Annotated in this window: 53 protein-coding genes (1 of these 53 running past the window's edge); 11 read left to right on the top strand and 42 right to left on the bottom strand. The window is 31.0% G+C overall.

Going from position 1 to position 57,671, the window contains the following annotated elements; genetic code table 11:
- The 13 genes from PTSHG_RS00915 to PTSHG_RS00855 form a co-directional block, all read right to left on the bottom strand.
- Positions 1-314, bottom strand: partial view of a hypothetical protein gene (locus tag PTSHG_RS00915; protein ID WP_019107050.1) — the 5' portion only. It extends 652 nt beyond the left edge of the window; only the first 314 of its 966 coding nucleotides appear in the window; its start codon is at positions 312-314; its stop codon lies beyond the left edge, outside the window.
- Positions 307-813, bottom strand: coding sequence for a type II secretion system protein (locus PTSHG_RS00910; protein WP_019107049.1), 507 nt, complete (start codon positions 811-813; stop codon positions 307-309). Before PTSHG_RS00910 ends, PTSHG_RS00915 begins: the two co-directional genes overlap by 8 nt.
- Positions 758-1,132 (bottom strand): type II secretion system protein, encoded by a 375-nt coding sequence (locus PTSHG_RS00905; RefSeq protein ID WP_019107048.1) that lies wholly within the window; start codon positions 1,130-1,132, stop codon positions 758-760. The genes PTSHG_RS00910 and PTSHG_RS00905 overlap by 56 nt, the downstream gene beginning before the upstream one ends.
- Entirely contained in the window at positions 1,116-1,559 is a 444-nt protein-coding gene (locus PTSHG_RS00900) for a prepilin-type N-terminal cleavage/methylation domain-containing protein (RefSeq protein ID WP_019107047.1), read from the bottom strand. Before PTSHG_RS00900 ends, PTSHG_RS00905 begins: the two co-directional genes overlap by 17 nt.
- Entirely contained in the window at positions 1,546-2,694 is a 1,149-nt protein-coding gene (locus tag PTSHG_RS00895) for a hypothetical protein (RefSeq protein WP_019107046.1), read from the bottom strand. The genes PTSHG_RS00900 and PTSHG_RS00895 overlap by 14 nt, the downstream gene beginning before the upstream one ends.
- Entirely contained in the window at positions 2,681-3,229 is a 549-nt protein-coding gene (locus tag PTSHG_RS00890) for an SGNH/GDSL hydrolase family protein (RefSeq protein WP_019107045.1), read from the bottom strand. Before PTSHG_RS00890 ends, PTSHG_RS00895 begins: the two co-directional genes overlap by 14 nt.
- 9 nt (positions 3,230-3,238) lie before the next feature.
- The gene (gene radC / locus PTSHG_RS00885; RefSeq protein ID WP_019107044.1) at positions 3,239-3,958 is read right to left on the bottom strand and encodes a RadC family protein; all 720 of its coding nucleotides are present in this window, start codon (positions 3,956-3,958) and stop codon (positions 3,239-3,241) included.
- Positions 3,959-3,962: 4 nt separating this feature from the next.
- The gene (locus PTSHG_RS00880) at positions 3,963-4,538 is read right to left on the bottom strand and encodes a Maf family protein (protein WP_019107043.1); all 576 of its coding nucleotides are present in this window, start codon (positions 4,536-4,538) and stop codon (positions 3,963-3,965) included.
- Between the two features lies 1 nt (position 4,539).
- Positions 4,540-5,049, bottom strand: a complete 510-nt coding sequence (locus PTSHG_RS00875; protein WP_026088810.1) for a Gx transporter family protein — start codon at positions 5,047-5,049, stop codon at positions 4,540-4,542.
- Positions 5,046-5,414: a NusG domain II-containing protein gene (locus PTSHG_RS00870; protein WP_238318692.1), complete on the bottom strand. Its 369-nt coding sequence runs from the start codon at positions 5,412-5,414 to the stop codon at positions 5,046-5,048. Before PTSHG_RS00870 ends, PTSHG_RS00875 begins: the two co-directional genes overlap by 4 nt.
- A 208-nt stretch (positions 5,415-5,622) precedes the next feature.
- Positions 5,623-5,805, bottom strand: a complete 183-nt coding sequence (gene rpmF / locus PTSHG_RS00865; RefSeq protein WP_019107039.1) for a 50S ribosomal protein L32 — start codon at positions 5,803-5,805, stop codon at positions 5,623-5,625.
- Positions 5,806-5,807: 2 nt separating this feature from the next.
- A complete protein-coding gene (locus PTSHG_RS00860) occupies positions 5,808-6,341 on the bottom strand; it encodes a YceD family protein (protein WP_019107038.1) in 534 nt (177 codons plus the stop codon).
- A 72-nt stretch (positions 6,342-6,413) separates the two neighbouring features.
- Positions 6,414-7,610, bottom strand: coding sequence for an acetate/propionate family kinase (locus tag PTSHG_RS00855; RefSeq protein ID WP_019107037.1), 1,197 nt, complete (start codon positions 7,608-7,610; stop codon positions 6,414-6,416).
- 101 nt (positions 7,611-7,711) lie between these two features.
- Between PTSHG_RS00855 and PTSHG_RS00850 the strand changes: the two genes are divergently transcribed.
- A complete protein-coding gene (locus PTSHG_RS00850) occupies positions 7,712-8,854 on the top strand; it encodes a nucleotidyltransferase (protein WP_019107036.1) in 1,143 nt (380 codons plus the stop codon).
- A gap of 66 nt (positions 8,855-8,920) precedes the next feature.
- On the opposite strand, the gene PTSHG_RS00845 is transcribed toward PTSHG_RS00850, so the two are convergent.
- From PTSHG_RS00845 to hrcA, 10 genes are all read right to left on the bottom strand, one after another.
- A complete protein-coding gene (locus PTSHG_RS00845; protein WP_019107035.1) occupies positions 8,921-9,673 on the bottom strand; it encodes a YfjL-like protein in 753 nt (250 codons plus the stop codon).
- A gap of 152 nt (positions 9,674-9,825) precedes the next feature.
- Entirely contained in the window at positions 9,826-10,164 is a 339-nt protein-coding gene (locus PTSHG_RS00840; RefSeq protein ID WP_019107034.1) for a histidine triad nucleotide-binding protein, read from the bottom strand.
- Positions 10,165-10,166: 2 nt separating this feature from the next.
- Positions 10,167-10,550 (bottom strand): DUF1284 domain-containing protein, encoded by a 384-nt coding sequence (locus PTSHG_RS00835; protein ID WP_019107033.1) that lies wholly within the window; start codon positions 10,548-10,550, stop codon positions 10,167-10,169.
- A complete protein-coding gene (mtaB, locus tag PTSHG_RS00830; RefSeq protein WP_019107032.1) occupies positions 10,551-11,849 on the bottom strand; it encodes a tRNA (N(6)-L-threonylcarbamoyladenosine(37)-C(2))-methylthiotransferase MtaB in 1,299 nt (432 codons plus the stop codon). It abuts the gene before it with no gap.
- Positions 11,849-12,538, bottom strand: coding sequence for an RsmE family RNA methyltransferase (locus PTSHG_RS00825; RefSeq protein ID WP_019107031.1), 690 nt, complete (start codon positions 12,536-12,538; stop codon positions 11,849-11,851). The genes mtaB and PTSHG_RS00825 overlap by 1 nt, the downstream gene beginning before the upstream one ends.
- Complete coding sequence (gene prmA, locus PTSHG_RS00820) at positions 12,531-13,433, bottom strand: 50S ribosomal protein L11 methyltransferase (protein ID WP_019107030.1); 903 nt, start codon at positions 13,431-13,433, stop codon at positions 12,531-12,533. The genes PTSHG_RS00825 and prmA overlap by 8 nt, the downstream gene beginning before the upstream one ends.
- A gap of 73 nt (positions 13,434-13,506) precedes the next feature.
- Positions 13,507-14,637 carry a molecular chaperone DnaJ gene (dnaJ, locus tag PTSHG_RS00815; protein ID WP_019107029.1) on the bottom strand — a complete coding sequence of 377 codons (1,131 nt, stop codon included), beginning with the start codon at positions 14,635-14,637 and terminating at the stop codon, positions 13,507-13,509.
- A gap of 151 nt (positions 14,638-14,788) precedes the next feature.
- Positions 14,789-16,615, bottom strand: coding sequence for a molecular chaperone DnaK (dnaK, locus tag PTSHG_RS00810; protein WP_019107028.1), 1,827 nt, complete (start codon positions 16,613-16,615; stop codon positions 14,789-14,791).
- Between the two features lie 26 nt (positions 16,616-16,641).
- Positions 16,642-17,193 (bottom strand): nucleotide exchange factor GrpE, encoded by a 552-nt coding sequence (grpE, locus tag PTSHG_RS00805; RefSeq protein ID WP_019107027.1) that lies wholly within the window; start codon positions 17,191-17,193, stop codon positions 16,642-16,644.
- An 8-nt stretch (positions 17,194-17,201) separates the two neighbouring features.
- Positions 17,202-18,224 (bottom strand): heat-inducible transcriptional repressor HrcA, encoded by a 1,023-nt coding sequence (hrcA, locus tag PTSHG_RS00800; RefSeq protein ID WP_019107026.1) that lies wholly within the window; start codon positions 18,222-18,224, stop codon positions 17,202-17,204.
- 356 nt (positions 18,225-18,580) lie between these two features.
- Between hrcA and lepB the strand changes: the two genes are divergently transcribed.
- The 3 genes from lepB to hemW are packed head-to-tail and all read left to right on the top strand — an operon-like array spanning position 18,581 to position 22,072.
- Positions 18,581-19,090, top strand: a complete 510-nt coding sequence (lepB, locus tag PTSHG_RS00795) for a signal peptidase I (protein ID WP_019107025.1) — start codon at positions 18,581-18,583, stop codon at positions 19,088-19,090.
- A gap of 44 nt (positions 19,091-19,134) precedes the next feature.
- Positions 19,135-20,946, top strand: coding sequence for a translation elongation factor 4 (lepA, locus tag PTSHG_RS00790; protein ID WP_019107024.1), 1,812 nt, complete (start codon positions 19,135-19,137; stop codon positions 20,944-20,946).
- Entirely contained in the window at positions 20,933-22,072 is a 1,140-nt protein-coding gene (hemW, locus tag PTSHG_RS00785) for a radical SAM family heme chaperone HemW (RefSeq protein WP_019107023.1), read from the top strand. The genes lepA and hemW overlap by 14 nt, the downstream gene beginning before the upstream one ends.
- 88 nt (positions 22,073-22,160) lie before the next feature.
- On the opposite strand, the gene rpsT is transcribed toward hemW, so the two are convergent.
- The 3 genes from rpsT to PTSHG_RS00770 form a co-directional block, all read right to left on the bottom strand.
- Positions 22,161-22,430, bottom strand: coding sequence for a 30S ribosomal protein S20 (gene rpsT, locus PTSHG_RS00780; protein ID WP_019107022.1), 270 nt, complete (start codon positions 22,428-22,430; stop codon positions 22,161-22,163).
- A gap of 86 nt (positions 22,431-22,516) precedes the next feature.
- Complete coding sequence (gene holA / locus PTSHG_RS00775) at positions 22,517-23,530, bottom strand: DNA polymerase III subunit delta (RefSeq protein ID WP_019107021.1); 1,014 nt, start codon at positions 23,528-23,530, stop codon at positions 22,517-22,519.
- Positions 23,502-25,775 carry a DNA internalization-related competence protein ComEC/Rec2 gene (locus PTSHG_RS00770; RefSeq protein ID WP_019107020.1) on the bottom strand — a complete coding sequence of 758 codons (2,274 nt, stop codon included), beginning with the start codon at positions 25,773-25,775 and terminating at the stop codon, positions 23,502-23,504. The genes holA and PTSHG_RS00770 overlap by 29 nt, the downstream gene beginning before the upstream one ends.
- Before the next feature lie 75 nt (positions 25,776-25,850).
- Here PTSHG_RS00770 and PTSHG_RS00765 point away from each other — a divergent pair, with 75 nt between their 5' ends.
- Complete coding sequence (locus PTSHG_RS00765; protein WP_019107019.1) at positions 25,851-27,404, top strand: preprotein translocase subunit SecA; 1,554 nt, start codon at positions 25,851-25,853, stop codon at positions 27,402-27,404.
- A 91-nt stretch (positions 27,405-27,495) separates the two neighbouring features.
- Here the strand turns inward: PTSHG_RS00765 and PTSHG_RS00760 are convergent, their stop codons facing one another.
- The 8 genes from PTSHG_RS00760 to PTSHG_RS00725 all read right to left on the bottom strand — a co-directional run bounded on the left by PTSHG_RS00760 (position 27,496) and on the right by PTSHG_RS00725 (position 34,230).
- The gene (locus PTSHG_RS00760) at positions 27,496-28,050 is read right to left on the bottom strand and encodes a DUF6648 family protein (protein WP_019107018.1); all 555 of its coding nucleotides are present in this window, start codon (positions 28,048-28,050) and stop codon (positions 27,496-27,498) included.
- A gap of 103 nt (positions 28,051-28,153) precedes the next feature.
- Positions 28,154-28,579: a hypothetical protein gene (locus tag PTSHG_RS00755; protein WP_019107017.1), complete on the bottom strand. Its 426-nt coding sequence runs from the start codon at positions 28,577-28,579 to the stop codon at positions 28,154-28,156.
- Positions 28,576-29,484 (bottom strand): tRNA modification radical SAM protein MnmL/YtqA, encoded by a 909-nt coding sequence (gene mnmL, locus PTSHG_RS00750; RefSeq protein ID WP_019107016.1) that lies wholly within the window; start codon positions 29,482-29,484, stop codon positions 28,576-28,578. Before mnmL ends, PTSHG_RS00755 begins: the two co-directional genes overlap by 4 nt.
- An 8-nt stretch (positions 29,485-29,492) precedes the next feature.
- Positions 29,493-29,828 carry a DUF1292 domain-containing protein gene (locus PTSHG_RS00745; protein WP_019107015.1) on the bottom strand — a complete coding sequence of 112 codons (336 nt, stop codon included), beginning with the start codon at positions 29,826-29,828 and terminating at the stop codon, positions 29,493-29,495.
- Between the two features lie 14 nt (positions 29,829-29,842).
- The gene (locus tag PTSHG_RS00740) at positions 29,843-31,297 is read right to left on the bottom strand and encodes an aminoacyl-histidine dipeptidase (RefSeq protein WP_019107014.1); all 1,455 of its coding nucleotides are present in this window, start codon (positions 31,295-31,297) and stop codon (positions 29,843-29,845) included.
- A gap of 48 nt (positions 31,298-31,345) precedes the next feature.
- Positions 31,346-32,677 (bottom strand): GTP pyrophosphokinase, encoded by a 1,332-nt coding sequence (locus tag PTSHG_RS00735; protein WP_019107013.1) that lies wholly within the window; start codon positions 32,675-32,677, stop codon positions 31,346-31,348.
- A gap of 7 nt (positions 32,678-32,684) precedes the next feature.
- Positions 32,685-33,434: a peptidylprolyl isomerase gene (locus PTSHG_RS00730; RefSeq protein ID WP_019107012.1), complete on the bottom strand. Its 750-nt coding sequence runs from the start codon at positions 33,432-33,434 to the stop codon at positions 32,685-32,687.
- Positions 33,435-33,504: 70 nt separating this feature from the next.
- Positions 33,505-34,230, bottom strand: a complete 726-nt coding sequence (locus PTSHG_RS00725) for an acyl-[acyl-carrier-protein] thioesterase (RefSeq protein WP_019107011.1) — start codon at positions 34,228-34,230, stop codon at positions 33,505-33,507.
- A 295-nt stretch (positions 34,231-34,525) separates the two neighbouring features.
- On the opposite strand from PTSHG_RS00725, the gene glmS reads away from it, so the two are divergent.
- Together glmS and PTSHG_RS00715 are read left to right on the top strand one after the other, a co-directional pair.
- A complete protein-coding gene (gene glmS / locus PTSHG_RS00720; protein WP_019107010.1) occupies positions 34,526-36,352 on the top strand; it encodes a glutamine--fructose-6-phosphate transaminase (isomerizing) in 1,827 nt (608 codons plus the stop codon).
- Positions 36,353-36,433: 81 nt separating this feature from the next.
- Positions 36,434-37,687, top strand: coding sequence for a hemolysin family protein (locus PTSHG_RS00715; RefSeq protein WP_019107009.1), 1,254 nt, complete (start codon positions 36,434-36,436; stop codon positions 37,685-37,687).
- A 262-nt stretch (positions 37,688-37,949) separates the two neighbouring features.
- Here the strand turns inward: PTSHG_RS00715 and PTSHG_RS00710 are convergent, their stop codons facing one another.
- From PTSHG_RS00710 to PTSHG_RS00695, 5 genes are all read right to left on the bottom strand, one after another.
- Positions 37,950-41,063: a type III restriction-modification system endonuclease gene (locus tag PTSHG_RS00710; RefSeq protein WP_019107008.1), complete on the bottom strand. Its 3,114-nt coding sequence runs from the start codon at positions 41,061-41,063 to the stop codon at positions 37,950-37,952.
- 1 nt (position 41,064) lies between these two features.
- Positions 41,065-42,561 (bottom strand): site-specific DNA-methyltransferase, encoded by a 1,497-nt coding sequence (locus PTSHG_RS09025; RefSeq protein WP_238318690.1) that lies wholly within the window; start codon positions 42,559-42,561, stop codon positions 41,065-41,067.
- 163 nt (positions 42,562-42,724) lie between these two features.
- Positions 42,725-42,928: a hypothetical protein gene (locus PTSHG_RS10005; protein ID WP_238318689.1), complete on the bottom strand. Its 204-nt coding sequence runs from the start codon at positions 42,926-42,928 to the stop codon at positions 42,725-42,727.
- Positions 42,921-43,538 (bottom strand): DUF4391 domain-containing protein, encoded by a 618-nt coding sequence (locus PTSHG_RS00700; protein ID WP_019107007.1) that lies wholly within the window; start codon positions 43,536-43,538, stop codon positions 42,921-42,923. Before PTSHG_RS00700 ends, PTSHG_RS10005 begins: the two co-directional genes overlap by 8 nt.
- 1 nt (position 43,539) lies before the next feature.
- The gene (locus PTSHG_RS00695) at positions 43,540-46,788 is read right to left on the bottom strand and encodes a helicase-related protein (protein ID WP_019107006.1); all 3,249 of its coding nucleotides are present in this window, start codon (positions 46,786-46,788) and stop codon (positions 43,540-43,542) included.
- A gap of 199 nt (positions 46,789-46,987) precedes the next feature.
- Here PTSHG_RS00695 and PTSHG_RS10000 point away from each other — a divergent pair, with 199 nt between their 5' ends.
- From PTSHG_RS10000 to PTSHG_RS00680, 4 genes are read left to right on the top strand one after another with little or no spacing between them, the layout of a single operon-like run.
- Positions 46,988-47,725, top strand: coding sequence for a Y-family DNA polymerase (locus PTSHG_RS10000; RefSeq protein WP_238318688.1), 738 nt, complete (start codon positions 46,988-46,990; stop codon positions 47,723-47,725).
- Positions 47,722-48,399 carry a DinB/UmuC family translesion DNA polymerase gene (locus tag PTSHG_RS10335; RefSeq protein ID WP_238318686.1) on the top strand — a complete coding sequence of 226 codons (678 nt, stop codon included), beginning with the start codon at positions 47,722-47,724 and terminating at the stop codon, positions 48,397-48,399. The genes PTSHG_RS10000 and PTSHG_RS10335 overlap by 4 nt, the downstream gene beginning before the upstream one ends.
- Positions 48,400-48,430: 31 nt before the next feature.
- Positions 48,431-48,775, top strand: a complete 345-nt coding sequence (locus PTSHG_RS00685) for a hypothetical protein (RefSeq protein ID WP_019107005.1) — start codon at positions 48,431-48,433, stop codon at positions 48,773-48,775.
- Positions 48,772-49,083 carry a DUF5960 family protein gene (locus PTSHG_RS00680; RefSeq protein WP_019107004.1) on the top strand — a complete coding sequence of 104 codons (312 nt, stop codon included), beginning with the start codon at positions 48,772-48,774 and terminating at the stop codon, positions 49,081-49,083. Before PTSHG_RS00685 ends, PTSHG_RS00680 begins: the two co-directional genes overlap by 4 nt.
- A 247-nt stretch (positions 49,084-49,330) precedes the next feature.
- Here the strand turns inward: PTSHG_RS00680 and PTSHG_RS00675 are convergent, their stop codons facing one another.
- The 3 genes from PTSHG_RS00675 to PTSHG_RS09015 form a co-directional block, all read right to left on the bottom strand.
- Positions 49,331-50,530, bottom strand: a complete 1,200-nt coding sequence (locus tag PTSHG_RS00675; RefSeq protein ID WP_019107003.1) for a dicarboxylate/amino acid:cation symporter — start codon at positions 50,528-50,530, stop codon at positions 49,331-49,333.
- Between the two features lie 179 nt (positions 50,531-50,709).
- Positions 50,710-52,533, bottom strand: a complete 1,824-nt coding sequence (locus tag PTSHG_RS09990; protein WP_019107001.1) for an S-layer homology domain-containing protein — start codon at positions 52,531-52,533, stop codon at positions 50,710-50,712.
- 323 nt (positions 52,534-52,856) lie between these two features.
- A complete protein-coding gene (locus tag PTSHG_RS09015) occupies positions 52,857-57,251 on the bottom strand; it encodes a S8 family serine peptidase (protein ID WP_019107000.1) in 4,395 nt (1,464 codons plus the stop codon).
- Positions 57,252-57,671: the final 420 nt, after the last annotated feature.

The following is a 57,671-nucleotide window of genomic DNA, read 5'->3' as shown; positions in this document are numbered from 1 at the left end:
TTATCATTAAGCTCTAGTTTTTTTATTTGAAGTTTTTCAACCTTAGTATCACTTGGCTTAGCACTTACCTTTAAATTTTTTGTATTTTCCCAAGCAAACATAAAATTTTCTACCTCTTCATAAAAGCTTTCTTCAGAAATTTTCATATTTAAAACAGATTCTGCTGCATATTTTGACTGAATTTTCTCAACTTTATTAAAGTTTATGTAGGCTCTATTTGTTGTGTATGAATAGATAAAATAAAAGAAAAGAGCCAAAATTGAAATTAACACAATTGTAAAAATATAAATATAACCTTTCTCTTTTCTATTCATAAATTTGTATCCTCTTTGCTACTTTAATATTTATTTTATCTAAGTCATTGTACTTTAAATAAATGCTAAAATAACCGCTATCATCTGAAATTTTAAAATCTTTAATTTCCTCTGTCATAGGATTATTACCATTTCTCGGCAATTTATCAAATTTTTTAAGCTCATCCTCTACAGATGCATATCTATAGAGTCTATTCTCATTTTTAAAGTAGTTTATATAAACATATTTATTGTCTACTCTTTTTATAAAATAAATATGTCCACCAATATAAGTGTAATAGTCTGAACTTTCTATTTCATCCTTTATGTAATCAATTGCGTAGGACATATCTGAATTTATATTTTGATTTTTGTAAGTTTTATTTAAAGCCTTTTGAGATATTCCGAGAATTGATGTCAAAACCATGGCAATAATTAATAACATTGCAATGGAAAGTACAAGCTCAATTAGGGAATAACCCTTCCTTCGGCAAGTAAACTTCAAGTTTAATTTCTTCATCACTATCGCGCCTCTTTCCACTTACAATTACATGTTCTAAATTCCCATCACTATTTTTTGTAACATTGATTTCAAAATTTTCATTCTCATCTTCTATTCCATCAAAATTGAAATCCTTTTTGTTATAAGTTTCGCCAATTATCTCTTCCATTTTTGAATTTATAGAATAAATGAGTTCTTCTCTTTCTTTAATATGATTTTGATTTTCTAAAAGTGTGATAATATTTGGCATAATCACAGATGCAATAAGTCCAATAATCGCTATAGAGAATAAAACTTCAAGCATCAACTGTCCACGATTTTTACTTTTCAACTTCATAATAATTCACCTTGCCAGTGACAGGCTCTACTGTTATTTTAATTGGTTTCTTGTCCCCTATAGTGTAAATAATCGTGCCTGCAGAGTTATTGCTATCCCTATAAGATGGCTTACCATCAGATGTAAACTTAATGTCTCTTACATTTGTTGACTTGAGTTTAAGTAACTTATTAAATTTTATACTTTTAGTCTTTCCAGCAAAATCCAAAACATAGCCATCATCTTTTATTTTTACATTAGTCCTACAATTATTTACTTGAGCATAATTTTTTGCAAATTTAATATCAATAGCCAGAGTCCTTATTTGCTCCTTAGCTTCAATTTTATCTCGAACATTAAAGTTAAGCATACCTATTGACAAAATAATCAGTGTAATTCCTATAGTTATTATTAGTTCAATAAGAGTAAAAGCTTTAAATTTCTTCATTATATTCAACTTCTTTTACAAAAAAGAATAAATCTTCATTATTTTGTGGCAAAAAATAAATGTAACTAATATCTTCTGCGAATAAATTTATTCTAAACCATTCCCCTTGATAAACTTTTCCTGTAAAGGGAATTTTGTCGCCAGAAATATTTATAATTCCAATTTCCTTGCAAGAATCATAGGGGAATAATAGTGAAAGAGAAATGCCATCGCAGTGTTTTTCCACACCCAATTTCACAAGGTCATAGATATCATTAGCCTTTACAAAAAAAGAAGTAATTCCAGATTCACTATAAAAACTTGTCTTAACATTACTGTCCACGATAAACTTGTAACTCATAAATTTTTCCTTATCAATTTTTTCAAATAAACTAGGAGAAATATTTTCATCCTTACTCTTATCAATGTTACCATTAAAATAGGATAATTTTTCTTCGTAACCCTTTATTGTATTGTCAGTATTTAGATTATCTTCTTCCTTAACTTTTTCTGTTAGGCTATCTTTAACTATATTTTTTGTCTTAGTATTTTCTATTTCTTTAGCTTTAGTGTTTTTTATTTCCTCTGCCTTACTAGAAAGAACCTTATCTGAATTTGTTTCTTCTTTCTTACTTTCTTCTTCGATTTTTTTCTCACTGCCTGCACTTTCATTGAAATAAGCACGCTTTAAGTCAGAATAATATATTGCAGTAGATGGCTTTTCTGCCTTCAGACTATATGTAAAAGTATTTTCGTCACTCCTATTTAACTCAATATTAGAATAGCCATAATAATTTATGAGAGTCGAAATCTTATTAATCTCACTATTATTAATCTTTCCAGATATAGAAAGCGTCTCAAGGTCTGTCTGACCTTCCTTTGTAAAGTTATCCCTGTTCAAATTATTCTCAAGAGCAATCTTATCTATATTTTCCTTTGAAAAATTCTCAAGACCCTTATATTCATAAGAAATATCTTCGCTTCCGATTCCTTCATTAAATTCAACTTCAGAAACTTTTTGTGACTCACTCTTTATCAAAAAATTATAAAATAAGAATTCTAAAAATAATAAAATCAATATAACAAATAAAATCTTCTCTCTATTTGAAAACTTCCTATAGCCAATTTTTTTGCTCAATACATCAAATATATCCATTTAACTTTTCCTCTACAAATACTGCCAATTTCTCATGGAGTTTTTCGTTGGGATGAATTCCGTCAATTAAGTCATCTTCAATGTAATTTTCTTTGGCATAATCATAAAATGAAATAACTTCATAATCTTTGGCGTTTTCTTTTAAAATTTTATCTAAATTTTCAATATTTTTGTTAACTGAATTAAAATTAATAAAGCTTTCATAAGCTTCGTCTAAATTTTTGAGGGATGTTGGGTAAGGTGTCATAACAATGATTTTCCCACCTAAACTCTTTAATTTTTCAAGAATTTTATTTATATTTTTCATGACATAGTCTAGAGATTTCCCATTATAAAAATCATTTAAACCAATGAGAAGAAAATATAAATCATAAGTAATTAAATTATTTATGGCATATAAAAGTTCATCTGTTGTCAGACCATTAACCCCATAGTTGTCAATATCATAACCTTTTCCCAACAAATAATAAATTAGAGACTTTCCTCCTGCCAAATATCCTTCAAATATGGAGTCTCCAAGAGCACAAATTCTCATAAAACCTCCTTATAAAAGTCCTTCCTCTAAAAAACTAAAATACTTATTGTCTCCAATAATTATGTGATCTAATATATCAATCCCAACAATCTTTGATGCTTCCACGAGATCATTTGTAAGTTCAATGTCATCCTTTGAAGGACGAGGGTCGCCTGTAGGATGATTATGTAATAAAATAATGCTATGGGCATTATCTGAGATTGCTGTTCTAAAAACTTCCCTCGCATGGACTAAAGTCATATTAATAGTTCCTTTTGAAATTTCTCTCACAAAATTAATTTCCTTTTTTGTATTAAGAGTAATAATTCTAAAATGTTCTTCTTCCAGTATGCTCATATCACTTAAAACGTAATTTGCAGCAATAGAGGGAGATGTAACTCTAATTTTAGAATCATAAGAACTTACAGAAAGTCGCAACCCAAGTTGTACAGCGGCAATAATCATAGCCGCCTTAGCTTCTCCTATACCATCAACTTTCATAAGATTTGAAAAATTTGCATTTTTAAGACTATTTAATCCATCTCTATCATTTTCTGATTTTAAACTTTTAAGAACTTTATTAGCTATATCAATCGCTGAATCTCCACAAGTCGAGCCAGTCCTAATAATTAAGGCAAGAAGCTCAGCGTTGGAAAGATAAGTGGGACCAAACTTTAAAAGTTTCTCCTGAGGTCTCTCATCTTCAGGCATCTCCTTAATTGTATATTTTTCAATTTCTCTCTCTTTCATAAAATCACCATAAGCTAAAGCCAAATAACTTCATTAAATCTCTATTTATCTTGCCAATTGGAAAACCAACAATATTAAAGAAGTCGCCTTCAATTTTTTCAACTAAAAGTGAGCCCTTACCCTGAATTCCATAGGCCCCAGCCTTGTCCTTGTACTCATCAGTGTCTAAATATTTTTCAATTTCATCATCACTTAAATCATAAAATCTGACACTGGATTTCTCATAGCTTACATATTTAATTTTTTTAGACAGTTTAAAAATTGCATAGCCTGTATAAACATTGTGAGTTTTCCCACTTAAACTCTTTATCATAACTCTTGCATCTTCACGATTTTTAGGTTTGCCAAGAAGTTTTCCATCTAATTCAACTAAGGTATCTGCAGATAAAACTATTTTGTCTTCATAATCCTTTGCAACTTCAATTCCCTTTTCAAAAGCAAGAGCAGTTACAGTAGTCCAAGGAGAAAAAGAGTCATCTTTTATTTCTTGCATTTCCTTAGAGATTACATTAAAGTCTATAAAGTTTCCTAAAATCTCTCTCCTTCTCGGAGAATTTGATGCCAAAATAATTTTTTCCATTTCAACCTCTCTCTTTTGAAATATTTGTATTATCCACTACGTAGATTGAAGTAAGACCAACAAAAAAACCTGTGAAAATACCTAAAATTACAAGTAAGGGTAGATAAGCAAGTATGGCAGTAGTCTTCATAATATAGGATGCCACTAAAACTTGACCTAAGTTGTGAAAAAATGATCCAATCTCACTAATTCCAATTAAAGACAAATACTTTTTTAAAAACTTGTGAGAAAGAATCATGGCGAGAGAGCTTAAAATTGCTCCACCCATAGAAAAGAAGAAACTTGAAACTGCGCCAGTGACAAGAGCCAAGATTACAGTTTTAAATATAGATACAAAAAAACCTTCTTTATATCCAATAGAAACTATGCACACAAGAACAACTATATTTGATAGTCCCAACCTAGCACCAGGAATCGCAATCGGAAGAGGTATTACACTTTCAAAAAGTCCTAATACAATTCCTATGGAACTGAGTAGAGACAAATAAATCAATTTTCTATTCTTTCTCATTTTATTATCATGTCCAATCTATTGTCATTTTTATCATCGGAGACAATTTTTACCATTAATCTATTGGGTAGGCATATAATTGAATCCCCAGGAATAGAAATTTTTCCCATTTTTATGCAAATTTTATCCTTGCAATTAGACTCGTGCATATGCACTTCTCCATTTTTAATTACAACTTCATTCTTGCCATAATTCGTATTTATATCAATTTTTTCATCTGTATCTTTAGTTAATTGGATCTCTTTATAAATTTTTCCATCTACAGTAATAACAACATTTTTTGCAAGACTTTCATCATCTTTGGGCAATTTATTCGTAAAAAAATAAATCAAAAATGAAGCAATTACTATTAATACAATTACCAAAATATCTGCTTTTTTTAACTTTTCCATAAGTTCATTATAGCACAAGTTTATCATATATTTAAAAATTAAATTTTATTATAGTTTAACTTTAACTCACTTTTAAAAAATAAATTCTCTTATAAAAAAACTCTATAATAATTTTAGAATAAACTAAAATATTATAGAGTCAAAAATTGCATAAAAAAAGCGAGACCTAAGTCTCACTTTATTATTCAGCTTCTGCAACAATTTCTTTGCCTGCATAGTGTCCACAAGAAGGACAAACTCTATGAGGTAATTTCATTTCATGGCAGTTAGGACATTCAACTACTGTTGCTTTATTTAATCTGTAAGAAGATGCTCTTCTCTTGTTCTTTCTTTGTTTTGAAGTTTTTCTCTTAGGTACGGCCATTTTTACACCTCCTCATCTTTAAATAAATCTAATAACTTTCCAAATCTTGGATCCATTGCCTCTTCCATAGACTCTTCTTCTTCGCAATCACAAGGTCCATCATTTAAGTTTTTACCACAATGAGGGCAAAGTCCCTTGCAATCTTCACTACACAAATTTTTACCACTAATAGAAGTAATAATTTGCGAGATGATTATCTCTGAAAGATTTATGGAATCATCTTCAATTTTAAAATATTCATCTACAGAATCCTCATCATATAGACTTGTATCTTTAAAATTGTAGGCAAGATAAGATGTCTCTTTTTTATTTACAAATTCTTTAAGGCACCTATCACATCTTGCATTGAATTTGTAGGAAATATTTAGACAAAGTTCTAATTCCCCTGTCAAATCATGAATATATCCATTGTACTCTATGGGATAGATGAGATTTAGATCTTCTAAATTAAAATCTGTGTCATTCTCCTTTAGTTCACCTTCAAAGTCTAACCTAACATCATCAGATGATAAAAATGTACTAAGATCTAATTTCATATACTCACCTCAAAAATACATACAAATTATTATAGCTTTTTATTTTTCAAATGTCAATAATAATCTCAAAAATTATGCGTTAACAAGTTCTAATGTATCCTTTGCAATCATAAGCTCTTCATTAGTTGGAATTACAAAAATCTTGATAGAAGAATCGTCAGCAGAAATAAGTTTGTCTTCTCCTCTTACATTATTTCTTTCAGCGTCAATCTTAATTCCAAGAGATTTTAATCCATTTACAATTGATTCTCTCATTTCAACAGAGTTTTCGCCAACACCTGCTGTAAATACAATTGCATCAACATGGTCAAGTTCAGTCATGTAAGATCCAATGTATCCACGAACTCTCTTTTCAAAAATATCAAGGGCAAGTTTTGCTCTCTTATTTCCTTCATCTCTTGCTGTTTCAATGTCTCTAAAGTCACTTGATACTCCAGAAATTCCTAATACCCCCGATTTTTTATTCATAAGAGTGTTAAGTTCTTCCGCAGAAAGATTTTCTTTTTCCATAATAAATGGAAGAATAGCTGGGTCCAAGTCCCCACATCTAGTTCCCATTGCAAGTCCTTCAAGTGGAGTGAATCCCATTGATGTGTCAATTGATTTACCATTTTTAACTGCACAAATACTTGAACCATTGCCAAGGTGACAAGTGATTAGGTTTACTTCGTTAAGGTCTTTTCCTAGCATTTCTGCAGCTCTCTTAGTGATATATCTGTGAGAAGTTCCGTGGAAACCAAATCTTCTAATTTTATATTTTTCATAATACTCGTATGGTAGTGCATAGATATAGCTTTCAGCTGGCATAGTTTGATGGAAAGCTGTATCAAATACTGCAACTTGTTTTACGTTAGGAAGAAGTCTTTGGCAGGCTTTGATTCCCATAATGTTTGGTGGATTGTGAAGAGGAGCTATTTCAACATTATCTTCAATTCCCTTTAAAACTTTTTCGTCGATAACTACAGATTGAGCGAAGTCTTCGCCACCGTGTACAACTCTGTGGCCTACTGCATCAATTTCATCAAGAGATTTAATTGTGCCGTATTCTTCATTTGTTAGGGATTCCATTACAAGTTCAAGAGCTCTCTTATGATCTTGCATTGGAGTTTCAATAGTTTTCTTTTCCTTTCCTATTGTTTCGTGTTTAATTCTGGAACCTTCAATTCCAATTCTTTCAACTAAACCCTTTGCCATCAATTCTTCAGTTTCCATATCAATAAGTTGATATTTAAGAGAAGAAGATCCGCAATTAATTACTAATATCTTCATATTTCCTCCTCGTATTTTTTTAATTTATTAAATATAGTATAATAACTAATAATTAGTTTATAACAGAAGTAGGCATTAGTCAATAATTGGAGATTTAAAATATGAAAATTGCATCTATAATTGCAGAATACAATCCCTTCCATAAGGGTCACGCATACCAAATTCAAAAAATCAAAAATGAATACAGCGATTATATCCTTGTAATTATGTCAGGCAACTTTGTACAAAGAGGCGAACCTGCCATAATAAACAAATTTAAAAGGGCACGACTAGCAGTAGATAATGGTGCAAGTCTCGTTCTAGAGCTTCCCCTCCACTACGCAACATCTAATGCAGAAATATTTGCTCGTGGCGGCATTTCCATTTTAAATTCTATGGGTATAATTGATAGACTTTACTTTGGAAGCGAAGATGATGCATCTATTTTAAAAAACTTGTCAGAAAAAATTAAGAGAAATTTAGATGATGATAAAATAAAAAAATATTTGGCTGACGGCAATTCATATATAAAGGCTCGTGAGCTTGCCATGGATTTTTTAAGTCGAGAAGAAAAGGAAATTTTAAAAAGACCAAATAACATACTTGGGCTTGAATACATTAGAAGTCTTAAAAAATTAAATTCTAAAATTCAAGCTCACTCAATAAAAAGAAAAAATGTAAATCACAAGGATGATTTTGCCCTTGGAGAATTTGCTCCTGCATCACTAATAAGAAAACTTGCTTATGAAGGTAAGGATATAAAAAAATTCATTCCAAATTATGAGCTAATCCCAGAAAATAATTTAGAAAATTATTTTGAAATCTTTAAATACAAAATGATTGCAAAAAAAATAAATTTCACTGACTACTTCGACTATGAAGTGGGACTAGAAAATAGGATTATAGAAAATTTAGACTCCAAAAACTTTGAAGAGTTTATAGAAAAAGTTCACTCAAAAAGGCATAGTAGGTCAAGAATAAAAAGACTTATCTTAGAAATTTTACTAGACATAAAAAAAGATTTAATCAAAGAGTCCTTTGCTGAACCCTACACAAGAATCCTTGCTTGTGATGAAAGAGGAATAGAAATTTTAAGAAATTCGAAAAATAAAAATAAAATTTATTCCTTTAAAAGCTTTTATGACAAGTCATCAGGGATCACAAAAGAGATCCTTGATAAAGAAATCTTGGCAAGTGATTTGTATAATATAAAATCCGGAAAAATAAAAACAGACTTCACAAGAGAAGTTTATAAAAAATTATAAATTGCAAATTTACCAATACAAAAAAACTCTCATCATAAGAGACATTCTTACAATGAGAGTTTTTTATTAGTCTTTAGTTTGGCTTATTGACTTTTCATAAATATTTGTAAATTCCTTTAGATCCCTATTCCTTACAACATCTTCTGGAACATCGTAGACTCCAAGAGAATTTTGCCATGACTCGGCTTCTCCATCAGGTTTTTTATTTTCTTCTGGAATTAAAATAACAGCGTATTTAGTGACCTTCAAAGAAGTCTTGTCCAAAATTTTTTGCGAATCGCAAAGAACATCTAAGCACTCTTCAAGATTTGGATTTTTTGAAAACCCAACAACTTCTGCACCCACTTCTTCCTTAAAATTATCAAAATCAAATTCTTGATCTAATACTAGGTCTTCTCTAGGGACATCCTCAATTGTATTTAAAGAAATTTCATAAGGAAAATTATACTTTTTTTGAATAGTAGCCCCATATTCCCTTAACTCATCTAATAATCTAACCTCTGTGTTAAATAGAATGTTTTCGTAAGTATTTTGTTTTAGTTTGCCAAAACTATCAAATCCCAACATAAATTTAGTGTCCTTGCTTTTTTTGCTGCGAAGTCTTACAGTGTAATAGCCGTCCTTAAAATTATAAAAGGTCTCGTCGCGATTTAGCTCCAAGTCCTTGTAATGAGCCTCAATATATTTAGTGGCAGACCTTTCTGCCATGAGCCTAGAAATAGGATTCCCAAAAAATAAAAGATAAAAGATTGCTAAAATTATGACTAAGAATATAAGAAATCCAAATAAAATTCTTTTAATATAACTTTTATTATTCATAAACTAACTCCTTATACTAACTTTTATCATATTACAATAAAAAATACCAGAGAAAATATAAATCATCTCTGGTATTTAGTCTAACTTTATGGCGTTACACAAAATCATCAACACTACTTATTATAGAATTAAATATTTTTATTTTCTATCAATCAACCTGGTGGCCAGTTTAAACTTCTTCCACCAAGTACATGGAAGTGAAGATGATCTACGCTTTGACCTCCATCTTCTTTACAATTATTTACAATTCTGTAGCCCTTAGTAAGTCCAGCATCAGCACAAAGTTTTTTTACAACTAAAAATACATGACCAATTAATTCCTTGTGGCTTTCATCAAGTTCATCTGCTGATGCAATATGTTCCTTTGGCACAATTAAAAAATGTGTTGGCGCTTGTGGGTCTATGTCCTTAAAGGCATAAACAAGTTCATCTTCATAAATTTTGTCTGAAGGAATTTCGCCACTAATTATTTTACAAAATAAACAGTCCATACTTACCTCCTTTTTCCTTCAACTTCTTTGCATAAATTATCCCACTGACAATTTCCGCAAATTTCCTCTCGTCTATCTCTACTAAATATTATATCACAGGATAAATCCCTAAGTTCATTCCAAAAATATTTTTCATTTGACCTCAAATTTAAAATATTTAAAACTTTTTCGTCATAAGTTTTTACTTTATCTTGGCTTTGGCAGACTCCTACAAGATTTTCTGGACAATATTTACAAATATCATCTAAGTCTTTTATAAGCATTATTTCTGGATTTTCCCTAAGTTTTTTTATTACTTCAGTCATATTTACTGAAAAGTCATCGCTATAACCCTCGCCCACAAAATTTTCTATGCACAAGAGATGATGTGCTCTTATCTTTAACATTTAATCACCAAGAATCTCGCAGTTTGCAATTTCGCCTGTATCTAAAATCTTTACTTCTTTTATTTTATTTTTAAGGTCAATATCACTTTTTGCCTTGACTCTAATGTAATTTGTAGTGTAGCCGTAGTATTCGCCATCATGTTCTTCTTCAAATAAAACTGACTTCGGCGTCTTCATATTTTCTTTTTCAAAAATTTCTTGGTACTCTTCTCCGAGGGCAATTAATTTTTCTGACCTATCTTTTTTTATCTTGCCATCAATTTGATTTTTCATGACAGCTGCCTTGGTATTTTTTCTCTTAGAATACTTAAAGACATGAATTCTTGAAAAGCCAACTTCTCTAACAATACTCATTGAATCACGGAAATCCTCTTCGCTTTCTCCAGGAAAGCCAACAATAATATCTGTCGTAAGACCTGCGTGAGGCATATACTTTCTTATAATATTTGCCTTTTCAATGTATTCTTCGCGAGTGTATCTTCTATTCATTGCCTTTAAAATATTATTGGAGCCAGATTGTAGGGACAAGTGGAAATGATCACAGAGTTTTCCAGTTTTCACTGCTCTTTTCATAAATTCATCTGTAATAATTATTGGCTCAACAGAAGATAATCTTATTCTCTCAATGCCATCAACTTCTGCAATACTTTCGATTAAATCAATTAATCTCATGTCACCTAAATCCATGCCAAAAGATCCTATGTGAATGCCCGTCAAGACTATTTCTTTAAAGCCCCTTTCTGCAAGAGTCCTTGCCTCTCTCACTGAATCTTCAATAGTCCTTGACCTAATTGGTCCTCTAGCAAAGGGGATTATACAGTAGGTACAAAATCTGTTGCAGCCATCTTGAACTTTCATATAAGCACGAGTTCTGTTGTTGCTGTCAAAGTTTGTTGTATTGGCAAACTCACGCACATTTTTTAAGTCCTTAACTATATTTATTTTTTCGTGAGACTTTTTTGACTCTTCAATTAAGTCTACAATTTTATTTCTTTCAGTTGTGCCAATTACAACATCAACACCCTCAATATTTTTAACTTCATCGGGGCTTACTTGTGAATAGCAACCCACAACTGCTACCACTGAATTTGGATTTTTCTTCTTAGATTTTCTAATAAACTGTCTTGATTTTCTATCTGATAAATTTGTAACTGTGCAAGTATTTACAATATAGACATCACTAAATTCATCGTTATCGACTTCTTTGTATCCTCTTTTTTCAAAAAGTTCACTCATGGCTTCTGATTCGTATTGATTAACTTTGCAGCCAAGGGTTAAAATTGAAAAAGTTTTTTCCATTACTCACACTCCTTTGCGTGAATTATATAAAATGATGCAGTAATTGCCGCAGTCTCTGCTCTTAAAATTCTCTTGCCAAGACCAACTTTTTTTGCGTCCTTTAAAATCTCAAGTTCCCTATCTGATATTCCGCCTTCAGGTCCAATTACAAGACCTACATTGTAGCTTAATTCATGAATAATTTCTCCAAGTTGAGTTTTATCTTCATCTTCATAACAAAGGACAAGGTCGCCCTTAAATTTTAAAATATCATCAGTCTTTATTATGTCATGAACCATAGGGATGATGTCCCTCTTAGATTGTTTTGACGCAGACTCAACAATTTTTTGGTATCTTTCCTTTTTCTTGTCCTTTTTCTTTGAAATATCAGAAATTGTCCTATCCATTAAAACTGGATAAAAGTCGCTCACTCCAATTTCTGTTGCATGCCTCAATACATCTTCTGACTTATTATTTTTTAAGACTCCAAAAAATAGGGATAAGTTAACTTTTGATTCGTTAGATTCTTCTACCTCTCCTATTTTTTTGAGCTTGCCATCATAATAAGCAAAGGAAAAAATTCCATCTTCAAAGACAACTTGAAAGGCTTCTCCATCCTCTATCCTAATTACATTTTTTAAATGATGAATTGTCTCTTCCTTTAAATTTGTATTTTCATTAAATTCTCTATCTTCAAAAAATCTATACATTTAATTTTCCCACAATAGCTAGCCAATTATTTTTTTCTATTTCGTCAATTATTTCAAAATTGTTTTCCACTAAGGCGTCCATTACCATTTGTCTTCTCTCTTTTATAATTCCTGAAGTGATAAAAATTCCGTCCTTATCCATGTGATTTTTTAGATTTTTTATTTCATCAACAATTATCTCTGCAATAATATTTGAAACAATTAAATCTGCTCTTCCACTTACCACATCAAGAAGATTGCCCTTTTTGATTTCCATTTTGTCTTCTACATCATTTAGTCTTGCATTTTCATGAGATGCGTCAATGCACTTTTCATCAATATCAGTGGCAAGTACCCTCTTTGCTCCAAGTTTTAAAGCAGCAATGGCAAGTATGCCTGAGCCACAACCTATGTCAAAAATTTCGTCTCCCTCACTTACATACTTTTCTAAAAGTTCAAGACACATATAGGTTGACTCGTGAGTTCCAGTACCAAATGCCATACCTGGATTAATCTTTATAATTTTTCTATCTGAATTATATTCTTCCCACTCAGGCACAATTGCAAGGCTCTCTCCAATTTCAAGTGGCTTGTAATATTTTTTCCAATTATTGGCCCAGTCTTCGTCATCTTTTTCTGTTATGCTTGCCTTTCCCAAAGATTTTTCTTCAAGTTCTACTTTTATTTTTTCTGCATCATCTAACCTTTCTGGGTAAACTTTTATTGCAAAAATTTCTTTTTTTGAATTTAAAAGGGGATAATCTATAAAATCCCAATCTTTTTCGTCCTGGTCAAGCTCCTCTACTAAATCGCTAGAAACTTCCTCTGTTGTATAAATTCCGTAGTCAAAAAGAATTCCCTCAATTATATCTTTTTTTTCTTTTGAAGTATTTATTGTCATTTCAATGTATTTCATCTAATCACCTTAGTTCATTATATATTACCATAAATTTTTATACAATTTAAAAAATGCGAATCATAGATCCGCATTAGTCAAATAAATCTTTTAACTTGTCTAAAAATGATTTTCTATTTTCTTCAACTTCTGGCTCAGTCTCTCTCAATTCTTCTAAAAGTTTTCTCTGTTCATCTGAAACTTTTTTAGGAATAATTATGTCAACTTTAAAGAATAAATCTCCCCTTTGATTTTCACGATTTACATAGGGAACTCCCTCGCCCTTTAGTCTAAAGACTGTGCCTCCTTTTGTTCCCTTAGGTATATCGTAGTCCACAAGTTTTTTAAGAGTTGGAACCTTTATCTTTGCACCTAAAACTGCATCTGGATAGGAAATAGGAATGTTAAGATATATATCATTGCCTTCTCTTTTAAAGACTGCATCAGACCTTACTCTAATATAGACAAATATGTCTCCATTTTCGCCACCATTTTCGCCAACAGATCCTTGACCCTTTAATGAAATAATATTTCCAGTGTCCACACCTTTTGGAATGTTTACTTTTAATTTTTTGCTCTTGAGGACAGCACCTCTGCCGCCACATTTTTTGCATGGCTCATCAATTACTTCGCCAGTTCCATGACACTTGTCGCATGATGAAGTTCTAACAAACCTGCCAAAAGGTGTGTTTTGCTCTGAAGTTACTTGTCCACTTCCATGACACTTATCGCACTCATGTTTTTCTGTGCCAGGCTCCATTTTGCTTCCGTGACAATGGGAGCACTCTTCTTTAACCTTGACAGAAATTTCTTTTTCTACACCAAAAATTGCTTCAAAGAAATCAAGAGTTACATCGACTCTAGTGTCAGCTCCCTTCTTTGGCATATCTTTTCTATTTGCATATTCATATCTATTTGACCTTGAGCCTCCAAAAATGTCAAAGATGTCATCAAAAATATCAGAAAATCCACCAAAGCCGCTGCCACTAGAACCACCCATATTGCCTTTTAAGCCTTCTTCGCCATAGACATCATAAACTTGTCTCTTTTCATCGTCAGATAAAACTTCATAAGCATAGGAAATTTCTTTAAACTTTGCCTCTGCAACTTCGTCTCCTGGATTTAAGTCTGGATGATATTTTTTTGCAAGCTTTTTATAAGATTTCTTTAATTCTTCTTTTGTAACATTTTTTTTAACTTCAAGAATTTCATAAAAATTTCTCATCTTCCACCTCAATAGTTTTATATTCTAATACAAAGTCTTGGAAAAATAAAGCTTATTTTATTTTTTTCTCATACTAAATTTTCAAAAATAAATGAAAAATTTTAAACATAAAAAAAGTTGCAGCCGAAACTGCAACAATTTTATTTAATTATTATTCTTCGTCATCATCTACAACTTCATAGTCAGCATCAACAACATCATCATCTTGCTTTGCTTCTGCTCCGCCAGCTTGTCCTTGTGCTCCTTGTTGTTTATAGATTTCTTCAGAAATTGCGTAGAAAGCTTGAGTCAATTCTTCAGTCTTAGACTTAATAGCTTCAAGATCTTCTCCATCTTTTACATCTTTAAGTCCCTTAATTGCATCTTCAATCTTAGTCTTATCTGCATCAGAAATCTTTCCTTCAACATCTTTTAATGTGTTTTCAGATTGATAGATAATTGAGTCAGCATTGTTCTTTGCTTCAATTAAATCTTTCTTCTTAGCATCTTCTTGCGCATACATTTCAGCTTCTTTAACTTTCTTTTCGATTTCTTCTTCATTTAGGTTAGTAGAAGATGTAATTGTGATGTGTTGTTCCTTGCCTGTACCAAGGTCTTTAGCATTTACATTAACAATACCATTAGCATCAATATCAAAAGTTACTTCAATTTGTGGTACTCCTCTTCTTGCTGGAGCAATTCCATCAAGTGTAAATCTTCCAAGAGTTACATTATCCTTTGCCATTTGTCTTTCCCCTTGAAGCACATGAATTTCTACAGAAGTTTGGTTGTCTGCTGCAGTTGTAAATACTTGTGACTTCTTAGTTGGGATAGTTGTATTTCTTTCGATAAGTCTTGTTGTGATGTTACCCATTGTTTCAATTCCTAGAGAAAGTGGTGTTACATCAAGTAGTAACAAGTCTTTTACATCGCCTGAAAGAACTCCCCCTTGAATTGCTGCACCAAGAGCAACGCATTCATCTGGGTTTATGTCCTTTTGAGGTTGTTTGCCAGTTAATTTTTTAATACATTCTTGTACTGCTGGAATTCTTGTTGAACCACCAACTAAAAGAACTTTGTCAATGTCACTTGCAGAAAGTCCTGCATCAGAAAGTGCATCCTTAACAGGTCCTTCAGTCATCTTTACAAGGTCTGCTGTTAATTCATCAAATTTAGCACGAGTTAAGTCCATATTTAAGTGAAGTGGACCAGCTTGTGATGCTGTGATAAATGGAAGATTGATATTAGTTGACATTGTAGAAGAAAGTTCCTTCTTTGCTTTTTCAGCAGCTTCCTTAAGTCTTTGAAGACTCATCTTGTCAGCCTTTAAGTCAATTCCATTTTCCTTCTTAAATTCTTCAGCTATATAGTCGATAACTCTGTTGTCAAAGTCATCTCCACCAAGTTTGTTGTTACCACGAGTTGCGTGTACTTCAAATACTCCGTCAGAAAGTTCAAGGATTGATACATCGAAAGTACCACCGCCAAGGTCATAAACCATTACTGTTTGAGCATCTGTATCTTTATCTTCTCCATAAGCAAGAGCAGCTGCAGTTGGTTCATTTACGATTCTTTTTACATCAAGTCCTGCTATTCTTCCTGCGTCCTTAGTTGCTTGTCTTTGAGCATCTGTAAAGTATGCTGGAACAGTGATAACTGCTTCAGTAATTTTTTCTCCAAGATAAGATTCCGCATCAGATTTTAATTTTTGTAAAATCATAGCTGAAATATCTTGTGGTGTGTAAGTTTTTGAATCTATTTTTACATTAAAATCAGAACCCATGTGTCTCTTAATAGATGAAATAGTTCTGTCTGGATTTGTGATAGCTTGTCTCTTAGCAGTTTCTCCTACTAATCTTTCTCCATCCTTTGTAAAAGCTACAACAGAAGGTGTAGTTCTATTACCTTCTATGTTTGGAATTATTACAGCGTCTCCGCCTTCCATTACTGCTACTGCAGAGTTAGTTGTTCCTAAATCAATACCAATTATTTTTCCCATATAAATTTCCTCCTAAAATAAATCACTTATTGTGAAACTTTGACCATTGCAGGTCTTAGTGTTTTTTCGTTAATTAAATAACCTTTTTGTAAAACTTCAATTACATAGCCACTGTCATATTCGTCAGAATCTTCAGTTAAGACTGCGTGGTGATAAGTTGGGTCGAACTCTTCGCCCAAGGCTTTCATTTCAACTATACCTTCCTTTTTTAAAACATCAGTAAGTTGATCCTTTATCATAATTATCCCGTCATAAGTTGAATCCTTATCAACAATAGAATCCAAGGCTCTTTCAAAATTGTCAATGACAGGAAGTAAGTCATTTACTACTTTTTTAACCCCAAGCTCAACAAACTCAGTCTTTTGAGCTTCTGTTCTTCTCTTGTAATTTGCAAAGTCCGCTTGAAGTCTCATGAATTTGTCCATTAAAGCTTGATACTTTTCATCATCAGATGATTCATCTATAACTTCTTGACTTTCATCTTGAACTTCATCCTCTTTAACTACATCTTCTATATTTTCATTTTCCATATCTATACTTTCATCTAAATTATCTTTTTTTATATCCTCATTTGTCATGTACTCCCTCACATTTCTTTTAATCCTCTAGTAAGTGCGTCGCTAAAAGTTTTAACGACCTTAACTAATCTCGTGTAATCAATTCTAACTGGTCCAATTAGCCCAATGCTGCCATAGATGCCAAAATCCTTGGCAAAGGGTGCCCGAATAATTGTGTTTTCTTTCATTAAGCTTGCACTGTTTTCTGAACCAATAATAACTTCTACATCTCCTGTGAAGTTATCATTATTTAAGATTTGAAATAAACTGTCTCTGTCCTCAACTAAACTCATAAAATCTTTAGCCTTGTCAAGATCCCTATATTCGTCAAAATTTAAAATATTAGTGAGGCCGTCATAATAAATTTCAATGGATGAGACCTTTTTGTTAAACTTGCTTGCAATTTTTACAACATTAGAAATAAATTTTCCATGTCTTATCATATCATCGAAAAGAGAAATTTTAAGCGATTCAATTTTGTCAAAATCAATTCCCGACATCCTCTCATTTAAAACTTTCTCTATATAATAAAAATCTTCGTCAGGAATATTTTCTATTTCTAAAAAATATCTCTCAATAACTCCTCTGTCCCCTATTAGAACTAAGAGTGCAGTTTCTTCGTCGATTTTTACAAGAGTTAGTCTTTTTATCTTTGTGTCAGCCTTTTGCGGTGTAATAAGATATGCCGTGCAATTGCTGACACTGGCAAGTAAATTGACAGCATTTTTATAAAAGTCTTCAATATTTCTTGAAGTGTATAAAAGTCTGTCCTTGATTTTTTCTGAAGCATCTATATCGTGAAATTCTCTAAAAGTTTTAAAAATTTCATCTACATAAAACCTATAAGCTTTATCAGAAGGAATTCTTCCTGCTGATTGATGGGGCTTATTTAAAAAACCAAGATCTTCAAGATCTGCCATTTCATTTCTTATTGTAGCTGAACTAACTCCAAGGTCATAATCTTTGGAGAGAGTCCTTGAACCTACGGGAGTAGGCATATCAATGTACGCCTCAATTATGGCATTTAAAATATTTATTTTTCTTGAATCCATAATTCCCTCCTTTGTTAGCACTCATTAATATCGAGTGCTAATATATTTATATAGTACCCTCTTCCAATAGCTTTGTCAAGGATATTTGAAAAAATTTTTTTCTTTTATTCTCGGAAATTTTTTTAATTTTATTTTTATAAGGATACCTTAAATTTTAATTTAATATAATTTTTATTATCCATAGTCTCTGTGTGTAAACTGTTAATTTTTTTTAATTTTGCTATTTACTTCTCAAAGTTTTTTAACAGCCCCTAAAAATTTTTTATCTGATCTTAATGAATACTAATCGCTATAAATTAAATTTATTCCAATCTTAAAGCTATTTGTGTTAAAATTAGTTATTGGAGATGATTTAATTGAAAAAAAATGAAACTACATCCTTTATTATCACAATTGTAGCTGCAGTTTTACTTGCTCTTTTTGTGAGAAATTTTATTTTTAATATAGCTGTTGTAAATGGAGAATCAATGCACCCAACCTTAAATGAAAAAGACAAATTGATTTGCCTTTCCTACAAGAGATTTACAGACATACCTCGCGGCGAAATTGTTGTAATTGATGCACCAAATGACAAGAGAAATTACATTAAAAGGCTTATAGGAAAACCTGGAGACACTATAGAATTTATAGACGGTAAAGTCCTCTTAAATGGAAAAGTTTTAGAAGAAGCTTACACTTCAACTGATTATACAGAATCCGATGAAGAAAAATTTGTTTTAAAGGATGACGAGTACTTTGTCATGGGCGACAATAGACTCCCTGGCATGAGCGTGGACTCAAGATACTTTGGTCCAATCGAAAAGAAAAGAATAAAATCAGCAGCAGTTTATAGAATTTTGCCTCTTAAAAATAGAGGGAAAATTTAAACTCTGATAAAATAAAAAATCCCCTAGATTATGGAGGTAAAAATTTGAGAAATCAAAATAATATAAGAAATTTTTCAATAATAGCACATATAGATCATGGAAAATCTACCCTTGCCGACAGACTTATTGAGTCAACGGGAATGCTCACAAAAAGAGAGATGGATGAGCAAGTCCTTGACTCCATGGAGCTTGAACGTGAGAGAGGAATTACAATTAAATTAAAGGCAATTAGACTTATCTACAAGGATGACAGAGATGGCAAGGAGTACATCTTAAACTTAATTGACACTCCAGGTCATGTTGACTTCAATTACGAAGTTTCTCGTTCCCTTGCAGCTTGCGAAGGTGCCATTGTAGTTGTAGATGCTGCCCAAGGCGTTGAGGCACAAACTCTTGCAAATGTCTATCTTGCCATTGATCAAGACCTTGAACTTGTGCCTGTAATAAATAAAATAGATCTTCCTAGTGCAAGACCTGATGAAATAAAAGAAGAAATTGAAGATATTATTGGCATTGACACTGAAGGCATACCACTTATTTCTGCTAAGGAAGGCATTGGAATTGATGATGTTCTTCACTCAATTGTGGACAAAATCCCTGCACCAAGCGGCGATTACAATGCCCCACTTAAGGCTCTTATTTTCGACTCAATTTATGACTCCTACAGAGGAGTAATTTGCCATGTTAGAATAGTTGATGGCTCAGTTAAACCTGGCGATGAAATTCTAATGATGGCAACAGGTAAAACTTTTGAAGTAGTAGAAGTTGGAGTAATTGCCAATGGTCATATTACTCTAGATTCTTTAAGCGCAGGAGAAGTTGGTTACATAACTGCTTCCATTAAAAATGTAAAGGACGCAAGAGTGGGCGACACTATTACTCACAAAAATGATAAGACAACAGAACCAATGCCTGGCTACAAAAAAGTTGTTCCAATGGTCTTCTGTGGCGTCTACCCTGGCGAAGGCGAAGAGTACAATAATGTTCGTGAAGCCCTAGAAAAATTACAAGTTAATGATGCTGCCCTTGACTTTGAAGCAGAAACTTCTGTTGCTCTTGGCTTTGGTTTTAGATGTGGATTTTTGGGACTTCTTCACATGGAAATAATCCAAGAGAGACTAGAAAGAGAATTTGACTTAAACATCGTAACAACTGCCCCATCTGTTATTTATAATGTTATGAAAAAAAATGGCGATATGATTTCAATTCAAAATCCATCAAACTTACCTGATCCAACAGAAATAGATTATATGGAAGAACCAATTGTTAAGGCAGAAATTATGACTCCAACAGATTATGTTGGACAAGTTATGGAGCTTTGTCAAAATAGGCGTGGCGTCTTTAAGGATATGCAGTATCTTGAAGAAACTAGAGCACTCATAACTTATCATATGCCACTAAATGAAGTTATTTATGACTTCTTTGACGCCTTAAAATCTAAAACTCGTGGCTACGCATCTTATGACTATGAATTAATTGGCTACGAAGAATCAAATCTTGTGAAACTTGATATATTGATCAACGAAGAACTTGTTGATGCCTTTTCATTAATTGTTCACGAGTCCAATGCATACACTCGTGCGAGAAAAATTTGTGAAAAATTAAAGGATGTAATACCTAGACACCAATTTGCAGTGCCAATTCAAGCTGCCATTGGTAATAAAATTATTGCAAGAGAAACAATTCGTGCCCTTAGAAAAGATGTACTTGCAAAGTGTTACGGTGGAGATATAACAAGAAAGAGAAAACTTCTTGAAAAACAAAAGGAAGGAAAGAAGAGAATGCGTACTGTGGGTAATGTTGACATTCCACAAGATGCTTTCTTGTCAGTTTTAAAATACGATGAAGAAAAATAAAATTTCAATTTACATTCATATACCCTTTTGTGAGAGTAGATGTCACTATTGTGACTTCTGCTCTTCTCTTTTAAATAGAGAAAATGCAGAAAAATATTTTTCTTATCTTGAAAGGGAAATAAAATTAAATGAAAAATTTTTAAGGGAAAAAATTATTGACACAGTTTTTATTGGCGGTGGCACTCCCTCTTCTGTTGACGAGAAATTTATTGAGAAAATTTTAAAAGTTTTAAGTGCTTTTGAATTTTCTGAAAATCTAGAAGTTACAATAGAGTCCAACCCCAACTCCCTCACAAGAGAAAAGGCAGAAACTTATTTTTCTTCTGGCATAAATAGAATTTCCATAGGTGCACAGTCCTTTAATGATGATATTTTAAAAAAGATTGGAAGGATTCACAAGTCTTATGATATTTATAAAGCTGTGGAAAATGCAAGAAGAGCTGGATTTACAAATATAAATTTAGATTTAATGCTTGCTCTTCCCTCACAAAAACTTTCTGATATAGAAAAATCCTTTGAGGAGATAAAAAAAATAGACCTGCCCCACATCTCTTATTACTCATTAATATTAGAGAAAGGCACAAAACTCTATGAGACGCATTTAAAAAGCCCCTTAGCCTTTCCTAGTGAAGAAGATGACAGAGAAATGTATCATTATGTAGTAAATGAGCTAGAAAAAATTGGTCTTCATCAATATGAAATTTCAAACTTTGCAAAAATAGGATATGAATGCCGCCACAACTTAACTTATTGGAAGCTAAGGGATTATATTTCCTTTGGACTTTCTGCCTCATCAAATCTTTGCAATTTGCGTTACAGAAATTTTTCTGACTTCAAAAATTATTATGAATTTATAGATAAAGGGAAAAATCCAATAGAATTTTCTGAGGATTTATCAAAAATAGACAGAAAGAATGAATTTATAATGATGGGACTAAGGCTTAAATCTGGAATTGACTTAGATGAATTTGATTTAAGATTTAAAGAAGATTTTGCAAAAACTTATAAAGATGAAATAGACAAAAATATTAAATTAAGCTTAATAGAAGTAAAAGACAATAAAATTTATCTCACAGAAAAAGGCAAAGACTTATCAAACCAAGTGGAGCTTGATTTTTTCCGCTGAGAGCAAAAAAATAAGAGGTAGACAATTATCTACCTCTTTCTCTTTATTATAAAAAATAAAAAGAGAAACTCTCCCGGGAAAATTTCTCTTAGCCAGCGATTTTGCTGTTAAGTTCCTTAGCTAGTCGACTTAGCTTTCTGGAAGCTTGTTTTTTGTGAATTATATTTTTATTAGCAGCCTTTTTTAATTTTCTGTCTGCAACAATTAAAAGTTCTTTTGCATCGTCAATTCTATTTTCATCAAGTGCGATTCTAAAGTTTTTAACTGCATTTTTCATTTCAGTTCTAACAGGTTTATTGTTTTCAGCATTTCTTTTTGCTACATCAATTCTCTTAATAGCTGATTTAATATTTGCCATTATTTCACCTCCAATATTTAACGCTTTTGCTATTTTACCACGAATTTACATTGATTGCAAGGAATTTTTGTAATAGAGTTTTTATCCTAAATATTTTGGCAATATTTTATAATTATTGTCTCAAAAATTATTATTTCGTCAACAGAAGAAGTTTTGAAAAATTCATCTGCCCTTATTAACTCATTATAAAAATCTATTAAAAACTTTTTAGAAAAGTTTCTCTCATAGACTTTTATTTTTTTATCAAATTCAAACTTCGACACTCCTATTTTATTCATTATATCTGCCTGACTAATATTTTTTTCAGATAAAATTTTATAGGACAAAATGTTTTTTACTTGTCTAATTATCATATAAAAAATTACTGGATATTCTCCTCCTAGCTTTAATAGATTGTGAAATTCAATTATGGCTCTCTCACTATTTCTATCAAACATAGCATCTAAAAATGCAAAAATATTAGTGTCAATATTTTCTGTTATTAAGTTTCTTATGTCACTTTCACTTATTACGTCACTTTTTGCAGCTGCTGCAATTTTATCCATTTCAGAATTTAAGTCAAATAGTACAACCTCTTCATTTTTTGAATTATAGCCACTTTCCTTGATAAATAGAGCTGCCTGCCTGTCATCAATTTTTTTACCTTTCCTCAAAAAATAAGACTTTACAAATCTATTTGCATCTACTGGACTTAGCTTTCCAAAATCCATGTCCCTATTAATTTTTTTGAAATATTTATAGAATTTTGTTGTTTTTTTTATATTCCCTGTGTCCCAAAAAATTAAAATTACAAATTCAGATAAGTTGTCTAAAAATTCATAAAAGGAGTCCTTTAATTCATAGATGGATAGAAAGTCGCATACATCTTTTACCAAGACAACTTTTTTGTCATTCATCACTGGATAGGTCTCGCAAGCAGAAATTATGTCCTCTTGCTTAACTTCAGAGCCCTTAAATTTGGTGTAATTAAATACCTCTGTACCCTTTACATATTCATTTATTAAAAAACTTACAGCATTCTCCATTAAATATTTTTCTCGTCCGAAAAATAAATAGGCTCCGCTGTGGCTTTTATCTTGGTAAATTTTCTTGTAATTCATAATTTTCCCTCGCTGCTCTATAAAGTGCAATTGAATTTATAAACATAAGTAGAATATAAGCATAATAATCTTTCTCATGATTTTTGGTATCAACGCTTAATTTATCGTCATAAATTTTAAAGTCAACTTCTCCATCTCTTGAAGTCATATAATATATAATACCATGTCTTTCGAGACTTTGTAGAGTGACTTTGTGAGGATGACCATAAGAATTATTTACACCAGCTGAAATTACTGCAAATCTAGGCTCTGTATTTTTCAAAAGTTCATAAGATGTTGAAGTTTCTGATCCATGATGAGACACTTTTAAAATATCTATTTTGTTTTTTATCTCCCTTTCCACATCTGCAGAAATATCTCCAGTAAAAAGCGTTTTAAAGCCCTTGTGATTTACCAAAAGCACCATGGAATTGTCATTTTCATTTTGCCTATTTTCAGCATCACTTATAACTTCAACTTTAGTGTCCTCACAAATTTTTAATTTGTTTGTCTTTTTTAGCATTACAACATTAGAAAATTTTTTTGCATCTGCTAAAATTTCTGGATTCTCTGGCAAGTGGTTTATAAAAATATTTTCCACCTTATATTTCTTTAAGATTTTATTTAGATTTCCTGCGTGGTCCTCGTCAAAGTGAGATAAAAAAATTCCATCAATTTTTGAAATGCCACGCACCTTTAAAGTTGGAAATAAAAATTTCTCGGCAATTTTATTTTCATATCTTGCACCACCTGTATCTATTAAAAAATTCTTACCACGAAAACTTATGAGAGTGCAATCACCTTGGTCAATATATAAATGGCACTCCTTGTAAGTATTGTAATCTCTTAAAATCCCCAGAGATGTAGATATAAAAAATACTGCCATATAAATTTCAATCATTTTTATATTTGGCTCAATAATTTCTTTAAATTTATGTCTGTATAAAATCAGTAAAAGTAAAATGTAGTAGATAAAAATATATTCAAACTTAAAAGCCTTTAAAGTTAGAAAAAAACTTCCCTTAGCTGCAAAAATGCTCTCAAGTCCATAAGTTGCATTCATTAAAAAATTTAAAATCTTTCCAATTATTCCGGGCAAAATGCCAAGACCCATGACAAAGCCAAGTGTAATTATTACAGAATAAATAGGAACAATTATTAAATTTGAAAGGTAAACTAAAATAGAAAAACCATCAAAATAATAATTTATAATTGGGAAAAGTGAAATAATAACTGAAGTTGTCCCTACAATAGATTTTTTTACAAGACCGCTGCCTGCCAGCCTGCTATTTATGACTGGATATACAAAAACTAATCCAAAAATAGCACCATAAGATAGGATGAGTGAAATGGAATATATTGCCATAGGGTTTATAAATAAAATTATTGAAAGACTTAAAAAATAAATTTTTTTCACATCTAAATCTTTTTTTAGATAGATATTCCCCTTGTAAAGAATAAAAAATAAAAATGCCCTAAGTGCAGAAATTGGAATTCCAATTGTCACTATGTAAAAAAGAATAATACTTGTTACAAAAATATCTGTTAGCCTCTTACTTAGTCTCATCTTTTTAAAAATAAATTCTAAAAAAACTGCAAGGACGCCAATATGAAGGCCTGAGACTGCCAATATATGACTAATTCCAAGCGTATTAAATCTATCTTTATCAACTTGATCTATAAAAGACCTGTCAGCAAGAGCAATTGATGACATAAGATTTCCATTTCTATCCTCTAAATTTTCAAAATAAATTTTTTTTGCTCTATCAAGAAAAAAATTTGAAAGCTTATAAAATTTATTTGGTTCGGAAATTTTCTTAAAACTTTTTACTTTTCCTATAGCATAAATTCCCTGAGCCTTATTATTTTTATTGTAGTCAAAGTTTCCCTCATTCATAGCAGGGAGTGGAGAATTAAATTTTCCTTTAATCTTGTAAGACGCACCTCTCTGAAGTTTTTCATAAACTAAAATTTTTGTCCTTAAGTTTTTCCCATTAACATAATTTGTTTTGATTACTGATTTATTTTCACTTGAAGATACAACCTTCCCTGTGACTTCACCAGAAAAATCTTCGAGATTATAATCTCTAAAGGAATAATTTGTAAAAACTGCAAAGATAATTAGAGTAAATATATAAAGTTTAACATTATTCTTTTGTGCTACAAGAATAATTGCTAGTGCAAGAAAAAATATTGCCTTTAATAAACTTATTTTTGTAAAAATAGAAAGTATTATTCCAAACACAATTGCTGTAAAAAAATACATAGGCACCCCTCTTCATTATATATCTTTTTAAAGCGTCAAGCCACGAAATATGTTAATATATTAGTGGAGGTAATTATGAATTCTAAATACAAAAACCCTTACAAGAAAAAATACAAATTAGAAATAATTGATAAAATAAATCGAGATGGCATAACTTATGGAAAATTAATTGAAGCTCCCTTTTTCCTTGGCAGTGAAAGACTTGAACAAGACCTTTTTAAAATAAATGGAGAAGATCCAATATTTTTATCAGGAAATAAAAACTATTTTAAGATTGATGAAAATGAAAGAGAAGTTGAAATAGAAATAAATTGGAAAAACAGATTAGTGCTCATGCAAGAAAATCTTGGCAATGCCCTTGTTAGACACTTTTTAACTTCTAATACAAATTCAGATATTTTAAATTACAAGGTTGGAAAAAATTCTTCTTACATTGATGTTTTAGCAAAGGATTTTAAATACATGACTGTAAAAAATATTGAGTCCCTTGCCAACTATGCAATCTTTTCAAATCTTTCAATTGAAAATTTTGATGACCACATAAAAATTGAAAGGCTAGCTGACATTTTTTATGAAGGTCCTGCTTTAAAGAGAACTGGAGAAATTGGAATGACACTTATTTCTTCAGTAGATAAAGTAAATTCTGGTATAAGACTTACTTTGGTCTCAGGCGAAAATGCCTACAAACTTGCGAGAAATTCTCTTAATAGCTTAGAAAATATGAAAATGTACTTAAATAGCGACAGCATTGAAAATGTCTTTGCCGATGTAAAAAAATTAAAGTCAAAAAGTGCTAATAATACAGAAAAAATTTCAAACCAAGAAAAAATCATTGACTCTAAAAAGGATAATGATTTAGAAAAAAATGATGAATTTAAAAAAGTTGATAAATTAGAAAAAATTTGTGAATTTGAAAAAGTTCCAGAAACTGCAAAAAATTCTAATATTGAAATTTCATCTGAACTAGAGAAAGACATTATCTCTAATAAAAGTTTTGAAGATAAAGAAAAAAATAATGAATCAGAAAAAATTTCTCAACAAGATATAGTTATTGAAGATGCAAAAAAAGAAAAATACGATTCAAAATTCTTCCATGAAAAATATAAGCTAGAATCTTTTAAAGATTTAAACAAAGAAGTTAAAAGTAAAGAAGATTTTTCAAAAAATAAATTTAAAGAAACTCAAAAAAATAAAATTGTCGCTGAAGAAAATATAAATAATGAATTTTCCAAAAATTCATCCAATGACAATAAGGAAAAATCTCCTCTCTTCTACCAAGCAGTAGAATCTTTTAAACGCTTTGCTACAGATGTATCTGGCATAAATTACATCTACAAAGTTCTTGATGATGTAAATTTAAAAGAGCTTCGTGAAATTTCAAATTACATCCTTAAAGAAGATAATTTCATCCAAATTTATGGACTAAAAAATGGCGATAGATCAAAAATAATTGTCCTTCGCTCAATGAATTTGAATTTCAACTTAAAGAAAATTTTTGAAAAATTAAAGGAACACTTTAACTTCACTGGCACAGGCAATATGTTTACCTTAGATTTAGCTTGTAAAGAAAAAGACATAACTAGAATAATGGAAAGTTTTTTAATCGAAATAAAAAGAGAAGTTAAATAAATATAGCTCACATTAAATAATTTTATGTTTAATGTGAGCCTATATTTTAATGCAAAAGGACTGAGGGAAATTAATCCCACAGTACTTATTTTTAATAATATTTTTCATTTATATAGTGATCTATTATTGATGTCTTCATTTGATTGTCAAAAATATTTTCTTCTTTTAAAATTCTAAGTAGCCAAGGTGCCTTTGAATGAAAGATTGCCTCTTTCTTGTCTTCTAATACAATTTCGTAAAGCTCATTTCTAAGTGCCTTTGATTGACACTTGATATAATAGGCTTTTGTGTTTCTAAAATCTTGTGTCTTTAAAATGTTTAAGACAGATTTATCTTTAAGCTCGTAATATTTATTTGTTAAATTCAAATAATAATTGTAGTACTTTGAGTGTTTTTTTGTATTCCTTACATCTTTAGATAGGGCTCTATAATACTTTGCCATCACATTATAATACTGGTAATTGTACATTCCCTTTTCATAGGAGTCCACTTTGATGTAGGGCTTTGCATTTCTCATTTGAAAGTAATCAAAATTCTTTTGCAAAAATTCTCTCTTTGAGAGATCACCATTGGTATATTGCATTATAAGAAAAGACCTGTGCTCAAAAAAATCTTCAAAGAGACCCTTTCTTTTATTAAATTCCACGAAGCACCATTAAATCACACTTAGAATTATTGGAATTACCATTGCAATAACAAGTAGTATGGCAATAATTCTTACCATTGTTTTTCTATCCACTTATAACACCTTATTTGCTAGTCACTTCTATACAGTGATCCTTTAGAGATTCAGGCATGTCTTCCTTTAGATAATCAACATTGATATAAATTTCTTTATTTTCTGCATCAGGAATTTTTGAAACTTTATTATAAAGATGTTCTAAATCTTCAACGTTAAGTGATAACACTTTGTATATTCCATCAACATAAATTTTGTGTAAATCGTAATCCATTGCAAGAAGTCCACAGATAAAACCATAGAAACTGTCAATTGAGTTTAATCTGTATTCAGTTGCATTGATAAGTCTTACATTATAATCTAAACTAAAAATATGATCGTCGTCAACTTCTACGAAAGCAATATTTCCATCGCCCTTTTTCATATCATCATTTGCATTGTCGATTAACCATCTTGTCTTTCCAGAGCCTTTGCTCCCTAAAATATACTTTATCATAGTATTTCTCCTTTCACTAGATCACCTTGAGTGTATCCATTTTCATGCATAACAGCTATAATATCGTCTCTAATTTTCCACCAGGAAGTATTCCAATTGCAGAAAAGAGAATTTTCATAAGGTGCTCTTCCTATTATTCTTTCCACTATTATATCATCTTTAAGATTTCTTAAAAAGAGTATAACTTTTTTCTTGTAATCCTCTAAAGAAATTGCTTCTATTTCTCCTCTTTCGTACATCTTTCCAAGAGCAGTATCTTTTAAGATGTATAAGGCATGAATTTTTACCTCGTCAATATTTAGGACATTTAAAATTTTAGCACACTCAAGAATATCTAAGTCATCATCCCATGGAAGACCAATAATAATGTGAGTACATACATTTAAGTTCCTTCTCTTTAATTCAAGAGCAGCACTAATAAATTCAGCAAGTCCATGTCCTCTATTTAGTTTTTTTAAGCTGTGATAATTTGGCGTCTGAAGACCAATTTCAACTGTTACAAAATAATTTTTGTTTAGCTCTTCCAAAAAGTCGAGATGTTTCTTTGGAAGATAATCAGGTCTTGTGGATATGCTTACACCTACTACATCCTCAATGAGAGAATCCTCTATTACTCTCTTAAAATCCTCAAAGGGCATATAGGTGTTGGTAAAATTTTGAAAATAAGCAATATATTTATTTGCCTTATACTTACTTTTTATGTGGTCTCTATTTTTTATGAGCTGTTCTCTCACACTTCCATAATTGTTTTCAAAAGAGCCACCTTCTTCTCCACAAAAAATGCAGCCACCAACCCCACAAGTTCCATCTCTATTAGGACAAGTTAAATCAAGTTTAACAGGAAGTTTATAGACCTTTTCGCCAAACTTTTCCCTAAGAAAATCAGAATATTTTCTGTAAATCATTTAGAAAATTATTCTTCTTCCTCGTCATCAAAAATTTCTTCGAAAGTCTTTGAAACTTTTTCAAATTCTTCTTCTGATTCAATAATATCAAGTTCAACTTCATCTTCATCAATTTCTTTGTACTTGTAAAGAAATACATCTTCGCCATCTTCTTCATTTTCTGGAAGAAGTGCAATATATTCATTTTCATCACATTCAAAAATTCCAAGAACTATACATACCATTTCACTATCGTCATCAAGAGTAAGTGTTATAGTTTCATAGCCTTCTTCTTCGTGATCGTGACCACATCCGCAATCACAGTTTTCATCGTGTTCATGTAGTTTTTTTTCTTCGTTACTCATATTTACCTCCAAATTTATTTTAAATTTTCTAGTATTTTTATTAAGAAATCAAATACTCTTTCAGTTGATGAAATAGAAAGATGCTCGCCAGGTGCGTGAACTCCTTTCATATTTGGTCCAATTGAAAGCATATCTATATCGCCAATTGTTTCAACAAAAATCCCACATTCAAGTCCCGCATGAATTGCTTCAAGTTTAAATTCTTTTCCACTCACTTCTTTGTAAGATTTTTTTGCAACTTCTCTAAGTGGTGAATTTTCTTTATACTCCCATGCAGGGTATTTTGTTATAATTTCAAATTCTGCTCCAAAATTTTCTGCAGCAATTTTATTTACAAGTCCAATATATTCCTTAGAGGACTGAACTGAAGACCTGATATTAGAGATAATATTTACTGAATCTTCCTTATTTTCAATTACTCCAAGGTTTACAGAAGTTTCCACTAGACCGTGAATATTTTTACTCATGGCAATTACGCCATTAGGAAGAATATTTAAAAGACTTACAATATTATTTTTTAAATCATCAGTAAAGGCTTTGTCACTTCTAAGTTTTGACTTTTCAAAATTTAATCTAACATCAGGGTCTACTTTTCCAAGCTCTCTGACAAAATTTGAATTTAATTCCACAATAACATCTTGAATTTTTTTGATGTCATCTTCATTAACAGCAACGATAGCCTTTGCGTATCTTGGAATTGCATTAGGTTTTGCTCCACCTTCAATTTCAATTAAATCCCCATCAACTTTTTCAAAAAGTCTGTAAAGGCTTCTAGCGAGAATTTTAACTGCGTTACCTAGACCAACTTGAATTTCTTGACCAGAGTGTCCACCCTTTAGTCCATTAACAATTATTTCATAAATGTTTTTGTCTTTATCTAATTCTTTGTATTCCTTTTTTAGTTTAATAAGGTCTCTTTCTGCACCAGCGCAAGAAATACATCCAACACCTTCTGCTTCAGAGTCGATGTTTAAAAGTCTCTTAGATGTAACCATTCCCTTTTCAAGATTTGCCGCACCAGTCATTCCACTTTCTTCGTTTACTGTGAAAAGTGCCTCAATCTTTGGATGCTTATATTCATCTGCTTCTAAAAGTGCAAGTGTCATAGCGACAGCTATTCCATTGTCTGCTCCAAGAGTTGTCTCACGAGCGATAATAAAATCGCCATCTATTTCATACTTAATAGCATCTTTTGAAAAATCAATTGTACATTCAGGAGTTTTTTCGCAAACCATGTCCATGTGTCCTTGCAAAATTATGCTGTCCACATCCTCATAGCCTTTTGTCGCTTCTTTTATGATTACAACGTTTCCTATATCATCAGTTTTGTATTCCAAGTTATGTTCTTTTGCAAATTTAATTAAATAATCTCTTATTTTTTCTTCTTCGAAAGAACATCTTGGAATTTTTGTCAATTTATCAAAATAATAAAAAGTTCTATTCTCTAATAAGGTATTTATATCTTTCATTTAAACCTCCTACCTACATTATACATGAGTATAAAAAATATTTATAGTTTAAAAAGTATAATTATCTTTAAATATTTTTAGGATTTTTTCTAGACTTGTTGCATCACTTTTATCAATTTCACAAAGAACGGAATTAAACTTTTTAAGAGACTCATCTAAAAGAAAATCAATTGACGGTCTTTCTCTAAATTCATCTACTACTGCAGATAAAAAATTATTTTTTAATTCGTCTTGGTCATCCTTTGAAAGCTTTTTACTTTCAAAAAGTTTTGACATAGAAGTCATATACTCATATCTAACAAAAATAATAAATTCCGTGAAAATTTCCCCATAAGATTCTTGTGTAATTAATTTTATGATTTTAAATAAAATATTCCAGTCTAAGTCATTATTAATAACTCTTACAAGAACTTTTGTCACGCCTTTAGAGAAAGAATCATAATATTTAGGCTCTTTCTCACAAACAATATACTCTTCTACGTTTAAGTCCTTACCTGACACAGAATTAATCTTATTTATTAAATCTATAAAATTTTCCCCATAGCTTAAATCTTTATTTTTTGAAGACTTCATAAATAGATAATCAACAACAACATCTGTAATAATTTTTATATTTATAAAAAGTCCCAATTCATCATGAATTTTTCTAGTAAATACATCGTGAAGTATTTTTGAAAGAAGTGTCTTTAACTGATTTTCCGCAGATATTGTCTCTGAAGCATCTTGTTTTTTCACGTGATCGTATAAAATCATGAGTTGCTTATCAATCATCTTTAAATTGTCATTGATTGAATTCATAATTTCTCTGAAAAATCCCTCTGTTATTATGTAATTATAATTTTTGTAAAGAAGTTTGTGGTCGATTTCTCCCCAAAATACATTTACAAAAGATTTAATCTGTAGCTCAAAACAATAAATAAAAGAACCCGTATCGTATTCGCCATCAAGCTTATACATTGTGAAACCATTTGCAAGAGTTTGAGGTTGTGGGTCATCTAATTTTAATCTAATCTTTTTGTTTTTATTGGACTTGTAATAGCCTCTGTCAGACTTAATCGTAAAGTCCTCTATAATTTTTTTATAAAGAGCTTCTTCATCTTTTATAAAACGACACTCAACTCTAATACCTACTAGATCTTGGATATACTTAAACCCACGAACTGGGTCAGGAAACCTCATGAAAAAATTTCTTCTAATTAATTTTTCACGTAGAGATTCCTGAGTCTTAATTCTCGTGGTAATATTTGTAAGTCTGTCGTCATCTATTAATAAATCTGAAAAATACTTTTTAAGCTCTTTATTAACTCCAGCAAGTTCAATTCTATGATAATCAAAAAGATCTAATACATCGTCGATGTAATTAAAAAGCTCAAGTTTCATATTCCACCTAGATATTCATTTTCACTTGGTATTTTTCTTTAAGTTCAGTAATTTTTTCGTTATAAAGTGCCTGTTCCTTTTGTCTTCTAACCTGTGCTGCAATCTTATCTTTCACTTCATCAAAAGCTAAATCTCTGCCTTCATTCTTGTCATTTATTTTAATAATATGGTAGCCAAATTGTGTCTTAACTGGTTCAGTTATTGTAGCAACTTCATTATTAAAGACAGCATCTTCAAATTCCTTTACCATTTGTCCTCTAGTAAAAGTTCCAAGTTCTCCGCCCTTTTCCTTTGATGGACAAGTAGAAAATTCTTTAGCAAGACTTGCGAAATCTTCACCATTTTTTACTTTTTCATAAATTTCATTTGCCTTATCTTCTTCTGCAACTAAAATATGAGAAGCATTGGCACTTTCATTTTCCTTGAAAAGATCTTTGTTATCTTCATAGAATTTCTTGATTTCATCATCAGTCACTGATACTGTGGCAAGAAGTTTTCCAAGAGCATAAGTCTTTAACATACTTTCCTTAGTTTTTTCTAAAACTTGTGTGAACTCGTCATCCTTATCCATTCCCTTTTCCATAGCATCTTCATATAAAAGAGTTTGGTAAACAAGTTCATTAACAACTTCCTTATTCATCTCTTCGCCACCAAAATATTGTTTAAGCTGTGGGTTTAAAGAATCAATAAATAAATTGTAGTCAACTCCTGTAATTTTCTTGCCATTTACCTCTGCCAAAAGTTTATCTTTATCCATTGTTACCTCCGTAATCTATCTAAAATTATAAGTTTTCTATAAATAATGTTACCATTTGAAAAAATTTTTTTCAACTAATATAGCTAAGTGTCGCTCTGGCATAAATTTCCTTCTTTTCCCTATTTTTAAAGAAAAAATAAAGCTTATCATCTTTCAAATATACATCTATAAAAATATGGTCGCCAAGTAGCAACTCCTTAGTATAATTTATATTTATATCAGAAAATTTTTTCTTGTATAAATATTTTGGCATTGCTTCGCATAAAAGCTCTGCATATACGCTGTTGTTTACGTGATTGTTTAAGTCTATGTCCCGTCTAAGTATGATATAATCAAAATTATTTATAGGCTCTGTATCTATTGGCTCGTTAATTCTTTCAATTTTGTCAAAAAATTTCAAATCATTTATTTTATAAATTTCAGGAATTTTATCTCCTATATTCACTGGCTTTCTACTTTCTAAATCAATTAATAGAAAAATTGATGAGGCGTACGCAATTTTTTCATCGCCAAGATAAATTTCAAACTCTCTGAAGGCTTTTAAACTTTTAAATCCACTTGCCCAAGTTCTAACTTTTATCCTTTGGAAAGCTTTTGGATATTTTAATACTTTAATTCTCCACTTATAAATCATCCAAGTATAAGCTTTTGCAATCAAATCCTCATTAGCAAGTCCCACAAAATTTGAATGATGATTAGTTGTTTCTATAAAATAATTTATTATATTTTTAAGTGTAAGTTCTCCATCTCTGCACAAAAAGTCCTCTATGATAAATTCTTTTTCATAAATATTCATTTCTCTCACCAAATTTATTTTAACACAAAACACTTTATAGATTTTTTGTGAAATAAAATTTACAAATCTCTGTAAATCTCGTAAAAAGTTTACTTTAAATAGGGCTTATGTTAAAATCAACAGAAGAGATAAAAATAATCAAAGCGCCTGAGCCCAAGTGGCTGACGAGGGATAGAGTTATCGAATATCGGCGGATGCTCTAAAGGTTTCACAGCCTAAACATTTTACAAAAAATAAAAGCAATTTTATAACAAAATAAATGTAGTGAATCTCTAATAAATTTGGAGGTAGAAATATGTGCGGAATAGTTGGATATATTGGAAAAAATAATGCAACAAAATTAGTGCTGGAAGGCTTAAAAAAATTAGAATACAGAGGTTATGACTCTGCAGGCCTTTCTATGATAAGAGATAATAAACTTGTGACTTTTAAAAAGAAGGGTCGCATAAAAGTTTTAGAGGACTCCTTTGACCAAGATGAGTTCTCATCAAATATTTGTATTGGTCACACAAGATGGGCAACTCATGGAGAACCAAATGAAATAAATGCCCACCCTCATCTTTCAAGTGACAGTAAAATTTCTGTAGTTCACAATGGAATTATTGAAAATTACCTAGAACTTAAAAGCAATTTATCAAATAAAGGTTATAAATTTCTTTCACAAACTGATACAGAAATAATACCAAATGTAATTTCTGACAATTATAAGGGCAACATACTTGAAGCTGTCTTTAAAGCAACAGAAATTTTAAGAGGGGCTTACAGTCTTGGCATCATTGATGAAAATGATCCAAATAGACTTATAGCTGTGAGAAACTCTTCGCCTCTTCTCTTTGCTCTTTGTGATGATGGATATTTTGTAGCAAGTGACATTACATCTGTAATTGAACACACAAATAAAATAATTTATCTTGAAGACGGCGATATTGTAGATATGAATGAAAATTCATACACAATATATGACAAGAACCACAAAGAAGTTGAGAGAGAAATAAGTGAAGTTAAAATTTCTGCTGCTGATGCATCAAAGGAAGGTTACGATCACTTTCTCATCAAGGAAATTCACGAACAACCTCGTGTACTGCGTGAAGTTATTTCAATTAAACACAATAATTATAAAATTAATCTTCCAGCAGAAGGAAGTCTTTCCTTAGAAGAATTAAAAAACATAAATAAAATCTATATAACTGCTTGTGGAACGGCCTTTCATGCAGGAGAAGCTGGCAAATTTGCAATAGAAAATCTTGCAAAAATCCCTGTTATTTCAGAAATTGCTTCTGAATTTAGATACAAGAATATGTTCATAGACGATAAATCTCTCGTAATTTTTGTTTCACAATCAGGGGAAACTGCTGACACCTTAGCTGCCCTTAAAGAAGCTAAAAAGCAAGGTGCAAAGACACTTGCCATTACAAATGTTGTTGGCTCTTCTATTTCAAGAGAAGCTGACAAAGTTGTCTACTGTTACGCTGGCCCAGAAATTTCTGTTGCATCAACTAAGGCTTACACAACTCAAGTCATTTCACTTTACTTCTTGGCTATGGACATTGCCCTTAAGCTAAATAAAATTAGTCAAGATGAAGTAAAAGAAATAATTGAAAATATGGAAAAACTTCCAGAACAAATTGAAGAAATTTTAAAACATAAAGATGTTTTTGAAGATATTGCTGAATTAATAAAAGATGCAAAATCAATTTTCTACACAGGAAGAAGCTTAGACTATATAACTGCAAAAGAAGGAGCACTAAAGCTAAAGGAAATTTCTTATATTCACACAGAATCTTTCCCTTCTGGAGAATTAAAACACGGCTCTATCGCCCTTATAGAAGAAGGCACACCAGTTATATCAGTTGCAACACAAAGCTTGATTTTAGAAAAAACTATTTCAAATAATCAAGAACTAATTGCAAGAGGTGCCACAGTAATTTCCATTGCAGAAGAAAAAAATAATTTTGTAAGAGATTCATCAAATGTAATGATAGAAATTCCAGACACAATTGATTTACTCACACCACTTCTTGCAGTAATACCTGAACAGCTAATCGCTTATTATGCTTCAGTATTACTTGGCAATGATGTAGATAAACCAAGAAATTTGGCAAAATCAGTTACAGTTGAATAAAGAAAAAAGCTGCCTAGTGCAGCTTTTTTTAGTTTTCATAAATACTTTTAGGGTATATAATGAAAAATGGAGTTGAATTTTATGAGTGAATATATATACCTACTTATATCCCTTGTGGCACTTTTCTTTTCTTATTTATTTACTTTAATAGAAAATGCCTATCTCGCCCTTGGGCCTGTAAAACTTTCAAAGCTTGAGGATTTAGAAGTAAAAAACTTAAACATAATAAAAAAACTTGTTAAGAAAGAAAATATTTTTTCTTCAACACTTATTTTAGATTACTTTTGCAATTCACTTACTGTGATTTTTGCATCACTTTTTGCTTACACTAATTGGGGTTATCTGGGAATAATTTTGGGAATAATAATATCCACAATAATAGTAATAATTTTTGGCGAAAGTCTTCCTCGCAAATTAGGCAAAAATAATTATGAAGTCATTGTTCCTAAATATGCAAAATTTTTGAACTTTCTAATTATTTTTATAAGACCTCTATCTATGTTTATAACATTTATGTCTCAAACAATTATTAAACTTGTAATAAAAGACAAATCTTATAAGGAGCCAATTATCACTGAAGATGACCTAATTGATGCCATGGATTTAGGTATGGAAGAAGGAATTATAAATAAAAATGAGTCCATGATGATTCAAAATGTAATTGGCTTTAAGGACAATTATGCCAAGGACATAATGACACCAAGGACAGATATTGTGGCAATTGAAATTGATGATTCCTATGAAGATATTATCGAAAAAATTTCTGAATATTCTTATTCAAGAATGCCAGTGTATGAAGACAACTTAGACAATGTTATTGGCATTTTAAATGTAAAAGATATTTTCCACATGGATAGGACAAAAACCTTATCTGAAAATAAATCCTATTTCAAAAAGCCTTTCTTTACTTATGAGTACAAACCTACTGGGACACTTTTTTCTGAAATGAGACAACATAAACTATCTGTTGCCATAGTTACAGACGAATATGGTGGAACTGAAGGCATGATTACCTTTGAAGACATAATCGAAAAAATTGTGGGACAAATTTCTGACGAGTATGACACAGAAGAAGACGAAGACATAATAAATATAGGTCCAGGAAAATATTTAATCGACGCCTCAGTTAACATTGACGAAATAAATCAAAAGTTTGACACAGAACTGGAATGCCAAGAATTTGATTCCCTTGGAGGTTTTATAATCGAGCACCTTGACAGATTTCCAAAATTAAATGAAGTTATAAATATTTCAGGTTTAAAATTTACCATAGCCAAGAAAGAGAAAAATAGAATCGAAAAAATTATTTTGGAATTTCAAGAAAAAGATAAATAAAAGAAAAACTCTCTAAAGTCACTATTGGATTTATTTATGTGATAAAATGTTTTTATCCATTTTGGATACCTCCCTTTTCTATTTATGCTACTGCCAGTAATTATATAGCTAAGGGAGGTTTTTTTCTTGAAGCTAAAGCCTATCTTCTCCAACTAATATAGCTGGTGGTTTATTAATGCTAAAGAATACAAAAAATAAACCCGAGCATAAAGCCCGAGTTTAGTCCTATAATAATTAGCTCTACTTAATAGAATTTTCTCAATCATAAAGTTGACATTATATTCAATAAGCTTTGATAACTATCAACATCATGATAAACTACATCTTCAGTTGAAATTTCATTAAATAGTTTTTTTGCACAAGATATCTTTGCCTTTTCAATTGGCCTTAGTTGCAAACTCTCCATCGTTCCCTTAGTCTCTGCAATGAAGAAAATGTGCTTAACCATACCTGCATTAAAGGCAATTGCCCAGTCAGGAGAATAATTGCCAACTGGAGTTGGTATTGAAAATCCTCTAGGAAGTTTTGCATAGACACAAACTTCAGCTGCTCCATCTAAGTCTTCAGCAAATTTTTTCTCTACAGATTTATCTGCACTTCCATCAGTAAATACATAAGGCTTGATATGTTTTTTTGCCTTAAAAGCCTTATCTATTGTTCCATTCTTTTCTGCTGTAAAAATAGAAGAATCATATTTTCCATCAGTCTTATCATATGAAATATGCTCAACAATCATTGTAGCCTTTTGTTCCTTAATTAATCTCGAAACCTTGCTAATAAACTCTTCAGGATTTTCTCTATACATTAAAAATTTAAAGGCTTTAATTCCCTTTAAAATTTCAACAACTGTCTTTCTAGTTAAAACTGTTGTCTCGGCAATTTTGCCAACCAAATCATATTCAATATTGCTTTTCTCGTAGCTATCTAAGTTGAAAGTTTGCGTCTTTTCAGCTTTAAATAAAAAACCTTCCTTAGCTTCTTGAACTGTTATATTGCCCTTTTGTTCATAAACTGAAGCTGTATATTGAAGTCGAGAAACATATAAGTTTTCATTAATTGATTTTATTGACTTTTCTATCAATTCATCGCTGTCAAAGGAAACAATATAAGAGTACTTGTGGTTTATATATCCCCACAAAGTTTGAAATTCCTTTTTATAAAAATTGTCATTTAAATCATTATCTAACACCTTAGTTTCATGACCATCATCAATCATCTTATCTAAGTCGCTGTCATTAAATACTCTTTGAATCAATGCATGAATTTCTTTTTCCACTGGCTTTAATAATTCATTCATTGGAGCTAGATTATTATTTTCTAAATCTACATGATATTTTTCAGTTATCTTGTCTTCCCCATCATTGGAAACATAATCATTTTTAACAAGATACTGATAACATATACTTGCTTCTTGTGCCGTAAGTTTGTGTTTTTCACCATCTTTTTCAATAATCTTGCCTGTAAAGTAATCAATATTTGCCCTAGTAGGTCTGTCATGCAAGTTTTCCTTAGTTTCTTTTTGCAAATCACTTACAAAATTCTTATAAGATTCACTGGCAATAACAGTCAACTTGTTAATTGAGTGAACCCCATCTCTTCCAAGAGTTTTTGTGTCCATCCTATAACCATTTTTATCTACACATAGGCGCAGTCCACGACCAACCTCTTGCCTCTTCATAGTAGCACTGTTACCATGTTTCAAAGTGCAAATTTGAAATACATTTGGGTTATCCCAACCTTCACGAAGGGCAGAGTGAGAAAATATGAATCTCGTTGGTTCATCAAAGCTAAGGAGTCTTTCCTTATTTTTTAAAATCAAATCATAGGCAGAAATATCATCAGAGATCTTTTCAGTACCCTTTTCTTTACTATTTATAGCACGACCATGTTTATCAATGGAAAAATATCCCTTGTGGGTATCCTTGACATCAATAGACTTTAAATACTTAACATAATCTGTGTCAAAGAGAGTAATATATTCATTTAAAATAGAATTATACTCTCTCTCAAATATCTTCCCATATTCGCCGAGGACTTCTTCTCCATCTTCATCATATTGCCTGTACTTAGAAACTTCATCTATGAAAAATAATGAAAGAGTTTTGATGCCCTTGTTAAATAATTCTTCTTCCTTTTCAAAGTGGGATTTTATAGTTTCTCTAATTTGAATAAGCCTCATGTCCTTTTCAGACACATCACCAGAGACATCACCTTTTTTTATTTCTTCACCATTGGTAAACTTAACTAAGCCAGCTATTGGGTCAATTTCAGCAATAGAAAAGCCCTTGTACTGTTCCATTCCCTTGGAAATTTCATAGAGATTGTCACCAACAGATAAAATCCTCATCTCTCTATTAATTGACTTATTATAATTGATTTCAAACTCAATTCTCGCCTTGGGCGCTTCCTTTTTAGACAAAATAATTTCATCTAAGTAGAGATACTTGTCTGTTCCCCTAAAGTTTTTAACTTGAAAGCCCTTGACCTCAATTTTTTTAACCAGTCTTTCGTTAAAGGCATCTACTGCATCAAGTGCATAGACAAGATTGTGTTCCTTGGCATGAGTTGCAGAGTAGTTAATAGAAAAAAGAGGGTTAAAATTTTTTAAGGCATTTTGTGTAGCTGCTCCACCCATTTTTTGTGGCTCATCTAAAATTAAAATTGGATTATTTGCCTTTATTACATCAATAGGTCTTCTAGAATTAAAATCATCTCTTTCGCTGTAAATAATTCTAGCGACACTATTATTTGCACCTTCCTTCAAGGTATTAAAGGCTTGAGTATTTATTATCATAGCGTTAATACCAGCATCAGAAGAATAAGCCTCAATTTGATTTAAATTTTTGCTGTCATAAATAAAGTATCTTATCTTTTTACCATATATTTTCATAAAATGCTCTTCAGTCATCTCAAATGACTTCTTTACACCTTCGCGAATGGCAATGGAAGGAACTACGATTATAAATTTAGACCACCCATAGTTTTTGTTTAGTTCATACATGGTCTTGATGTAGACATAAGTCTTGCCCGTTCCAGTTTCCATTTCAATGTCAAGAGAACAAGCCCCTTGCCCCTCAACAAGAGAATCTGAGGTCCTAATATTATTGGACAACTGAATAGTATTTATATTATTTAAAATTTGGACCTTATCTATTTCAAGTACATTATTTTTAAAGCCTAATTCCATGACTTCATCATCAAAAACTTTTTGATTATTATCAAGGGCAAATTTTCTTTGAGTGTCTTTAGTAACTTTTTTTCTACCTGGATCTATCCTATACTTGATGCCGCTGGAATTGCTCTGTCCCTTAAAGACATTTACTACAGATTCGACAGCCCTAGTTTGGTAATCTTGTATCCTAAAATTAAATTTCATACTAAATCACCCTTCTAGTAGTTTCAGGACTTAATCTTTCAAAAATTTGGTCAAAATTGTTAAGGGCAGAGTCGCTCTTCATTGATGAGTCCCTAAAAACAGCAAAGGCAGGTTCTCTCTTTGCAATTTTTGTCACTATAGAATCGTCAATATCCCTGTCAAAGCTAGCAATTAAGTAGCCATCATCTACAATAAAAATTTCTTTGCCATCAATATCTTCAGTCTCTATTTTTGAGGAAAGAGGAATGCCAAGGTCTAACATGACTTGGAATAAGAGGTCTTCGCCCTTTCTGTCTTCCTTAATATTATCTGTTAAAGTATCTAGAAAGTTTTGATTTAGCTCTCCTGGTTTATAATAAACATCCTTCATATTAGAAGTATCAGTCTTTAAAACTCTAAAGCCAATATCTAAATTTTCTATGCCTTCCTTGTCCTTGTTGTCCTCCAAGATTTTTTTGCCTGCTCGGCGAATTCTTTCCTTGCCTATTTCACAAATATTCTTGTAACCAGCCTTGTAGGCTTCAGATTTTTCATCAGTCTCTTCAGGAAGTTGCACCATAATAAATTTTCTACTGCCACCATCTTCAGCATTAAGTTGCATAACAGCATGAGCTGTTGTTGCGGAACCAGAGAAAAAATCTAAAATTAATGAATCTTTATTTGATGCAATAAGTTCAAAATATTTTACTAATTCAATAGGCTTTGGATAATCAAATATGTTAATACCAATCAAATTATCCAAAGCTTGCTTAGATGATTGCGTATGTCCGACTAAGTCATATGGTAAAATAGTCTTTGATATTATTCCAGGAACTTCTGAAAGATATCTCTTATATCTCGGCCTTTTGTTTTCTTCTTCTGGTAGATAAACTCTTCCTTCTTTTATTAGCTCATACATCCTTTTCTCATTAAATGCCCACCCTCTTGTCGGTGGTTCTTTGTATATTTTTCCATTCCAGTGAATATCATAACCCTTTTTTTCTCCTATAGTTAAATCGCTTAAAGTATATAATCCCTTTCCATCGTTATCATTAAATTTATAAGCTTTATTATTTTCATCTTTTCGTTGTAATTTATTAAGCTCTTTTAAAATCATTTTATTTTTTGTATAGCAGATAATAAAATCATGATCCTCAGATACAAATTTATTATTATTTTTAGGGCTGAAAGTTTTTTGCCAAATGAACGATGCTACGAAATTTGACTCACCAAAAACTTCATCACAAACTTTTTTTAAATTTTCTTGTTCATTGTCATCAATAGAAATAAAAATAACTCCATCATCAGATAATAAGTTTCTTGCAAGTTTAAGTCTTGGGTAAATCATATTGAGCCAATCTGTGTGAAAGCGACCATTTGATTCTAAATTTTTCTCTAACCTATTTCCCTCTTCATCAAACTGCCCACTGTTCTCTAAATATTCTTCAGTTGATTCTTTAAAATCATCATTGTAGACGAAGTCACTGCCCGTATTATAAGGTGGATCTATATAAATCATTTTTACTTTACCTAGATAAGTTTCTTGCAAAAGCTTTAGAACTTCTAGGTTGTCGCCTTCGATGTATAAGTTTTCTGTCTCATCAAAGTTTAGGCTTTCTTCTCTACATGGTCTTAGGGTTTTTGATATTGGCGCATTGGCATTTAGGATTGCCTTTCTCTTTTCAGGCCATGTAAATTGGTATCTCTCTATACCCCCCCCCCACTACATTTGTTGATATTTCAAGCTCTAGAGCATCTTTGTCTACTGCTCTAACAAGCTCTCCATCATCATTAATACTTTCAGTAATGGCGTTTGGAAAAAGTTCCTTTAAAATTTCAAATTTTTCATTTGCCAAATTTTTTGTCTGCATATTTAGCTTATCCATTGTACTTCTCTAGCTCCTCTTTATATTTTTTCAACTCTTTAAATAGTTCGTGTTTCTTCTTTGCTTGAATTTCTCTTGCCATTTTCTTTTTTGTCTTTAATATTAATTTTTCTAATTTTTCCCTTCTCTCGTCTATTTCTATTTGCTCTTCTAGGGTCTTGCCCTCTTCTACTTTTATATCTCCAACTTGTATTACTAAGTTATCCCAAATGCTTGACAGGTTAAGTCCCTGCAGCCTTAGGTCTATTTCTTCTTCCTTCTTCCACTGGCTTGTGATCAGTTTATCTTTAAATATGGCAAGCTTGTATTGGTCCTTGTAATTTAAAATGTAAAGTATGTTTTGACCAAAAAGCCTTGTTATTAGGACTATGTTTGATTCTGTGTAGTCCCTTGTTTTTAAGTCTATCTTTATTATAAAAATTGATGAAATTTCTTCTGTCTTTGGAATTTTAATGGTCTTTTCTGAAATCTCATTTGTAATTATTATTTTTGATATTTCCCTGTCGAATTTTTCTTTTTTGTTGCCACTTAATTCTTCTTTATATTTATTATATATTTTATTTTTAAAAATATTTTTTCTTATTTCTGTTGCTTCTGGTAAATTAAACATTTTAATGGTCCTTTATTACTAAAAAACTTATTAACTCAAAGTCATCGAGTCCTTCTATTTTTTCATCAAAAAAGCTAATTTCTTTACCTGATATAAAGCTGTCTATTTCGTCTTCATCTTTAACTTCTATTATGGAAGATATTGCTTCTTCTAAGAGAGCAGAATATTCTGACATGTTTTTTCCGTTCCTTGTCTCTTTGTTAAAGGCCTTGCAAAGTTCTTTATCTGCTTCTAATTTGTCCTTGCAGAGTAATCTAAAGGTGTCTAGTATGTGCTTTGATTGCAAATGATTTATGAGGACTTCGCCTTCTTCACTTATATAAATCATGTAAAAGGGATGGAGTCTATTTTGGTTATTTATATTTACGCTTGACCTTATGTTTCTAAGTATAAATATTACTCCTGGCGGCAATTCTTCTGTGGATTTTACTATTGCATTCATTCCCTTAGGTGCATCTTCTACTTCTGGATGATTTTTCACATAATTTAATAAGTCTAGTCTAAATTCATTTAGTCCTAAGTCCATTATGTTTACGCCTGTATTCATATCTTCCAGGTCAACTACTTCTTCTTGAAGTTTTTTTAGTTGCTTTTTCCTGTACTCTAGCTCTACTTCTTCCTCTGGTGTAAGGACATTGTCGTCGCCTGTAGAACTTAGATTGACAACTTTCATCCTTCCTTCCACTCTTCCCTTTAAGTTTATATATTCATCTAGGTCTACATCGGGCCAGAAGTTTACTAATTGAATTTCTTTGTTCTTTGAGCCTATTCTGTCTATTCTTCCAAATCTTTGTATTATTCTCACTGGATTCCAGTGTATGTCATAATTTATTAGGTAGTCGCAATCCTGTAGATTTTGACCTTCTGATATGCAGTCTGTGGCTACTAATATATCTATTTCTACTTTTCTATCTGGGAACAATAAATCCTTTCCCTTGGATATTGGTGAGAAAAGTGTCAGTACTGTATTTAAGTCTGTCCTCACAGACTTTATTGTTGTCTTTCCATCAGTTGAGCCTGTCACTAGAGCTGTCTCTAAATTATATTTTGATTTAACATACTTTGATACATTCTCATAGATATATTCTGCTGTGTCTGCAAAGGCAGTAAAGATTAATATTTTTTTATTTCCTTCATTTATTGGACATTCTTGTTTTTCGTCTATAATTTCAAATAAAGTTTGTAATTTTATGTCGTGGTCTGGTTTTATGTCATCTACCATGGAAATTAATAGGTCTAGGTATTCTTTATCCTTGGATAAGTTGTATCTCCATGAAAGATAATCCATGTCTTCAATATTTATTTGGACCTTGCGACCTATTACAAAGTCATCATCATCCATGTCATCCCCATCAAGATCTATATTAGAAAAATCTTCCATGGCTAGGACTTCATTCTTCCTATTTTCTTCGAAGTCATCAATTTTTTGAATTGTATCAGTGATTAGTTCGTTTATTCTTTTTAATGTCAAGTTAAAGGAATTGACAGAGCTCTCTAATCTCTTCATGAGGTTAATAGCCATTAGTCTTCTAATTCCTTTTTCTCTTCCAGATTGTGTAAGCCCTCCACTGACATGGTTGGAGTCATATTTTTCTGTGTATTTAAAAAGTTTACTTTCTTGTATAAAGTCTGATGGCGTATATATTGCTAGGTTGAGAGAACTTAAAACTTCAGCTATGTCTTTATAATTAACTGTGCTTTTTAAGTCTGTAAGCCCAGGTCTTTTTGAAATAGGAATATTTCTCTTTGGAAAGCTCCCTATATCTTTGGTATCGTAATATTTTTGAATGTGCTTTCTTGATCTCGCTATAGTTACGCTGTCTAGGAGTTCAAAAAAGTCATATTCTAATGAATTTAATAATCTTGTTGTTGTTCTCTCGTCAGCAGATAGTTTACTCCAAGTATTAAATGCTCTTTGGGACTGTTTAAATATATCTTCTATGCTTTTACTTGTTTTTAATTTGCTACTTAATAAATCGCTATTGCCCTCATAAGATAATGCCAACTGATTTTTCAAGTCCTTAAATCTATTGTTTACTGGTGTTGCTGATAGCATCAAAACTTTTGTCTTGACACCTCTTCTTATAACTTTATTTAGTAGCTTGGAGTATCTATTTTCTTTTTCGTCATCTTCTGATATTTTGCCACCATTTCTAAAATTATGGGACTCATCTATTACTACTAAGTCATAATTTCCCCAATTTATTCTATCTAAGTCTAATCCATTGGACTGACCCCTATCTCTACTTAAATCAGTGTGAAATAATACATCATACCTCATTCTGTCTTCAGCTATGGGATTGTTGATGTAGTTTCCTTTATATATATTCCAGTTTTCTGATAATTTTTTAGGACATAAAACTAAAACTGATTTATTTCTGTTTTCATAATATTTTATTACAGCTAGCGCTGTAAAGGTTTTACCAAGACCTACTGAATCTGCTAAAATGCATCCATTATACTTTTCTAGTTTATTTATAATTGCTAGTGCTGCATCTTCTTGAAAGTTGAAGAGCATATTCCAAATTTTACTATTTTTAAATCCCGTTGATTCATTTGGAAGTTCATCTTCTGATATATCTTCTAAAAATTCATTAAAAATATTATAAAGAGTGACAAAATATAAATATTCTGGCGAATTTTCATTGTAGACATTTGTTATATTCTCTAATATTTCTTCTGTAACATCTTGAAGCTTTTCTTTGTCATCCCAAAGTTCATCAAATAAATTTAAATAATATTCACTAAAAGGCTTTGATGTTTTTTGAATCAAGTAGTAGGCATTGTTACCTCTCTCGCATCCCAAATCCACCGTTGTGAAATTGGCAATTGGAGAATAAGACTTATCATCCACATTTATAAATCCCATCATATTTTCGTTTGATATATTTGATTTAAAGGTAACTTTTTCTCTTATCCAGTCAGCACATTCTTTAGCTATGGATTTTTGTGTCATTTCATTTCTAAGTTTTACTTCAAACTCTGTTCCATAGAGACTGTTCTCGCGTTCTTTTGTAAAAATATCAAATTGCTTTTTTTCTTTCTTTGATTTTTCCTTTATAAAAATTGGTGATGTAAATATGAATCTTAGTTCATCTATATTTTTTAATTCTTCTTTAATCTGATCAAAGGCATAGATAGAAAAACTCGCTGCTGCTATTGAAATTTTACTTGATTTTTTTATTTGATTCTTTAAATCTTCTTTTAAAGTGTTGTTGACATTGTCTATTAATTTAACTTGTTCTTCCAATTTTTTTACCTCGAAAAATTTTTCATTAAACTAATTATAACATAGTGATAAATAACTTTTACTTTCATTGTTCTTATAAACATATTTTCTTTTTTCTATCAATTCAATTGAATTTTTCGTTCAAATATTCTAAAATATAGGTATACAAACTTTCGTTTAAATATATATTTCAAATCTACTTTATTCTAGGAGGCGGCTTATGTCTATTATTAATTATTCTTTGGAACCAAGGTCTGATATTGCTTTTATTGATATTAAATCATTCTACTCCAGCGTAGAGTGCGTCATGAGAAACTTGGACCCTCTTTCTACTTCTTTATGTGTCATGAGTAGGGCTGATAACTCTAAGGGACTCATCCTCGCAAGTTCTCCTACTTTTAAAAGGGTTTTTGGCAAAAGTAATGTTGGACGTGCCAGCGATCTTCCCTTTGATGTTGACACAAGAGAGTTCAGTTTCGAAAAGGCTCGAAAACAAAATATTGAAATTACAAAAGATTACATAGCTTATATCGAAAGTTGGGCGAAGAATACTTTTATTGTCCCTCCAAGGATGGCTCTTTATATTAAGGAAAATTTAAAAATCCAAAAAATTTTTCAAAATTATGCTTCTGATAAGGAGATTCTCCCCTACTCTATTGACGAAGGCTTTATTGACTTAACTAGCAGTCTTAATTATTTTGTTCCCAATAAAAATATTTCTAGAAGGGATAAGCTTGATATTGTCTCTTCTATGATTCAAAAAGATATTTGGGAGTCTACTGGTCTTTATTCTACTGTTGGAATGAGCAATGCAAATCCTCTTCTCGCTAAGCTTGCCCTTGACAATGAGGCAAAAAAACTAAGACTATGCGTGCTAATTGGTCTTATGAGGATGTTGAAAAAAAGGTTTGGGGCATTAATGAGCTCACTGATTTTTGGGGCATTGGCTCTAGGATGAAAAAGAGGTTAAATGAACTCTATATTTTTTCTGTCAAGGAACTAGCCAATTATAATCCTGACACTTTAAAAAAGAAACTTGGCGTCATTGGTCTACAGCTTTGGTTTCATGCCAATGGTGTTGATGAGTCCAAGGTTACTCTGCCCTACAAGCCTAAGTCCAATGGTCTTGGCAATTCTCAAGTTCTTCCTCGCGACTATTCTAGTCAATATGAAATTGAAATTGTTTTATGTGAAATTGCTGAGCAGGTCGCCATTAGAATCAGAAGAATCAAGAAGAAGGCTACTGTTATTTCTATTCATCTTGGTTTTTCTTACAGTGAAAATAAAAAGTCCATCAACGCTAGGAGGACTATTTCTCCAAGTCAGTCCACTCGAGTTTTGTGTGGCGAGGTTTTGAAGCTTTTCCGTGAAAGGTATAATGGCGGCGCTGTGAGAAATCTTGGCGTTACTTATGATAATTTAGTGGACGAGTCTTCTACGATTTTTAATTTTTTTGATGATTATAGGAAAATTGAGCGTGAGGAAAATCTTGACAAGGCTATTGATTCTATTCGTGACAGGTTTGGTTTCACTTCTGTTCAAAGGGCAACTTGTCTATTGGAAGGTTCTCGTGTTATTGAGAGGAGTAAGTTAATTGGTGGACACTGTGGTGGCATGGATGGTGCTATATGATTTTAAATATTTGACTTTTATGGAGGTGTTTATGGTTGATAGGTCTTATCTTAGGTTTAAATCTGCAAGAGATTACGTGGACAAAGGCATGGCTAAGTGGATTGGTTTTTTTATCTCTGAACACACTTCTGCTCTTGCTCACATGGGTAATGTCATTGATGTCTCTCAAAGTATGTCTAACGATGAAATTATCCTTGCAATAAGTCAGGTTTATGTAAATGGACTTTATGTCATGGTCTATACAAGACTTAGACAAAGTCCCTATCATGGCAAAATAAAAGATATTTTTGGCGATAGTATTTATTTATGTGCAGATGAAAGTCTTAATATTTTTTTTGATGATATTATTAAAATGGCTTTAATGGAGGAATTATGAAGGATTTAGAAAAAAATTGTATTCAGTTTGATTACTTCTCTAGTAATTATAAATGCTTTGAAGAAGATTTTTATAAGTTTGCCACTATTAATATTCCGCTTACTTTTTTAACCGATGATTTCTTGCTTCATATGGTCTCAACTGGACACAATTATTTTAAACTTAATGCAAAAAATTCAGTAGATGAAAGAGATCATTATTTTGTTTTCAAAAGATTTAGTAATAAAGATAATAAGTATATCAGCCAATTTGAGTATATTGGAAATCTATCTACTGCAGAATTTTTTAACTTATATTTTGGTAAATAGTTTTCAGCCCTTGGCTGATTTTTTTTTGCAATTTTTTAATTCGTATATTATTTTAACTTTAATAAGTTTTTATAACTATCTACATATCTTTTTCAATAAACTTTGTATATCAACATAAAAAGATAAACTCCAAATAAGAAATCTATCAAATATTTTACATAACCATTTATTTATTGCCAAAAAAAGACCGAGACTTAGGATAATTTTCCAAGTCTTGGTCTTTTTTTCTTTATTATAAAATTAATTTTTAAGCCTCTTTAGCCTTATTTGTCTTTTCCCTTCCAGGTACTTTATTAAATATTCCTGTAACCATAAGGGCAATTGCTCCATCTGTAGTTACGTTACAAGCTGTTCCAAAGCTATCTTGTAGTGCAAAAATTGAAAGCATAAGAGCTGTTCCTGTGTCGTTAAAGCCAAGAACTGATGTAATAAGTCCAAGTGATGCCACTACTGTTCCTCCAGGCACTCCTGGTGCAGCTATCGCAAAAATTCCAAGTAAAACTATAAAGACAATCATATTAGAAGTTTCTGGAAGCCTTCCATTTAAAATTTGTGAAACTGTCATTACAAAAAATACTTCTGTTAAAACTGACCCACATAAGTGCGTGTTAGAGCAAAGCGGAATGGCAAAGTCTCTTATCTTTGGATCTAAAGTTTTTGATTTTCTCGCACACTCTAATGCAACAGACAAAGTTGCTGCTGATGACATTGTTCCAACGGCTGTCAAATAGGCTGGCAGATAATGACCAAAAACTTCCTTAGGATTTGTCTTTGACATTGCTCCTGCTAAGGAATACATAAGAGCCATCCAAATAAAATGTCCAACTATTACTATTAAAATTATTTTAATAAAAACAGGTAGTTCATTTATAATTACTCCTTCATATGAAAGAGCAGCAAAAGTAGTTGCAATATAAATAGGAAGTATTTTTATTACAACATTATTTACTATGAATAATACTATTTTATTGAATTCTAAAAGTAAATTTTCCCAAGTATTTGATTTTGTAACAATAACTGCAATTCCAAATAAAATTGATGTTATAAGTGCTGTCATTACTGGCATAATTGGAGCAATTGAAAGTTTAAAAATTGACTCTGGAATAGCATTGCCTGCTCCAACATTTGAAGCAATATTTAAGTTTGGAATAATTGCTTTACCCGCCAAGAAACTCATAGTTGCTGCTCCAACAGAAGAAATATAACAAATAGCAAGAGTTACACTTAAAACTTTTCCTGCACTTTCTTTTAAGGACACTATTGCTGGAGTTATAAAACCTAAAATAATTAGCGGCACTATGTAACCTATTAAATCTCCAATAACTCTCTTAACCGAATCAATTACTACAATAGTTGGCTCATTAGCAAGGCTTCCAACTAAAATACCTATGATAATTCCTAAGATTAGTTTAAAGACTAATGAATTGAAAAAACTATTCTTCTTCATTTCTCCTCCTTATAAAATTATACACAATTTGAAGTTTTACTTCATATTCATATTTTACCACGCTAGAAAAATAAAAGTATAAATTTTTTAAAAATATTCTCAAAGAACTAATTGTAGAAAATAAATGAATAAGACCACCTTGTTAAACTATGGTGGTCTTTGACTAAATTTTATTTAATTTATTTCATGCTAAATACAACTTGTGCAATTTGTGCTCTTGTTAGCTTTTCTTTTGGTGCAAACCTGCCATCTTCCATTCCCTTTATAAGACCAAGTTTAACCATTTCTTTTACAGAATCTTTTGCCCAAGATGAAATATTTTTCTCATCTTTAAAATCAATATTTGTATTTTCTACCTTATTATTTAATTTATTTACTTTATTAAATCTTGATAGGAAGGCACACATTTCTTCTCTAGTAAGTTCTTTATCTGGCATAAAGGTATTATCGCCAAAGCCACTTGCTATTTTATTTTTGTATGCCCAATCAACATAAGGAGCATAGTATTTATTTTCATCTACATCTGAAAATACTTTATTTTTATACTTACTTGTGTCAACATTTGCTACGCGTCCAAGTATTGTTACAAATTCTGCTCTAGTGAGATTTTTGTCTGGCATAAAATTATTTAACTCTGCAATATCTTTAAAGTAACCTTTATTTACTGCATTATTAATTGCATCTTTTGCCCAATGACTTTCAAGTCCATTTGTACTATCATCATTAGTTGAAAATATACTTCCTGTATTATTTTTTATTCCACTATTTGTAAAGACAGGACTTGTTTTCTCCTGATTTCTATTTTTTATTAATGGATAATTATTTTCTTTATTTGAATTATTATTTGATTCATTTTCTTTTTTGTCAGGATAATTATCTTCAGATGGTTTTTTATTCTCATCTGCTGGTTTTTCTTTCTTAATGTCTTTCCAAAATGCTGTAATTGTTATATCTGAATTAACTTTAATTTTTTCTCCAGCATTTTTCTTATTTCTATCTCCTGAAACAATCCAAGCATCAAAAACTTTACCCTCAGGTGCTACAAATGTGTTTTGTGGCAATTCAACTTCTTCGTTCTCTGTAACTGTTTGAGATGGAATTTTTCCACTTCCTCCATTTGCCTCAAAAGTTACAGTATATTTCTTTTGGCTAACTTCTTCAAATACTGGTTCAATTTCAATATCTTCTTTAGTTAGGAATATATGTCCTGGCTTTTGAGTAACTCCTCTTACATTCCAACCAATGAATTTTTTATTTGCCTCTACATTTCCCTTGTATTCTGGAAGGACAAAATCTTCTCCTTGTTTTACACTTTCTTCATTTCCATTTACTTTTACTTTTACGTCTTTGTTCTCTACTTCAGTAATTTCATCCTTGTCTAAATCTAACTCAAATATTTTTACACTTGTATTTCTTGCATAATCTGATGCTATTACTTTTATTTCAATTTTCTCATCTCGAGCAAAATCTTTTAAATTTTTACTTTGGTCAAACTCCTTACCATTTGCAAAAATTTTAATTTTTTCGATACGACCAGGCTTGTCTTCATCTCTCTTATCTGAAACCTTTAAATAAGCTTTTTTATCCCCATAGTTTAAAGTAATTGGATTTTCTGAATTATCGTCTTTAGATAATTTTATTTCTGGTTTGACACTGTCCATGTAAATTCTATATTGCGATAAAATTCCACCTTCAGGCCCATTTAATTTATAATCCTTTGCTGACCAATCCATTACATCGTTATCTCTAACATCTAATTTAACTTCAAATTCCTTTGAATTATCAGATTTTAAATCGCCATAAATTAAATATTGGTCAATCATTGATTCATTTATTCTAAGATGCCAATTAAATCCGCCCTTGTCTCCAATTTTACCTCTCAATGTATGAGGGCTCTTTCTAAAATAAAGTTCTCCCTTATCAGCTTCAGTATATGGATAAAAAGTATCTGGATCCATATTCAATTGAACTTTATCTCTATCAATATAGAAACACTTGCCCATTTCTTCAATTAGATTTTCCTCTTTAATATCTTTACTTCCATCTAATTTATAGATTTCGTATCTAACTACATTAAATCCATCTAAAACTTTTATATTAGCTTCAAAAGTTTTTACATCTTCATCATTATTTATAAAATCTTCAGTGTAATTTGCGTCTAAGTTTGTCTTGCCTGGATTTCTTGAAATGACTCTAACGCCATAACCTTTTTTTATTCTAAGCTCATCTTTTACTCTGTAGAAAGTTTTTCCATTTTCATCTTTGTCTTCTTTTAATTCTCCACCAAGATTTTCTGCTCCAAGCTCAACAATGCTATGTTGTGAAGTTAATATTTTAGATGATTCTTTTTTTCTACACTTGTATTTTTTTCTTTTGGCATTCTAAGGAAAATACTTTTACTTATCTTTCCACTATCTGACACATAAAATTCAAGATCGCCTTTGAAGTCACTTCCTTTAGTATTATCTACATCATCCTTATTTGCCCATAGATTAAATTTTAGACTGTGAGTATTTTCATCATAAGAACCTGGAACTTTCTTTACTTCTTCCCTCTTATTTGTCTTTGCCATTGTTGTAGATACAAAATAAATCTTTGCGTCTGGAGAAACATTTTTAACTTCTCCCCTTATGTCAAATCCACCATTTGAATCTGTAATAATTTTTCCAATATATCCCATATCCTTTAATGTACTCAAATCTTTATCCTTAAATTCCATAGGAGAACCATCAGAATATCTTGAAGGAATACCATATTCATCTATTGATTTAATATCGCCGTAGTCATAATCAATACTATCTTCTCCAGTGAATTCATTAGTTTTCTTTATTTCCTTTGGTTTTATAATTCTCTTAGTATCATCCTCAGAAAGTTCTTTTATATAAGAACTATTCTTTTCTATACTTATTTCAGGATTACCATAATCCTTCTTTTTATTATCTTTTGCCTTGTTTTCTTTTTTATCTTCTTTTACTTCTACATTTTTAAGCCTAGATGCATCAATTTCTCCAAGCTTCTTATTAGCTTGACCATCTTCATCTTCTAGGAAATATTCTAGCTTTCCATTTTTAACTTCTTTATCAAATTTTATCCTATATAGATTTGTAAAATTTGAAGCACCATCAAGAGCTGCAACTTCTAAAGTCTTGCCAAGAAGATTCTTATTTGCACCAAGGATTTTATAAACAGAATTTCCTTCGCTATCCATTTCAAAGCTGCCGTACTTGTCAACTTTTCCAGTGTTAACTACCTTTAAGTTTTCTTCTATATCTCCATCTTCATTTACAAAAGCTGCCCCTGCAAACCAAACTTTATTGTTTACTTCATTAAATTCAGCTGGATTTTTTTCTTGGTCTCTTTCAAAAAGAGTTTTTGTCTTGTCTTTTTGAAGATGATAAGTATCTTTAACCTTTAAAATAATTTCATCTGGATTTTCAGCATTTAGGCTAACAATTTTTGGTGCAGTTCTATCTATTTTTACAGGAATGTATGAAACTTGATAAGGATATTTTGGAGAAAGTCTATACTCAAATTTATAATAATATTGACCTTCTGCAATTGGATCGAATTTTCCTTCAACATAATTTGGATCAGTTTTATCTTCTGCATGAGGATTATAAATTAATCCGTCCCATCTCAAATCGCCATAAACTTTTAACTTTGAGCCCTTAATTCCCTTTGCGTCACTTCTCTTTGAATTTAAAATTCCCTTTATAAAATGATCAACTGTAATAACTTTAAGTGGCTTTTGATTATTTTCATCCATTGTATCTACAATTGAAATTTTACAGTCTGATGCAGATCTTAAAATCAATGGACTAGGTGTAAGACCTCTATCAATTTCATTTCCAGAAATAATTTTACTATCTCCACTAGAATTCATATTGAAGTCTTGTGAGTTATTAAAAGCAAATAATTCAGGGTCTTGGTCTAAAGTTTTATTTTCAGTTTCCCTATTTTGAATTACTCCAGCAGGTTTAAATAAATCTATGCCATGCTCTCCTCCACGACCTTTATTTAATGTCCCTGGAATTTTAGGATTTCCTTCATCATCATAACCTACAATACCCTTTGACCTTGAGCCTTCTTCCCAAGCCCACTTATCAACGATTGGTTCTTTATTCCAATCTCCTGCAAAGCCCATTACTGGCATTGAAAGTGATGGCTGAGGATCTTTTGCATTACTTTTTTCTTCTTTAGATTCAAATTTTATATAGCCTTCGACAAATTGGTCCTTATTCATTGCTTCGCCCACATTTAATGTAGCTCCCAAATCATAAGATCCTCTTGCTGGTATTGTTATTTCATCTTGTGCAAAAGTTATGCTTGCTCCAGAAACTTCTTTAGGATGAATTTCTGCAACTACTTGCTTTCCATCTTTGCTATTTTCATCTTTATACTCTTCGTCTAATTTTTTCTTTGCTACTTCTCCATCAGTTGTGATTTTTGATGAACTTACTTTTACAGTAATAGCTTTATCAGATGGATTGTCTATATTAATTGTAAAATCTTTTTTATCAGATTTAATTTCCTTTAATGAAACAGCTCCGTAAGAATTCATTTCTCCCTTAGAATCTTCAACTTTGTAAGAAACAATTAAATTGTTCTTTAAGGCTTTTTCAACATTTATTAAGCCTGATCCTTGTTGTCTTGGCGAAGCAAATAAATAATTTCCATTTCCATCATCAGTTGTTGGATCAATCATTGGAGTCGAAGTGTTTTGGAGCATAATCTTTGTAAGAGAAGTTATATCTATGCCTCTTGATTTTATAACTGGTTCATTTACAAGCTCTTTAACTCTCGGTCTTATTAAAACAGTTGAAGCTGATACTACTGGAGCAGCCATTGATGTTCCTGACATATATTGATAAGTGTCGACACCATTTATCTTATTTAAAGTTGAATAAATATTTTTACCTGGAGCAGAAACATCAGGCTTTAACATCAAATCAATCCTTGGACCCCATGAAGTTGAACCTGCTGGCACATTAGTATCCTCCCATGCAATTTTATGGTTTAAAAATTTAAGACTAAGTTCTCTTTCATCTCCAACTTTTGGTTTCTTTGAATTGTATTTTGCCATATCAATTCTATAATCTGAGTCTTTTGCTTTAAAGTCTTCCTTATCATCAACTTTTCTATCACAAATCATATCCCAGATTAATTTTCCATCCATACCTGATACAGAAAATACTGGAACTCTTGTATTTTCATCTTGCTCATATCCCATAGCAGGAATACTTTCCCAGTCATCTCTATTGTAATAAGAAACAGTATTTACAACAATTAATCCCTTTGCCCCTTTGTCAAAAACTTTTTTAAAGGCAAATTTCAAATCCTTAGTATAAATTCTATCCATTACAACAATTTTATCTTTCAAATCTTTTCCAGCTATATCTTCATCTTGACATTGTCCCAAGTAAATAAAATTATATTTGTCTTGAGAGAACTTATTTTTATCAAAGAAAGCACCAATTTGAGAATATCTAAAATCTCTTCCGCCAATGTTCACGCCTTCATAATCAATTTTAGTATTACGAGATGATGCAACAGCGATTGCATCTTCGTGCGCAGCAGTTCTTGTTACATTTCCAGTGTCTGTCATTTTCAAAGAATTATTTGCATATCTATCCCAAGATGAACTAGAAGATGAGGTTGCATAATTACCAGTGGCAACACAAATAGGAATACCAGCTTTTCTCAGAGCTCTAATTCCATACCAATATTTTTCTCCTACTAAACCAGTTCCCGTAAAACCAGAAGAAACAGAAATAACATCTACATCATGCTTAATGCAATCTTCAAAGGCATGAAACATAGTCTCATCTCCAGCAAAACCGTCACTGGCATCAGAATACATCTTGTAAGAAAAAATTTGTGCATTAGGTGCAATACCTCTTATTCCTTTGTTAGCTTTTACATCTTCTAAAGTATCATTTGCTGCCAAAATTCCAGCTATATGCATTCCGTGTGGATCATAATAATCAGAACCATCGTCATGTTTTTCTGTAGTAATCTTACCACCATTTAAGTAATTAAAAGAATGAGGGACTTTATCTGATAGCCAGAATTCCTTATCCGAACCCTTTAAATTTTCCTTTCTAATCTTTAAAGAATTCTTCGCATCATCATCAATTCTCATTGCCTTATGACTTGCATCCATTCCTGTATCAATGTTAGCAATAACCATACCACGACCATCATAATTTTTCCCAAGGTTCGCATTTATTGCATTTAAAGACTTTAGATAATCGCTGGCACTATCAACACCTACAAGTTTTCTCGCATTTTCCATAAGTGGAACTAATTTGCCTGCTCTTTCAACATTTTTAACACCCTTAATACTTTTTAAATTATCTAATTCTTCAGGGTAAGTTTCAACAGAGACAGCTTTAAAAATAATATTATACTCATATAGAACCTTTAAATTTTTTATCTTATTTAAAGTCTGCAAAATTTCATTTTTATTTGCCTTATCTTCAAATTCTACAAAATAAACTACTTTATCTCTCTTAACTTTTACACTTGGCTCTTCCTTTTCAAAGTCTTCAAGTATTTTACTCTTCTTTAAATCAAAATCTTTTTTATCTCTAACAATTTTTTGAGTTTCAGTTAAAGAATTATTGCCTATATTATTTTCCGCAAAAACTCCATTAAAAGAACTCATTACAAATATCATTGACAAAGTCAACGATGAAAAATTTCTTAAATTCTTATTCATAATTCCTCCAAATAGATTTTATAACGATAATAATTATCATCATTTTTTACCTAATAAAGTTTAGCACCAGAAAATTACTTTTTCAATATTCATTTCTTTAATAAAACTATTGTATTTTTAACAAAACAAATTAATTAAAAATATTATTATTTCTGTGATTTATAAAATTCCTTTAATAATCTAACTCGCTTTACAAATTTATATAAATTTTAAAAATATTAACTTAAAAATATTCTTGTATTAAATGTATTTCAGTAATATTGTTAATTTATTTTATGAACATTTGATTTTAATTTTTGAAATTTTTTGTTTTAACATTTATTTTTGTCAAATTTAATTTTACAACTTAGCATTTTCTAAAAAGCTAACTATAATAAAAAAATATTTACGCCAATAAAGTCCTACTTCAAGACATAAAAA

Origin of the sequence: Peptoniphilus senegalensis JC140, assembly GCF_000321025.1 — a bacterium.
GTDB classification, from domain to species: Bacteria; Bacillota; Clostridia; order Tissierellales; family Peptoniphilaceae; genus Peptoniphilus_A; species Peptoniphilus_A senegalensis.
Note: the sequence above shows the minus strand (reverse complement) of the source record. Positions and strands in the feature narration are given on the sequence as shown.

What these genes read in the sequence shown, in the direction of transcription:
- PTSHG_RS00845 (WP_019107035.1), bottom strand. Translation starts at nt 9,673, where the DNA reads ATGAATAATAAAAGTTATATTAAAAGAATTTTATTTGGATTTCTTATA.
- PTSHG_RS00905 (WP_019107048.1), bottom strand. Translation starts at nt 1,132, where the DNA reads ATGAAGTTGAAAAGTAAAAATCGTGGACAGTTGATGCTTGAAGTTTTA.
- PTSHG_RS00895 (WP_019107046.1), bottom strand. Translation starts at nt 2,694, where the DNA reads ATGGATATATTTGATGTATTGAGCAAAAAAATTGGCTATAGGAAGTTT.
- glmS (WP_019107010.1), top strand. Translation starts at nt 34,526, where the DNA reads ATGTGCGGAATAGTTGGATATATTGGAAAAAATAATGCAACAAAATTA.
- PTSHG_RS00825 (WP_019107031.1), bottom strand. Translation starts at nt 12,538, where the DNA reads ATGTATAGATTTTTTGAAGATAGAGAATTTAATGAAAATACAAATTTA.
- PTSHG_RS00755 (WP_019107017.1), bottom strand. Translation starts at nt 28,579, where the DNA reads ATGATAAAGTATATTTTAGGGAGCAAAGGCTCTGGAAAGACAAGATGG.
- PTSHG_RS00675 (WP_019107003.1), bottom strand. Translation starts at nt 50,530, where the DNA reads ATGAAGAAGAATAGTTTTTTCAATTCATTAGTCTTTAAACTAATCTTA.
- PTSHG_RS09025 (WP_238318690.1), bottom strand. Translation starts at nt 42,561, where the DNA reads ATGATTTATATAGATCCACCTTATAATACGGGCAGTGACTTCGTCTAC.
- PTSHG_RS00765 (WP_019107019.1), top strand. Translation starts at nt 25,851, where the DNA reads ATGAATTCTAAATACAAAAACCCTTACAAGAAAAAATACAAATTAGAA.
- dnaJ (WP_019107029.1), bottom strand. Translation starts at nt 14,637, where the DNA reads ATGAGAAATTTTTATGAAATTCTTGAAGTTAAAAAAAATGTTACAAAA.
- dnaK (WP_019107028.1), bottom strand. Translation starts at nt 16,615, where the DNA reads ATGGGAAAAATAATTGGTATTGATTTAGGAACAACTAACTCTGCAGTA.
- PTSHG_RS09990 (WP_019107001.1), bottom strand. Translation starts at nt 52,533, where the DNA reads ATGGGCAAGTGTTTCTATATTGATAGAGATAAAGTTCAATTGAATATG.
- rpsT (WP_019107022.1), bottom strand. Translation starts at nt 22,430, where the DNA reads ATGGCAAATATTAAATCAGCTATTAAGAGAATTGATGTAGCAAAAAGA.
- PTSHG_RS00840 (WP_019107034.1), bottom strand. Translation starts at nt 10,164, where the DNA reads ATGGACTGTTTATTTTGTAAAATAATTAGTGGCGAAATTCCTTCAGAC.
- hemW (WP_019107023.1), top strand. Translation starts at nt 20,933, where the DNA reads ATGAAGAAAAATAAAATTTCAATTTACATTCATATACCCTTTTGTGAG.
- PTSHG_RS00880 (WP_019107043.1), bottom strand. Translation starts at nt 4,538, where the DNA reads ATGGAAAAAATTATTTTGGCATCAAATTCTCCGAGAAGGAGAGAGATT.
- PTSHG_RS00725 (WP_019107011.1), bottom strand. Translation starts at nt 34,230, where the DNA reads ATGAATATTTATGAAAAAGAATTTATCATAGAGGACTTTTTGTGCAGA.
- PTSHG_RS00715 (WP_019107009.1), top strand. Translation starts at nt 36,434, where the DNA reads ATGAGTGAATATATATACCTACTTATATCCCTTGTGGCACTTTTCTTT.
- PTSHG_RS00900 (WP_019107047.1), bottom strand. Translation starts at nt 1,559, where the DNA reads ATGAAGAAATTTAAAGCTTTTACTCTTATTGAACTAATAATAACTATA.
- prmA (WP_019107030.1), bottom strand. Translation starts at nt 13,433, where the DNA reads ATGAAATACATTGAAATGACAATAAATACTTCAAAAGAAAAAAAAGAT.
- mtaB (WP_019107032.1), bottom strand. Translation starts at nt 11,849, where the DNA reads ATGGAAAAAACTTTTTCAATTTTAACCCTTGGCTGCAAAGTTAATCAA.
- PTSHG_RS00710 (WP_019107008.1), bottom strand. Translation starts at nt 41,063, where the DNA reads ATGAAATTTAATTTTAGGATACAAGATTACCAAACTAGGGCTGTCGAA.
- PTSHG_RS00745 (WP_019107015.1), bottom strand. Translation starts at nt 29,828, where the DNA reads ATGAGTAACGAAGAAAAAAAACTACATGAACACGATGAAAACTGTGAT.
- PTSHG_RS10005 (WP_238318689.1), bottom strand. Translation starts at nt 42,928, where the DNA reads ATGGATAAGCTAAATATGCAGACAAAAAATTTGGCAAATGAAAAATTT.
- PTSHG_RS00730 (WP_019107012.1), bottom strand. Translation starts at nt 33,434, where the DNA reads ATGGATAAAGATAAACTTTTGGCAGAGGTAAATGGCAAGAAAATTACA.
- holA (WP_019107021.1), bottom strand. Translation starts at nt 23,530, where the DNA reads ATGAATTACAAGAAAATTTACCAAGATAAAAGCCACAGCGGAGCCTAT.
- PTSHG_RS00910 (WP_019107049.1), bottom strand. Translation starts at nt 813, where the DNA reads ATGAAGAAATTAAACTTGAAGTTTACTTGCCGAAGGAAGGGTTATTCC.
- PTSHG_RS00860 (WP_019107038.1), bottom strand. Translation starts at nt 6,341, where the DNA reads ATGAAATTAGATCTTAGTACATTTTTATCATCTGATGATGTTAGGTTA.
- PTSHG_RS00890 (WP_019107045.1), bottom strand. Translation starts at nt 3,229, where the DNA reads ATGAGAATTTGTGCTCTTGGAGACTCCATATTTGAAGGATATTTGGCA.
- PTSHG_RS00685 (WP_019107005.1), top strand. Translation starts at nt 48,431, where the DNA reads ATGGTTGATAGGTCTTATCTTAGGTTTAAATCTGCAAGAGATTACGTG.
- grpE (WP_019107027.1), bottom strand. Translation starts at nt 17,193, where the DNA reads ATGACAAATGAGGATATAAAAAAAGATAATTTAGATGAAAGTATAGAT.
- radC (WP_019107044.1), bottom strand. Translation starts at nt 3,958, where the DNA reads ATGAAAGAGAGAGAAATTGAAAAATATACAATTAAGGAGATGCCTGAA.
- PTSHG_RS09015 (WP_019107000.1), bottom strand. Translation starts at nt 57,251, where the DNA reads ATGAATAAGAATTTAAGAAATTTTTCATCGTTGACTTTGTCAATGATA.
- PTSHG_RS00770 (WP_019107020.1), bottom strand. Translation starts at nt 25,775, where the DNA reads ATGTATTTTTTTACAGCAATTGTGTTTGGAATAATACTTTCTATTTTT.
- PTSHG_RS00740 (WP_019107014.1), bottom strand. Translation starts at nt 31,297, where the DNA reads ATGAAAGATATAAATACCTTATTAGAGAATAGAACTTTTTATTATTTT.
- PTSHG_RS00735 (WP_019107013.1), bottom strand. Translation starts at nt 32,677, where the DNA reads ATGAAACTTGAGCTTTTTAATTACATCGACGATGTATTAGATCTTTTT.
- PTSHG_RS00835 (WP_019107033.1), bottom strand. Translation starts at nt 10,550, where the DNA reads ATGTTAAAGATAAGAGCACATCATCTCTTGTGCATAGAAAATTTTGTG.
- hrcA (WP_019107026.1), bottom strand. Translation starts at nt 18,224, where the DNA reads ATGGATTCAAGAAAAATAAATATTTTAAATGCCATAATTGAGGCGTAC.
- PTSHG_RS10000 (WP_238318688.1), top strand. Translation starts at nt 46,988, where the DNA reads ATGTCTATTATTAATTATTCTTTGGAACCAAGGTCTGATATTGCTTTT.
- PTSHG_RS00700 (WP_019107007.1), bottom strand. Translation starts at nt 43,538, where the DNA reads ATGTTTAATTTACCAGAAGCAACAGAAATAAGAAAAAATATTTTTAAA.
- PTSHG_RS00875 (WP_026088810.1), bottom strand. Translation starts at nt 5,049, where the DNA reads ATGAGAAAGAATAGAAAATTGATTTATTTGTCTCTACTCAGTTCCATA.
- PTSHG_RS00855 (WP_019107037.1), bottom strand. Translation starts at nt 7,610, where the DNA reads ATGAAGATATTAGTAATTAATTGCGGATCTTCTTCTCTTAAATATCAA.
- mnmL (WP_019107016.1), bottom strand. Translation starts at nt 29,484, where the DNA reads ATGATTTACAGAAAATATTCTGATTTTCTTAGGGAAAAGTTTGGCGAA.
- PTSHG_RS10335 (WP_238318686.1), top strand. Translation starts at nt 47,722, where the DNA reads ATGAAAAAGAGGTTAAATGAACTCTATATTTTTTCTGTCAAGGAACTA.
- rpmF (WP_019107039.1), bottom strand. Translation starts at nt 5,805, where the DNA reads ATGGCCGTACCTAAGAGAAAAACTTCAAAACAAAGAAAGAACAAGAGA.
- PTSHG_RS00850 (WP_019107036.1), top strand. Translation starts at nt 7,712, where the DNA reads ATGAAAATTGCATCTATAATTGCAGAATACAATCCCTTCCATAAGGGT.
- PTSHG_RS00680 (WP_019107004.1), top strand. Translation starts at nt 48,772, where the DNA reads ATGAAGGATTTAGAAAAAAATTGTATTCAGTTTGATTACTTCTCTAGT.